44 protein-coding genes, 1 tRNA gene and 3 pseudogenes (2 of these 48 cut by a window edge) are annotated in these 57,671 nt (G+C 67.7%); 17 read left to right on the top strand and 31 right to left on the bottom strand.

Going from position 1 to position 57,671, the window contains the following annotated elements:
- On the top strand, window positions 1–1,232 hold the 3' portion of the coding sequence (locus NC595_RS13520) for a DUF4785 domain-containing protein (RefSeq protein WP_253567268.1). The gene continues 31 nt to the left of window position 1, outside the view; the window shows 1,232 of its 1,263 coding nt (coding positions 32–1,263); its start codon lies off the left edge, out of view; the stop codon is at window positions 1,230–1,232.
- 48 nt (window positions 1,233–1,280) lie between these two features.
- On the opposite strand, the gene NC595_RS13515 is transcribed toward NC595_RS13520, so the two are convergent.
- From NC595_RS13515 to ligA, 7 genes and pseudogenes are all read right to left on the bottom strand, one after another.
- Window positions 1,281–3,278, bottom strand: a complete 1,998-nt coding sequence (locus NC595_RS13515) for an alpha/beta hydrolase family protein (RefSeq protein ID WP_253567266.1) — start codon at window positions 3,276–3,278, stop codon at window positions 1,281–1,283.
- A 117-nt stretch (window positions 3,279–3,395) separates the two neighbouring features.
- Window positions 3,396–4,403 (bottom strand): EF-P lysine aminoacylase EpmA, encoded by a 1,008-nt coding sequence (gene epmA / locus NC595_RS13510; RefSeq protein ID WP_256489375.1) that lies wholly within the window; start codon window positions 4,401–4,403, stop codon window positions 3,396–3,398.
- A 123-nt stretch (window positions 4,404–4,526) separates the two neighbouring features.
- Window positions 4,527–4,820, bottom strand: a pseudogene (locus tag NC595_RS13505) (endonuclease domain-containing protein); the annotation flags it as partial.
- A gap of 177 nt (window positions 4,821–4,997) precedes the next feature.
- Window positions 4,998–5,321: pseudogene (locus tag NC595_RS20490) on the bottom strand (endonuclease domain-containing protein); the annotation flags it as partial.
- Window positions 5,322–5,498: 177 nt separating this feature from the next.
- Window positions 5,499–5,822: pseudogene (locus tag NC595_RS20485) on the bottom strand (endonuclease domain-containing protein); the annotation flags it as partial.
- 89 nt (window positions 5,823–5,911) lie between these two features.
- Window positions 5,912–6,304, bottom strand: a complete 393-nt coding sequence (locus NC595_RS13490; protein WP_253567265.1) for a VOC family protein — start codon at window positions 6,302–6,304, stop codon at window positions 5,912–5,914.
- Entirely contained in the window at window positions 6,301–8,685 is a 2,385-nt protein-coding gene (gene ligA, locus NC595_RS13485; RefSeq protein WP_253567264.1) for an NAD-dependent DNA ligase LigA, read from the bottom strand. The genes NC595_RS13490 and ligA overlap by 4 nt, the downstream gene beginning before the upstream one ends.
- A 137-nt stretch (window positions 8,686–8,822) precedes the next feature.
- Between ligA and NC595_RS13480 the strand changes: the two genes are divergently transcribed.
- Genes NC595_RS13480 through NC595_RS13470 form a run of 3 tightly spaced genes read left to right on the top strand, consistent with a single transcriptional unit; the run spans window position 8,823 to window position 12,969 of the window.
- A complete protein-coding gene (locus NC595_RS13480) occupies window positions 8,823–10,292 on the top strand; it encodes an MFS transporter (protein WP_253567263.1) in 1,470 nt (489 codons plus the stop codon).
- Between the two features lie 48 nt (window positions 10,293–10,340).
- Window positions 10,341–11,732 carry a sodium:proton antiporter NhaD gene (gene nhaD / locus NC595_RS13475; RefSeq protein ID WP_253567258.1) on the top strand — a complete coding sequence of 464 codons (1,392 nt, stop codon included), beginning with the start codon at window positions 10,341–10,343 and terminating at the stop codon, window positions 11,730–11,732.
- A gap of 55 nt (window positions 11,733–11,787) precedes the next feature.
- On the top strand, window positions 11,788–12,969 hold the full coding sequence (locus NC595_RS13470) for a cation:proton antiporter (protein ID WP_253567256.1): 1,182 nt from the start codon (window positions 11,788–11,790) through the stop codon (window positions 12,967–12,969).
- An 86-nt stretch (window positions 12,970–13,055) separates the two neighbouring features.
- Here the strand turns inward: NC595_RS13470 and NC595_RS13465 are convergent, their stop codons facing one another.
- The 12 genes from NC595_RS13465 to serS form a co-directional block, all read right to left on the bottom strand.
- Window positions 13,056–13,316, bottom strand: coding sequence for a hypothetical protein (locus NC595_RS13465; RefSeq protein WP_253567254.1), 261 nt, complete (start codon window positions 13,314–13,316; stop codon window positions 13,056–13,058).
- Between the two features lie 191 nt (window positions 13,317–13,507).
- Window positions 13,508–14,923 (bottom strand): cryptochrome/photolyase family protein, encoded by a 1,416-nt coding sequence (locus tag NC595_RS13460; RefSeq protein WP_253567252.1) that lies wholly within the window; start codon window positions 14,921–14,923, stop codon window positions 13,508–13,510.
- A gap of 101 nt (window positions 14,924–15,024) precedes the next feature.
- Window positions 15,025–15,420: a response regulator gene (locus NC595_RS13455; RefSeq protein ID WP_253567250.1), complete on the bottom strand. Its 396-nt coding sequence runs from the start codon at window positions 15,418–15,420 to the stop codon at window positions 15,025–15,027.
- A gap of 102 nt (window positions 15,421–15,522) precedes the next feature.
- Entirely contained in the window at window positions 15,523–15,681 is a 159-nt protein-coding gene (locus tag NC595_RS13450; protein ID WP_253567248.1) for a hypothetical protein, read from the bottom strand.
- Between the two features lie 163 nt (window positions 15,682–15,844).
- Complete coding sequence (locus tag NC595_RS13445) at window positions 15,845–16,525, bottom strand: XAC0095 family protein (protein WP_253567246.1); 681 nt, start codon at window positions 16,523–16,525, stop codon at window positions 15,845–15,847.
- A gap of 381 nt (window positions 16,526–16,906) precedes the next feature.
- On the bottom strand, window positions 16,907–17,329 hold the full coding sequence (locus tag NC595_RS13440; protein ID WP_253567243.1) for an RES domain-containing protein: 423 nt from the start codon (window positions 17,327–17,329) through the stop codon (window positions 16,907–16,909).
- A gap of 31 nt (window positions 17,330–17,360) precedes the next feature.
- Entirely contained in the window at window positions 17,361–17,999 is a 639-nt protein-coding gene (locus NC595_RS13435; RefSeq protein ID WP_253567241.1) for a hypothetical protein, read from the bottom strand.
- A 28-nt stretch (window positions 18,000–18,027) separates the two neighbouring features.
- The gene (locus NC595_RS13430) at window positions 18,028–18,639 is read right to left on the bottom strand and encodes a hypothetical protein (protein ID WP_253567239.1); all 612 of its coding nucleotides are present in this window, start codon (window positions 18,637–18,639) and stop codon (window positions 18,028–18,030) included.
- Window positions 18,640–18,738: 99 nt separating this feature from the next.
- The gene (locus tag NC595_RS13425; RefSeq protein ID WP_253567230.1) at window positions 18,739–24,372 is read right to left on the bottom strand and encodes a DUF3320 domain-containing protein; all 5,634 of its coding nucleotides are present in this window, start codon (window positions 24,370–24,372) and stop codon (window positions 18,739–18,741) included.
- Between the two features lie 184 nt (window positions 24,373–24,556).
- Window positions 24,557–24,646, bottom strand: a tRNA-Ser gene (locus NC595_RS13420).
- 111 nt (window positions 24,647–24,757) lie between these two features.
- Window positions 24,758–25,135, bottom strand: coding sequence for an LrgA (locus NC595_RS13415; protein ID WP_253567228.1), 378 nt, complete (start codon window positions 25,133–25,135; stop codon window positions 24,758–24,760).
- Complete coding sequence (gene serS / locus NC595_RS13410; protein ID WP_253567226.1) at window positions 25,132–26,412, bottom strand: serine--tRNA ligase; 1,281 nt, start codon at window positions 26,410–26,412, stop codon at window positions 25,132–25,134. The genes NC595_RS13415 and serS overlap by 4 nt, the downstream gene beginning before the upstream one ends.
- Before the next feature lie 157 nt (window positions 26,413–26,569).
- Between serS and NC595_RS13405 the strand changes: the two genes are divergently transcribed.
- Entirely contained in the window at window positions 26,570–27,307 is a 738-nt protein-coding gene (locus tag NC595_RS13405; RefSeq protein WP_253567224.1) for a DUF3047 domain-containing protein, read from the top strand.
- Window position 27,308: 1 nt separating this feature from the next.
- On the opposite strand, the gene NC595_RS13400 is transcribed toward NC595_RS13405, so the two are convergent.
- Complete coding sequence (locus NC595_RS13400; protein ID WP_253567222.1) at window positions 27,309–28,649, bottom strand: replication-associated recombination protein A; 1,341 nt, start codon at window positions 28,647–28,649, stop codon at window positions 27,309–27,311.
- Between the two features lie 211 nt (window positions 28,650–28,860).
- On the opposite strand from NC595_RS13400, the gene NC595_RS13395 reads away from it, so the two are divergent.
- Complete coding sequence (locus tag NC595_RS13395) at window positions 28,861–31,905, top strand: ligand-binding sensor domain-containing diguanylate cyclase (protein WP_253567220.1); 3,045 nt, start codon at window positions 28,861–28,863, stop codon at window positions 31,903–31,905.
- Between the two features lie 472 nt (window positions 31,906–32,377).
- Here the strand turns inward: NC595_RS13395 and NC595_RS13390 are convergent, their stop codons facing one another.
- The 4 genes from NC595_RS13390 to ald form a co-directional block, all read right to left on the bottom strand.
- Entirely contained in the window at window positions 32,378–33,067 is a 690-nt protein-coding gene (locus NC595_RS13390; RefSeq protein WP_253567218.1) for a YoaK family protein, read from the bottom strand.
- Between the two features lie 10 nt (window positions 33,068–33,077).
- Window positions 33,078–33,740 carry an outer membrane lipoprotein periplasmic chaperone LolA gene (gene lolA, locus NC595_RS13385; RefSeq protein WP_253567216.1) on the bottom strand — a complete coding sequence of 221 codons (663 nt, stop codon included), beginning with the start codon at window positions 33,738–33,740 and terminating at the stop codon, window positions 33,078–33,080.
- Between the two features lie 205 nt (window positions 33,741–33,945).
- Window positions 33,946–36,276 carry a DNA translocase FtsK gene (locus NC595_RS13380; RefSeq protein ID WP_343214909.1) on the bottom strand — a complete coding sequence of 777 codons (2,331 nt, stop codon included), beginning with the start codon at window positions 36,274–36,276 and terminating at the stop codon, window positions 33,946–33,948.
- Window positions 36,277–36,465: 189 nt separating this feature from the next.
- Window positions 36,466–37,521, bottom strand: coding sequence for an alanine dehydrogenase (gene ald, locus NC595_RS13370; RefSeq protein ID WP_253567215.1), 1,056 nt, complete (start codon window positions 37,519–37,521; stop codon window positions 36,466–36,468).
- A gap of 216 nt (window positions 37,522–37,737) precedes the next feature.
- Here ald and trxB point away from each other — a divergent pair, with 216 nt between their 5' ends.
- The 4 genes from trxB (at window position 37,738) to aat (ending at window position 41,982) form a co-directional block, all read left to right on the top strand.
- On the top strand, window positions 37,738–38,703 hold the full coding sequence (gene trxB, locus NC595_RS13365; protein WP_253567214.1) for a thioredoxin-disulfide reductase: 966 nt from the start codon (window positions 37,738–37,740) through the stop codon (window positions 38,701–38,703).
- 83 nt (window positions 38,704–38,786) lie between these two features.
- A complete protein-coding gene (locus NC595_RS13360; protein WP_253567213.1) occupies window positions 38,787–40,067 on the top strand; it encodes a DUF2254 domain-containing protein in 1,281 nt (426 codons plus the stop codon).
- Window positions 40,064–41,236 (top strand): GNAT family N-acetyltransferase, encoded by a 1,173-nt coding sequence (locus NC595_RS13355; RefSeq protein ID WP_253567211.1) that lies wholly within the window; start codon window positions 40,064–40,066, stop codon window positions 41,234–41,236. Before NC595_RS13360 ends, NC595_RS13355 begins: the two co-directional genes overlap by 4 nt.
- Window positions 41,233–41,982, top strand: a complete 750-nt coding sequence (gene aat, locus NC595_RS13350) for a leucyl/phenylalanyl-tRNA--protein transferase (protein WP_253567209.1) — start codon at window positions 41,233–41,235, stop codon at window positions 41,980–41,982. The genes NC595_RS13355 and aat overlap by 4 nt, the downstream gene beginning before the upstream one ends.
- On the opposite strand, the gene NC595_RS13345 is transcribed toward aat, so the two are convergent.
- The 3 genes from NC595_RS13345 to NC595_RS13335 all read right to left on the bottom strand — a co-directional run bounded on the left by NC595_RS13345 (window position 41,960) and on the right by NC595_RS13335 (window position 45,928).
- Window positions 41,960–42,631 (bottom strand): class I SAM-dependent methyltransferase, encoded by a 672-nt coding sequence (locus NC595_RS13345; RefSeq protein ID WP_253567208.1) that lies wholly within the window; start codon window positions 42,629–42,631, stop codon window positions 41,960–41,962. The genes aat and NC595_RS13345 overlap by 23 nt on opposite strands.
- 7 nt (window positions 42,632–42,638) lie before the next feature.
- A complete protein-coding gene (gene ispG / locus NC595_RS13340; RefSeq protein ID WP_253567207.1) occupies window positions 42,639–43,898 on the bottom strand; it encodes a flavodoxin-dependent (E)-4-hydroxy-3-methylbut-2-enyl-diphosphate synthase in 1,260 nt (419 codons plus the stop codon).
- Between the two features lie 83 nt (window positions 43,899–43,981).
- A complete protein-coding gene (locus tag NC595_RS13335) occupies window positions 43,982–45,928 on the bottom strand; it encodes an acetyl-CoA hydrolase/transferase C-terminal domain-containing protein (protein WP_253567205.1) in 1,947 nt (648 codons plus the stop codon).
- Window positions 45,929–45,980: 52 nt separating this feature from the next.
- On the opposite strand from NC595_RS13335, the gene NC595_RS13330 reads away from it, so the two are divergent.
- From NC595_RS13330 to NC595_RS13320, 3 genes are all read left to right on the top strand, one after another.
- Window positions 45,981–47,450 (top strand): phospholipase D-like domain-containing protein, encoded by a 1,470-nt coding sequence (locus NC595_RS13330; protein WP_253567203.1) that lies wholly within the window; start codon window positions 45,981–45,983, stop codon window positions 47,448–47,450.
- 115 nt (window positions 47,451–47,565) lie between these two features.
- Window positions 47,566–48,936: an exodeoxyribonuclease VII large subunit gene (gene xseA, locus NC595_RS13325; protein ID WP_253567202.1), complete on the top strand. Its 1,371-nt coding sequence runs from the start codon at window positions 47,566–47,568 to the stop codon at window positions 48,934–48,936.
- Window positions 48,937–49,012: 76 nt separating this feature from the next.
- Complete coding sequence (locus NC595_RS13320) at window positions 49,013–50,443, top strand: aldehyde dehydrogenase family protein (RefSeq protein WP_253567200.1); 1,431 nt, start codon at window positions 49,013–49,015, stop codon at window positions 50,441–50,443.
- 95 nt (window positions 50,444–50,538) lie between these two features.
- Here the strand turns inward: NC595_RS13320 and NC595_RS13315 are convergent, their stop codons facing one another.
- The gene (locus NC595_RS13315; protein ID WP_253567198.1) at window positions 50,539–51,480 is read right to left on the bottom strand and encodes an AraC family transcriptional regulator; all 942 of its coding nucleotides are present in this window, start codon (window positions 51,478–51,480) and stop codon (window positions 50,539–50,541) included.
- 187 nt (window positions 51,481–51,667) lie between these two features.
- Here NC595_RS13315 and NC595_RS13310 point away from each other — a divergent pair, with 187 nt between their 5' ends.
- Window positions 51,668–52,729, top strand: a complete 1,062-nt coding sequence (locus NC595_RS13310; RefSeq protein ID WP_253567196.1) for an NAD(P)-dependent alcohol dehydrogenase — start codon at window positions 51,668–51,670, stop codon at window positions 52,727–52,729.
- 38 nt (window positions 52,730–52,767) lie between these two features.
- On the opposite strand, the gene NC595_RS13305 is transcribed toward NC595_RS13310, so the two are convergent.
- Window positions 52,768–53,592 carry a YdcF family protein gene (locus NC595_RS13305; RefSeq protein WP_253567194.1) on the bottom strand — a complete coding sequence of 275 codons (825 nt, stop codon included), beginning with the start codon at window positions 53,590–53,592 and terminating at the stop codon, window positions 52,768–52,770.
- Between the two features lie 164 nt (window positions 53,593–53,756).
- Between NC595_RS13305 and NC595_RS13300 the strand changes: the two genes are divergently transcribed.
- Window positions 53,757–54,194, top strand: a complete 438-nt coding sequence (locus NC595_RS13300; protein WP_253567193.1) for a VOC family protein — start codon at window positions 53,757–53,759, stop codon at window positions 54,192–54,194.
- 89 nt (window positions 54,195–54,283) lie between these two features.
- Window positions 54,284–55,732, top strand: a complete 1,449-nt coding sequence (locus NC595_RS13295; RefSeq protein WP_253567192.1) for a lipase family protein — start codon at window positions 54,284–54,286, stop codon at window positions 55,730–55,732.
- A 4-nt stretch (window positions 55,733–55,736) separates the two neighbouring features.
- Here NC595_RS13295 and NC595_RS13290 read toward each other — a convergent pair whose 3' ends face one another.
- Both NC595_RS13290 and NC595_RS13285 read right to left on the bottom strand, forming a co-directional pair.
- Complete coding sequence (locus tag NC595_RS13290; protein ID WP_253567191.1) at window positions 55,737–56,318, bottom strand: BLUF domain-containing protein; 582 nt, start codon at window positions 56,316–56,318, stop codon at window positions 55,737–55,739.
- A gap of 52 nt (window positions 56,319–56,370) precedes the next feature.
- Complete coding sequence (locus tag NC595_RS13285) at window positions 56,371–56,844, bottom strand: YehS family protein (RefSeq protein WP_253567189.1); 474 nt, start codon at window positions 56,842–56,844, stop codon at window positions 56,371–56,373.
- Between the two features lie 115 nt (window positions 56,845–56,959).
- Here NC595_RS13285 and NC595_RS13280 point away from each other — a divergent pair, with 115 nt between their 5' ends.
- Window positions 56,960–57,671 carry the start of a vWA domain-containing protein gene (locus tag NC595_RS13280; RefSeq protein WP_253567188.1) on the top strand. It continues 1,040 nt past the right edge of the window, so only the first 712 of its 1,752 coding nucleotides appear in the window; it begins with the start codon at window positions 56,960–56,962; the stop codon falls past the right edge of the window.

Here is a 57,671-nt window from a genome sequence, read left to right as displayed (position 1 = left end):
TCGCCGGCCTTTTCGCCACCTCCGCCTTTGCCGGCACGCATACGCTGCTGCCCGCCACACCGACCGACATGGTGCCGGTCGCCCTGCAGGCCGCTCCCGCGCCGGCCTCCGCCACGGCGGCCGCCCTCGCCGGCGTGGACATCCCGCGCCCGCACGCCGAGCACCAGCCAGTCAGCGTGAGCTGGGCCCTACCCGCCGACGCCCCGGTGAACCCGGTGCCGCAACCGTTCGCCCGCGCCAGTCGCGAGTACTGGACCGATGTCTCGGCCACCGAGATGCAACGCGGCGTCGACCTGCCACTGTCCGCTCCCGGCGCGGTGATCCGGATCAGCCCCAGCGACCCCAGGGGCGGGCGACTCGACGCCACCGGCGTGACCTTCCGCATGAACGGCCAGACCCTCGCCGGTGACCGCGCGGCCAGCACGGTCGGCGACGTGGCCTCGCTGCGTGCCGCCGGCATGGCCGTGCCGGATGCCTCGCTGGTGATGCAGTTGCGTCCCGAACTGGGCGCGGGCCCGGTGACCCTGCAGGCGCCGAACGCCAGCGGCCGCTACGTGGTGCATGTGTTCGAGCCAAAGAGCCCGTTCACGGTGACCGCCAGGGCCGACCGCGACGACCTGCTGCTGGGCCAGCGCCTGCACCTGGACGTGACGATGAAGGACGGCGACCGCCAGCGGCCACTGCAGGCGGTCGGCGGCTTCCTGCGCGCGCCGGACGGCAGCACCACCCTGCTCGACTATCGCGCCAACACGGACGGCAGCTTCAGCACCGACGTGGCGCCGGTGCAGCCGAGCAGTACGCCCGGCCTGTGGGAGCTGCACAGCTTCACCATCGGCGACGATGGCCAGGGCCATGCGGTGCGTCGCGACACCACCAGCGTGTTCGCCGTGGCCACCCCGGATGCGAAGCTGAGCGGCACCGCCGACACCCATCGCGCCGGTCACCACGGCATCGACATCGCGCTCGGCGTCACGGTGGACAGCGCCAGCCGCTTCGCGGTCTCCGGCGTGCTCTATGGACGCGATGCGAAGGGCCGCACGGTGCCGGGCGCGTTCGCCCAGTCGGCCGCCTGGCTGACGCCCGGCGAGCGTCAGCTCGTGCTGCACTTCGAACCGTCGAGCATCGCGGGCATCGGCGCGCCGTACGAACTGCGCGACCTGCGCCTGCAGGACCAGCCGGCGATCAGCCTGGTCGAGCGCCGCGCGCTGGCGCTGCGTTTCGATCGCCCGTAAGCAGGAGACGATGCCGCGGGCCGCAACGGCCCGCGGCATCGGTCACGATCACTGACCGAGGTATTTGGCCAGGAAGGCCTCCATGTGGCGGTACAGGTCCTCGCGGTTGTCCACCGCATAGAACCCGTGACCTTCCTTCGGCTTGCTCAGCCACTCGTAGGGCTTGCCGGCCTTGTCCAGCGCATCGCGCAGCCGGGTGGCGTTCTGGTAAGGCACGCGGGGATCGTCCTCGCCGTGGGCGATCAGCACCGGCACGTTGAACTTGTCCAGCTGGTACAGCGGCGAGATCGCCTTGGCCGCGGCCTCGTCGCCGATCGCCTCGGCAAAATAGGCGCGGCCCACGCTCACGTGCGAGGTGTCGCTGCGCTCGAAGCCGATGCTCCAGTCCGACACGCCGGCGTAGTCGATGGCGCACTTGTACTGGCCCGGTGCGATGATCGGCTGCATCAGCGAGGAATAGCCGCCGAAGCTGCCGCCGTAGACGCAGACACGGTTCTTGTCGGAGTAGCCCTGATCGATCGCCCAGTGCAGGCCTTCAAGCAGATCCTGCTGGATGCGGTCACCGAAATGCTTGTAGCCGGCCATCTCGAAGCCGGGGCCGCGGCCGGCCGAGCCACGGTAATTCACCTGCACCACCGCATAGCCGCGGTTGGCGAGGAACTGGGCATCGGTGTCATAGGTCCAGCCGTCGCGGATGCCGATCGGGCCACCGTGCGGCAGCAATACGGTCGGCAGGTTCTTGCCGGACGAACCGTGCGGCAGCGTCAGGTAGCCCTCCAGCTCCATGCCGTCGCTGGCCTTGAAGCGGAACGGGCGGCGTTCGGCCATCCGCTCGGCGTGGATCCACGGCTCCACCTGGAACAACGGCTGCAGGTTCATCCCGGTGGTATCGAACAGCGCCAGGCTGCCCGGGTCGCGGTCGCTCTGCGCGAACACCAGCATCCGCTTGCCGGCATCGTCCGAACCGCCGAGCATCACCAGGTGATCGGCGAATTTCGCGTTCAGCGCCTTGGACACCTGCGCGTCGACGCTGTCGTCCAGATAGGCCAGATGCGGCCTGCCCGTCTCGAACAGCACGGCGTAGGGTTTGCCGCTGGTCACGTCCCACTGCACGTCGGCCACGGAAGCGAAATCATCGTGCGCCAGCACCTTGCGGTCGGTACCGTCGAGCTTGCTCGACACCAGCATCATCGGGCCGCCATGGTCGCTGTACAGGGACCAGAGGGTGCTGCCGTCGCGGCTTATGCGCAGCGGTGTCATCTGCTTGCCGGTGACGGCATCGGAAATCTTCGTCCAGGGCGCCTTCGCATCGGCGCGCATGTAGACGTCCGTGGTGTGTGCGTCACGCGATCCGTAGGCAAGCCTCGCTACGCCGCCGTGCACCACGAAAGACATGCTGCCGTGGTCGATGTCGCCCATCAGGGTCGGCTTGCCGCTCACCGAGTCGACGTCGTAGACCTGGCTGCGGTGACTGTCCCAGTCACCCGCCGCGTTGTGCTCGGGAATCAGGCCGAGTGAAAGGTAGACGTGGCCGTTCCGCGGATAGGGCACGCCGACGACCGCCGGAAATCCACGAGGCATGTCCAGCGAGTGCGGCCCGGAGCCCAGCTTGCCGCGATTACGCAGGCTGTAGAGGGTCTGCTTGTGGCTGCCGTCGAAGTCCACCGCGATGATGTCGCCGGTGCCCTGGGGAGCCTCCAGCGCACTGGTGGTGTAGGCCAGCGGCACGACCATGCGGGTGTCGTTGACCCAGATGATCTGGGCCGGCTGGTAGTTGCGCACCATGTCGAGCCGGCTGACGTATTTCAGGTCCGGCAGGTGAAGGACCACCAGCTGATAGTCCGGCTCGCCCCATTTGGCCTTTTCATTGTGCAGCGATAGCGCCAGGTATTGCCCGTCCGGCGACATGGCTGGGTGGCCGAGAGTGCCCATGCGGGCAAAATCGGACACCGGAAGCGGCGCGTCAGCCGCGGTCACTACGCCGCCGGATGCGGCGACGAAAAGCAGCGTACCGGCCAGGCACGCCGCGCGAAAACGTTGAAGCATCTTGGCAATCCCCCTGATCATCTGGTCGAGGCGGCTCGCTTCCGCTACCGCCCGCTCGTGAATCGCCCCCGCGTCACGGACAGACTTCGGCCTGGCTCAGTATAGCGATACCCGGCGTCAGGCTTCGGCGAACGGAAACGCCAGCACGTCGGCAATCCCGTCGGTGCCGGCCAGGCACATCAGCAGGCGTTCGACGCCCAGGGCCACGCCGGCGCAGTCGGGCATGGCGTCGAGCACGGCGAGCAGGCGCGCGTCGACGGGCACCTCGGGCAGGCTGCGTTCGCGGCGCCTGGCGTTGTCACGGGTGAATCGCGCCGCCTGTTCGGACGCGTCGTTCAATTCGTGATAGCCGTTGGCCAGCTCGTAGCGCCCCAGGTAAAGCTCGAAGCGCTCGGCCAGCGGCGGCTCGCCGGGGCGGATGCGCGCCAGCGCGCACTGACTGGCCGGGTAGTCGTGGATCACCGTGATGCGATCGCGCGGAAACGCCGGCTGCAACTTGTGCGTGATCAGCAGGTCGAGCCAGTCGTCGCGCTCCAGCCCGGCCGGGTCGATGCCGTACTGGCGCAGCGGCGCCTGCAGGGTTTCCAGTGGATCGTGCAGCGGGTCGATACCAAGCTCGTCGAGGAAGAGCTGGCGATAGCCGCTGATCACCACTTCGGCGCGCCGACCCACGAGGGCGAGCGCGTCCTGCACCAGCTCGATGGTTTCGGCCATCAGTTGATGGTGATCCCAGCCCACGCGGTACCACTCCAGCATGGTGAACTCGGGGTTGTGCCGCCCGCCGGCCTCGCCGTTGCGGAACACGCGGCCCAGTTCGTAGCAGTCGCCCACGCCCGCGGCGAGCAGGCGCTTGAGCGGAAACTCCGGCGAGGTGCGCATCCAGCGCTGCGGCGCGCCGGCGTCGACGTGGCCGGTGAAGCGGGTAACGAAGCTCTCGATGTTGGGGTCGGTGTTGCCGGCGGCGGAGAGGATCGGCGTCTCCACCTCAAGCACGTCGCGAGTGTCGAAGAACTGGCGGATGAGGCGGTAGACGGCGGCGCGCAGGTGGAGGGTGGCGTGTGGGTTTGTGGCTGAAAGAGCGAAAGGCGCCCCCTCACCCCAGCCCTCCGATCGAGTCGAGGGCAGGCTCTCTCCCCCGGCTGCGCCAGGGGAGGAGTTCGAGCTGGCGAGCCTCTGGCTCCCTCTCCCCCGGCGACGCCGGGGGAGAGCGCTGGGGTGAGGGGGCCGCTCCTGCTTGAGTACCCGCACGATCTCCTCAAGCACATCGTCCGTGCGCAGCAACACATCGTCATTCCAGAACCGCAGCACGCGAAAGCCCGCCTGCTCGAGATCGGCAGTGCGCTTGGCGTCGGAGGGCTCATCATGCTGACCGCCGTCCAGCTCCACGATCAGCGCATGTTCGACGCAGCAGAAGTCCGCGTAGTAACCGGCAACCGGATGCTGGCGACGAAACTTCACGCCAAGCTGGGCGGCGCGCAGGCGGGTCCAGAGCTTGCGCTCGGCGTCGGTCGGGTTATGGCGGAGTGTCTTGGCGCGTTCCATGGATTAAAGAGCCCCCCTCACCCCAACCCTCTCCCCCGGCTGCGCCAGGGGAGAGGGGGCCAAAAGCTCGCAGGCCACCACTCGCTCTCCCCCGGCTGCGCCAGGGGAGAGGGGGCAAAAAGCTCGCAGGCCACCACTCCCTCTCCCCCGGCGACGCCGGGGGAGAGGGTTGGGGTGAGGGGGCCGCTCTTGCTTGAGTACCCGCACGATCTCCTCAAGCACATCGTCCGTGCGCAGCAACACATCGTCATTCCAGAACCGCAGCACGCGAAAGCCCGCCTGCTCGAGATCGGCAGTGCGCTTGGCGTCAGAGACCTCATCATGCTGGCCGCCGTCCAGTTCCACGATCAGTGCATGTTCGACGCAGCAGAAGTCCGCGTAGTAACCGGCAACCGGATGCTGGCGACGAAACTTCACGCCGAGCTGGGCGGCGCGCAGGCGGTTCCAGAGCTTGCGCTCGGCGTCGGTCGGGTTATGGCGGAGTGTCTTGGCGCGTTCCATGGATTAAAGAGCCCCCCTCACCCCAACCCTCTCCCCCGGCTGCGCCAGGGGAGAGGGGGCAAAAAGCTCGCAGGCCACCACTCCCTCTCCCCCGGCTGAGCCAGGGGAGAGGGGGCAAAAAGCTCGCCCGCTCAAACTCCCTCTCCCCCGGCGACGCCGGGGGAGAGGGTTGGGGTGAGGGGGCCGCTCTTGCTTGAGTACCCGCACGATCTCCTCAAGCACATCGTCCGTGTGCAGCAACACGTCGTCATTCCAGAACCGCAGCACGCGAAAGCCCGCCTGCTCGAGATCGGCAGTGCGCTTGGCGTCAGAGACCTCACCATGCTGGCCGCCATCCAGCTCCACGATCAGTGCATGTTCGACGCAGCAGAAGTCCGCGTAGTAACCGGCAACCGGATGCTGGCGACGGAACTTCACGCCAAGCTGGGCGGCGCGCAGGCGGGTCCAGAGCTTGCGCTCGGCGTCGGTCGGGTTATGGCGGAGTGTCTTGGCGCGTTCCATGGATTAAAGAGCCCCCCTCACCCCAACCCTCTCCCCCGGCTGCGCCAGGGGAGAGGGAGCGAAAAGCTCGTCAAACTTCAGGAGCGAACTCATGCCGGCCACGCCGCCTGCTGCAAGATGACACGTCCCCCTTCGCAGTCGACGTAGCTGCGGCCGGCTCGATCCCAGTAGGGATTGGCCGAGGGCACGTGGACGAAGCCGGCCCGTTCCATTGCCGCCACGCGGTCAAGCCAAACCTGGCGCTCCGGCAGGTACAGCACCAGTGCCTGCTCCGGATGGGGCGGCGGCGGGGGCGCTTCGTGCCGCACGTGGACGAACTCCAGATGCCAGGGCCCTTGCGGTTCGCCCAGAATGACGCCGTCGAAGCCTTCGTGGTCGACGAAGCGGCCGAGCTCGAGCAGGCCCAGGCCTTCGCGGTATTGCGTGGCGATGTGCTCCAGCTCGGCGCAGGCGCGCGCCGCACGCAGGGTCGGCGGACTCACGGCGCGGCCCCGTGCTCGGCCAGCAGCGCCAGCAGTTGGGATTCGTCCCACACCGGCACGCCGAGTTCGTTGGCCTTGTCCAGTTTGGACCCGGCCGCCTCGCCCGCTACCACCACGCTGGTCTTCTTCGAGACCGAGCCGGAGACCTTGGCGCCGAGCGCTTCGAGTCGGTCCTTCGCTTCATCGCGGCTCAGCGACTGCAGGGTGCCGGTGAGCACGAAGGTCTGGCCGTCCAGTGGCGCGGCTTCGGCCGACGCGGCGGCCGGCAGCGCGGCGAGCAGTTGGTGCATCGCCTGCTCGGCGTGAAGCAGTTCGCGATGCTGGTCTTCGTCGGCGAGCATCGCCTCCAGGTTGGTAGCCGCGGCCTGCGGTACGCCGGCGACGATCCAGTGCGCGGCGCCGGCGCGCGTCAGGGCGGCGAGCGTCGGGAAATGCTGGGCCAGCAGCTGGGTGCTCTTCGGGCCGAGCTTGGAGACGTTGGCCATGTCCAGCAGCACGGCGAGGTCCAGCCGCTCGCGCAGCTTCGGCGAGGGATCGCCTTCGTCGGTGAAATGCACGCCGGCGGCCAGCAGCGCATCGACCACCGCCTGGTTGCCCGGCTGCGCGAAGAACGCCGCGATGGAACCGGCCACCTCGGCGCCGATGTCCGGCAGCACGCGCAGGACCGGCGCCGGCATGCTGCGCACGAATTCCAGCCGCCCCAGCCAGGCGGCCAGCGTCTTGGCCGTGCTTTCGCCGATATGCATGATGCCCAGCGCAAACAGGAAGCGCGCCAGCGTGGTGGTGCGGCTGGCGTCGATCGCCTCGACCAGGTTCTCGGCCCACTTGGTGGCAATCTTGCCCTGCTTGACGGTCTCGGGAACCGTGCCGTCGCGCTCGTCGGCGCGCTGCTTCATGGCGACGAAATCGTCCACGGTCAGCGCGTAGAGGTCGGCCGGCGTCTTCACCATGTCGAACTCGACCAGCGCGTCCACGTAGCGCTCGCCCAGGCCGTCGATGTCCATCGCGCGCCGCGCGGCGAAATGGATCAGTGCCTCCTTGCGCTGCGCGGCGCAGAACAGCCCGCCGGAGCAGCGGTACGCCGCGGCACCCTCCTCGCGCACCAGCGCCGAACCGCACACCGGGCAATGCGCCGGCATGTGCCAGGGATGGGTGTGTGCCGGCCGATGCTCCTCGACCACGCGCACCACCTCGGGAATCACGTCGCCGGCGCGACGCACGATCACCATGTCGCCAACGCGCACGTCCAGCCGGGCGACTTGGTCGGCGTTGTGCAGCGTGGCGTTGGTCACCGTCACGCCGGCCACCTGCACCGGCGCCAGCCGTGCCACCGGGGTGGCCGCGCCGGTGCGGCCGATCTGGATCTCGATCGCCTCGACCCGGGTCATCTGCTCCTGCGCCGGGAACTTGTGCGCGATCGCCCAGCGCGGGGCGCGCGAGACGAAGCCCATGACGCGCTGGCCGTCGTAGTCGTCCAGCTTGTAGACCACGCCGTCGATGTCGTACGGCAGCGCGTCGCGCTTGGCGCCGATCGCGCGGTAGTAGGCGATCAGGCCGTCGAACCCCTTCGCTGTGGATACCTCCGGTGACACCGGAAAGCCCCATTCGCGCAGCTTCTTCAGTGTCTGCGAATGCGTGGGCGGCAGCTCGCCACCCTCCACCACGCCCACCGCGTAGGCGAAGAAGCTCAGCTTGCGCTTCTGGGTGATCGCCGGATCCAGCTGGCGCAACGAGCCGGCCGCGCCGTTGCGCGGATTGGCCAGGGTCTTCTCGCCGTGGCTGCGGGCGTGTTCGTTGAAGGCTTCGAAGTCCCTGCGCAGCATGATCACCTCGCCGCGCACCTCCAGCACCTCCGGCCAGTCCGTGCCGCGCAGCCGCAGCGGAATCGCCCGCACGGTGCGCAGGTTGGCGGTGACGTCCTCGCCGGTCTCGCCGTCGCCGCGGGTCGCGCCCTGCACGAACACGCCGTGCTCGTAGCGCAGGCTGATCGCCAGGCCGTCCAGCTTGGGCTCGACCGAGAACACCGGGGCGCGGCGGTCCAGCGTCTGCTCGATGCGTCGTTCGAACTCGGCCACTTCATGGAAGCGCTCGCGGTCGGTGTCGCCCTCTTCGCCGAAGGCGTTGCCCAGCGACAGCATCGGGATGGCATGGCGCACCTCGGCAAAGCCGCCGGTGGCGCGGGCGCCGACCTTGCGGGTCGGCGAGTCCGACGTGGCCAGCGCCGGGTACTGCGTCTCCAGCGCCTCCAGTTCGCGCATCAGGCGGTCGTACTCGGCGTCCGGGATCGTCGGGTCGTCCAGCACGTGGTACTGGTAGTTCGCCTGCTCGATCTGTTCGCGCAGGGCGGCGGCGCGGGCGGCAATGTCGTGGGGAACGGTCATGCGGGAACTTGGCGTGTCGAGGCAGGCGCGCAGTGTAGCGAACCCGCCGCCGGCGGCTGACCGCGACATGAAGTGGATGCGGTCCGGCGCCCGCTCGCCCGCGCCGGATACCTGCCATAGCAACTATAATTGCAACGATGTCCCCGCCTCCCGCCACGTCCGCGGCCACCCTGACCGACACACCTGCCGCGACCGACGCGGAATCGTCGCGTGTCCGCTATCGCGGGCTGCTGTGGCTGGTTGCTGCCGCCTTCTTCATGCAGGCGCTGGACTCCACCATCGTCAACACCGCGGTGCCGGCCATGGCCGGGGCGCTGGGCGTGACGCCGCTTGGCATGCGCACGGCGCTGACCAGCTACGTGCTGACCCTGGCCGTGCTGATCCCCGCCAGCCCGTGGCTGTGCGACCGCTTCGGCACGCGCCGCGTGTTCGCCGCCGCGATCGCCGTGTTCGGCATCGGCTCCCTGCTTTGCGGTATCTCGCAGACCCTGCCCGAGCTGGTGGTCGCCCGCGTGATCCAGGGCATCGGCGGCGCCTCGTTGATGCCGGTGGGCCGCTACGTGCTGGTGCGCACCATCGACAAGCGCGAGTACGTACCGGCGATGAGCACGGTGGCCACCTTCGGCCTGCTCGGCTCGGTGCTCGGGCCGCTGCTCGGCGGCCTGCTGGTGGAGTTCACCAGCTGGCGGCTGATCTTCCTGATCAACGTCCCGGTGGGCCTGGCCGGACTGTGGATGAACCAACGCGACATGCCCGAATACCGGCTGGAGCAGGCACGTCCGTTCGACACGGCCGGTTTCCTGCTGTTCGCTGCCGCGTCGGCCCTGCTGTTGACCGCTTCCGAGCAGGCCGGTGCGCAGATCCACCACTGGATGCTGGTGGCCGCATGCATCGCGCTCGCCGCACTGCTGGGTGCCACCTACGTCTGGCACAGCCGGCGCACCGAGCACCCGGTGGCGGACCTCACCCTGCTGCGGGTGCGCAGCCTGTCGGTGGCCTTGGTCGGCAACCTGTTCACCCGGCTCGGCATCGGCGGCATGTTCCTGCTGCTGGTGCTGTTCCTGCAGGTCGGCTGCGGCTGGTCGCCCACCCTTGCCGGCCTGATGATGGTGCCGCAGGCGCTGGGTTCGATCAGTTCCAAGTGGGTGGTCAACCGGCTGCTGCTGCGGCTGGGCTACCGCCGGCTGCTGCTGGCCAATACCACGGCCGTGGCGGTGATGCTGGCCCTGTTCTCGCGGGTCGATGGCAGCACGTCGACCTGGCTGATCGCGATGCTGGTGTACGTCTACGGCTGCTTCACCGGCCTGCAGTACACCACCATGAACACGCTGGCCTACACCGACGTGGACATCCGCCACGCCTCGATGGCCTCGTCGATGGCCTCGACCACCCAGTACCTGTCGATCAGCTTCGGCATCGCGTTCGCCACCCTGCTGATGGAGGTGTTCGTGGGGCGGCAGGCCCATGCCGCGCATGCCTACGTGACCGCCTTCCACATCACCGTGCTGGTGCTGGCCGCCGTCACCGCGCTGGCCGCGACGATCTTCCTGCGGCTACGTCCCGATCATCCGGGTGTGGCACCCCGCGACGGCGCTGCCGGGCCATAGCGGGCTGGTAATCTTCCTGGCCTGATCCATTCGCCAAGGAACGCATGCATGCGCTGGACCCTCGCCCTCGCCGCCCTGCTCGCCAGCGCTCCCGCCGCGGCAGCCGAGGCCCAGGACGTGAATTTCCACCTCACCGACCACCCGGTCGGCGTGGTCGCGCTGATGCTGTTCGTGCTGGCCTACCTCGCGGTGATCTTCGAAGAGCACCTGTCCATCGCCAAGTCCAAGCCGGTGATGCTGGCCGCGGCGCTGATCTGGGGCATGATCGCCTGGGTTACCGGTGATCCGGCCAAGGGCATCACTCCGGCCGCCACCGCCTTCGAGGGCATGTTCCTCGAGTACGCGGAGATCTTCTTCTTCCTGGTGGTGGCGATGACCTACGTCACCGCGATGGGCGAGCGCAACGTGTTCGAGGCGCTGCGCGACACGCTGATCCGGCGCGGCTTCGGCTACCGCTCGCTGTTCTGGATCACCGGGCTGATCGCGTTCTTCCTCTCGCCGGTGCTGGACAACCTCACCACCGCGCTGGTGATGTCGGCGGTGATCCTCGCCGTGGCCGGCGGCAATCGGCGCTTCATCACCCTGGCGATGATCAACCTGGTCGTCGCCGCCAATGCCGGCGGCGCCTGGAGCGCGTTCGGCGACATCACCACGCTGATGGTGTGGCAGGCCGGCAAGAGCGGGTTCTTCGACTTCTTCCGGCTGTTCGGGCCGTCGCTGGTGAACTGGCTGGTGCCGGCGATCCTGATGGCCTTCGCCCTGCCCAAGGGGCAGCCGGATTCGGCCGGCAGCGGCAACTCGCTGAAGCCCGGCGGCATCGGCATCTGCCTCACCTTCGCACTGACCATCGCCATCACCGTGATCGGTCGCCAGTGGCTGGGCATGCCGGCGGCCTACGGCATGCTCACCGGCCTGGCGTTTCTCAACCTGGTGGCCACGCGCATCGACCGTCACCAGCGCCGCTACGCGCTGGCGCAGGGCGAGGAGCCGCAGACCTATTCCATCTTCCGCATCATCGCCAACGCCGAGTGGGACACTTTGCTGTTCTTCTACGGCGTGTTCGCCTGCGTCGGCGGCCTGGCCGCGCTCGGCTACCTGGAGCTGGCCTCGCACCAGCTCTACGGCAACCTCGGCTTTACGCTGGCGAACGCGATCATGGGCGTGACCTCGGCGGTGGTGGACAACATCCCGATCATGTTCGCGGTGCTCAAGATGAACCCGCCGATGGACGAGGCGCAGTGGCTGCTGATCACCCTCACCGCCGGCGTCGGCGGCAGCCTGCTGTCGGTGGGCTCGGCCGCCGGCGTGGCGCTGATGGGCGCCTCGCGCGGGCAGTACACCTTCATGAGCCATCTGCGCTGGACCTGGGCGATCGCGCTCGGCTACGTCGCCAGCATCGTGCTGCACCTGTGGCTGGCCGGGCACGTGTTCCACGGCTGAAGATCGTCGTCTTTGCCCTGTAGGATGGGCGGCGTTTCCAGGGAGAGACCGACGCATGCACCACGCCGCCGACATCCTGCTGACCCTGTTCGTGATCTTCATCGCCGCGCAGATCGGCGCGGAAATCGCGCAGCGGCTGAAACTGCCTGGCGTGGTCGGCGAGATCGCCGCCGGTTGCGTGGTCGGCCCTTCCGCGCTGGGCTGGCTCACCCCCGAGCAGATCCTTCCCGGCACGCCGCTGGACGTGCTGGCCGAGGTCGGCGTGGTGCTGCTGCTGTTCTCCGTCGGCCTGGAGACGCGGCTCGACGACCTGAAGAAAGTCGGCAAGAGCGCGTTCCTGGTCGGCGTGCTCGGGGTGATCGTGCCGTTCGGGCTTGGCGCGCTGTGGGCGCACGGCGAGGGCTTCGACTGGATCAAGTCGCTGTTCGTGGCCGCGGCGTTCGTCGCCACCTCGGCCGGCATCACCGCGCGCGTGCTGCAGGAGCTGGGCGTGCTGTCGCGGGTGGAAAGCAGGGTGATCCTGGGCGCGGCGGTGATCGACGACATCCTCGCCATGCTGCTGCTCGGCGTGGTGTCCTCGCTGCAGGGCGGCGGCGAACTCAACCTGCAGTCGCTGCTGCTCACCCTGGCCGGCGCGATCGGCTTTGTTGCGATCATCGGCTGGGGCGGCACCAAGGTGATGCGCCGCGGCTCCGGCTGGCTGGAAAAGCCGATCAGCCCGCACTCTCCGCTGACCCTGGTGCTGGCGCTGTGCCTGGGCCTGGCCTGGCTGTCCACGCGCTTCGGCCTGGCCGCGATCATCGGTGCCTTCCTCGCCGGCATGATCGCCTCGGAGACGCGCCAGCGCGAGGACTTGGAACACAAGACGCTGCCGCTGCTTTCGTTCCTCACCCCGTTCTTCTTCGTCATCACCGGCGCCAAGGTGAACCTGTCCGAGCTGGCCAGCGTGGACGCGCTGGTGATGCTGGCCATCGTCACCGTGATCGCGATCGTCTCCAAGCTCGCCGGCGGCTTCCTCGGCGCGCTGTCGCTGGGCAAGCGCAGCGCCGCCATCGTCGGTTTCGGCATGGTGCCGCGCGGCGAAGTCGGTGTGGTGATCGCCAGCCTGGGCCTCGCCGCCGGCGTGTTCAACGAGCGCGTCTACGCGATCATCGTGGCGATGTCGCTGCTCACCGCGATGGTCACGCCGCCGGTGCTGGCGATGCTGCTCAAGCGTGGATCGACCGCGGAAACCTGAGCGCCCTCATTCTCCCCTGCTGCGCGGCGGAGATTTTCGCCGAAGCCCATGCGGCACCGACGACGCGCCCGTGTGAGGGGCAGACGTTACTTCCCGGCGACGTGGCGAAAGAGACGCCAGCCCCGTGGGGCGTCGCGTTTGGACTGCTGCAGGGTCTCCATCAGCCGGATACGCTCGGCCCGCTTTTTCGACTCCTGTAGCGCGAGCAACATGTGTCGACGACTCATCGGCGCATCGGAAGGCTTGGAGACCGGGACTTCGGGCCGCCCGAACAGACGGCGAAAGCCACCGAACCAGCGATGCGACGGCTCGCTCGGATGGACAAACGGGGTGGTGTGGGTCGTCATGGGGAATCCTCGAGCGCGAACCGGATCGTCGGGTGACAGTAAGTGCCTGCCAGCACCGTCCAATCTGGACCGTCACCTGTTAGCCGCATGTTCCCGTTTCCTTGAACATCGCGCAGGTGGGACGAAATCCACCGACGGCCCCCATCCCCGGAGCCGATGAAGCACTACTGGCAGGTCCCCGTCCCGTAACCTCAACGCCCCTGCAGCGCCCCGTAAGCCGCCAATGCTGCCGCCCGCGATTCACCCAGATCCACCATCGGCGCCGGATAACCGGACTTGCGCAGCAGCGACGGATCCTTCCACGGCTCGTGCCGCAGCGCCGGTACCGCGCCGGCCAGCTCGGGCAGCCAGCGCGCCAGGTACTCGCCCTTGGCGTCGAACTTCTGCGACTGGCTGACCGGGTTGAACACGCGGAAATACGGCGCGGCGTCGGCGCCGCAGCCGGCCACCCACTGCCAGCCCAGCGAGTTGTTCGGCAGGTCGGCGTCCACCAGCGTGTCCCAGAACCAGCGCGCGCCGTGGTGCCAGTGCTGGCGCAGGTTCTTGGTGAGGAAGCTGGCCACCACCATGCGCACGCGATTGTGCATCCAGCCGGTGTGCCACAGCTCGCGCATGCCCGCGTCCACCAGCGGGATGCCGGTGCGACCGCGCTGCCAGCGCTCGATCAGCGTGTCGTCGGCCTTGGCCCAGGGAAAGCCGTCGAACTTCGGGTTGAAGTTGGCGGTGTGCGTTTCCGGGAAGTGGAACATCAGGTGATGGGCGAACTCGCGCCAGCCCAGCTCGCGCAAAAACGGCTCCACGTCCGGCCGCTTGCCGGTGCGCCTCGCCAGCAGCGCATGCAGGCCGGCCTGTGCCTGGCGCGGCGAGATCTCGCCGAAGTGCAGGTGCGGCGAAAGCCGCGAGGTGCCGTGGCGCGAGGGGATGTCGCGGCCTTCGGCGTAGTCGTTCACCGCGTCGTCGGCAAACAGCTCCAGCAGTTCCTGCGCGCCGCGCTCGCCGGGCGTCCACGCCTTGGCCATGCCGGCATCCCAGCGGATGCGCGGCAGCAGCTCCAGCGACTCCAGCGATACGCCGCCCTCAGCCGTTGCTCCGCGCAACGGCTGTGGCACCGGCAGCGGTTCGGCGTCGTCGATCAACGTGCGCAGGTTGCGCCAGAACGGCGTGAACACCCGGTACGGGTCGCCCGTCTTGGTTTCCACCTGCCACGGCTCGCGCCACAGCGCCGCGTTGAAGCTCTGCGCGGCCACGCCCTGCTCGCGCAGCGCCTGCTTGATGCGAGTGTCGCGCGCGATCGCGGCCGGTTCGTACAGGCGGTTCCAGTACACCGCCTCGGCGCCGGTCGCCTTGATCAGTGCGGTGAGCGCGCCGAGGCTGTCGCCGGAACGCAGATGCAGCTCGGCGTGGTGGGTGTGCAGCGAGCTGCGAAGGGCCTCAAGCGAGTGATGCAGCCACCAGCGGCTGGCCGCGCCCGGCGCCCAGTCGCCGTCTTCCTGCGGCGCGTGGATGTACACCGGCAGCACGCGCTCGTGAGCGGCGCAGGCGGCATGCAAGGCGGGGTTGTCGGCCAGGCGCAGGTCGCGGCGCAGCCAGACGATGGCAAGAGACATGGGGCATCCGGTGCAGGCAATAGCCAGAGCGTACGCGGAACCCGGTTAGCCAGATGCATGGCGGCGCACCGCCGAAGCGGTGCCGCCGCGTCAACGCGGGATCAGCCCGGCTGGGCCTGGCGTTCCCGGGCGAGATGGGCGGCCTGGTCGATCGCCGCCATCAACTCGTAGCCGCCGAACGGCTTGCGGATGAACACGCTGCTTTCCGGCAACAGCGTCGCTTCCGCACGGGGGTCGGCCGAGATCACCACCAGTGCCACCTCGGGGTGGCGCGTCATCGCCTCATGGCAGATGTCCACGCCCGTGGCCTCGCCCGCCAGGATCACGTCGGCAATCAGCACGTCCAACCGATCAAGACGCGACATCAGATGCCTGGCCCCGTGCGAGCCCAGCGCACAAGACACCTCGAACCCACCCTTGCCCTCCAGCAGGATGCGCATGGTCTCAAGCACGGCAGGATCGTCGTCGACGATCAGGACCACCCGGGTGGCGCTCATCTCTTCCCCCAGCCCGCACCTACAGCAGATGCGGCATAAGCCCCACAGTCTACCTGCGCGCCGCTCGAGCGGAAGAATCCATTTCCAACCTAGGAAAAAATCCTAGCCGGCGCGGATCAAGACAAAAGAAGCAAGACCGACCGACGCCGGAGTGCAGGCCAGATAGCCGCCGGTCGAGCAGGAGAGCCCAAGCAGCAGCACGGCCACCAGCACCAGCGTCGCCGCCAGCCCCACCGCATCGATCACCGCTTCGGTGCGCATGTCGGAAAGTCCGCAAAAAGATGCGGCCCGCTTGGGCAACTCGTCTTTCGTGGTGATGACAAATGGCCAGACTCGGCCCCGTGTTCCCTGCCCCGCGGCGCGCCCCGCCGCCCACGGGGGCGGAGGAAGTCAGCCTGAGGCCGCTCCCTCCGCCCGCATCCCGCTACTGGTACGTGGGGTGCTCCCGCACGAAGCAGGCACTGCTGACCAACGGCACGTGCGTCGGGTGCGCGAGGTAGGCGGCGTGCTCCTCCTCCACGCCGGGCCGCGGGGCTGGCCGCGGGTTCAACCGCTGCGTGTCGTCGACGGCATCGAGCATGCCCTGCAGCTTTTCCACATCGCGATGGATGGCATCGCCCATGATCGACAGCGTCGCCTTGTTGTACTCGGCGTGGTCGGCACAGGTGACCACGTTGGCAAGCGCGCGCAGGCTGCTGAGCAGCAGTTGCATGTCGTCGAGCTGCTCCAGGGTGAGGCCGTAGCTGTAGCGCTTGGCCGCCGCGGGTTCGGCGGTGTCCGCGGCCTCGGTGGGCGTCTCCGTCTCGTCGAAGTCCGCAGCCGTCTCGGCTTTGGGCGCTTCCTCCGACGCTCCCTCGCCACGTTCCGCCGGATAGGAGAGTTCGTCCAGCACCCACCCTATCTGCTCCTCGATCAGTTCAAAGCAGATCGCCACCTCGCCCGGGCGAATCTCGTTGTAGCACTCGCTGTCTTCGTCCGGCCGCCGAGGTCGGGCCAGGTTGGTGAGGAAACCCACGTACTCGCGCAGCTGCTTCAGCCGTAGCTGGGTATCTTTCGGCAGAAAATAGCCGGTGACATTCCGATCTTCCGAATCGATGGTCGACATGCTTGCCTCCTCGTTCCATGAAGTACCCGTGCGCCAGGGTGGCGACGGGAAGTCGGGAGGTTCGAAACCGCTTAGAGCCGGCGGGCGTATTTCCCTTGCGGGTGTTGTATTAGCCGCCCTCCCGACGCAGGTGTTACGTCGGATGCACCCACAGATGCAGGCACAAAAAACCCACCGGTTTGACGGAGGTGGGTACCGCTCTAAGGGGAGTTTCGACGCTCCTTGGGATCGAGTCTGCTACCGGGGTGGATCAGAGTCAAGGCGAGTATGCATCGCGATCAGCCTGCAAAAGGTAACGCGTGGTAAGGCGGCCTAAGTTGTGTTCAACCAGCCTACGAACGAATTTAATTAGCCACGTCCCAATTATTGCAATGTCCATCGTCATCGGGGCCGTGATACACGGACCTTCTCATCGTCGGTCCGATACTCCGCACTCTTGACCGCACTGACTTGCAGTTCGCCTAGGTGCATCTGCAACGCCACCTCCCGAGTATCAGCTTCCATCTGCATGGCTCCCTCAGGCTCGATGTCCTCCGGCTTCTTCAAGGTGATGCTGGGAAACCAGTAGTCCCCGTCCTCATCGAACTCGAATAGGGAGACGCGCTCAACGCCCCCATCAGCCCCTCGTCCAGAACCCTCAACACGAGAGGCTTTGTTAAAGAGCACCACGTTGCGTCCCGCATCCGCCTGCCCTCCATCGTGTTGGACTGACTTGAACAGGATGCCGTCGAGACTCAGACGAGGATGTGTGGCCAGAAAGTCAGCGACGGCCTGGGCACATTCAAGCCTTTCTTGATCCAGCATCGGCGGCATATCCGGATGCTGCAAAAACTCGTTAACCCATCTGCGGCAAATGCTGAGCGATAGCGTCCAAGAACGACCGAGTATCAAATCGGACTTTCTCACCGACGGTTATGAAATGCGCATCTTGCGACAAGCCATCCTCGAAACGCGGCGGGATCTGTCCGTAGAACACTGCAAACAGCACATTGAATGCAAAGCCGAGCTTGCCAATTTCTTCCTCCATACGCTCAATTGTAAAACCTTCGTTAGAAAATTCGATCATCACCACGTCTCGACTCGCATCGTTGTGCCCAATCAATTTATGTCGATACTTTTCCCACGTATCGCGCACTTCGTCGATGCAATGTTTTGCCTGGATGCAATGTGTCGAGTGAATTTTCACGCATAGTCGATATAGCGAGCAGAGCGAGGCTACGTCCTTTCTCTTGTCCACCAATGCGCCTATATCGATGATCGCTTTTGAAATAGCGCAGTGGCGAACCTCGCGCCAAAAGTCACCATATCGAGTGTTAGGGTCCATCATGAACGGCGACACTTCGCGAGTGCGTTCGATCTCTTTGAGCAGCATGAAAGCGGAATAACACTCCCCTAGCCTGCCGTGAGTAAGGTTCACGTGGTTGCCGATCTCAGCTAACTCTTCCTCGGTTAAGCGTCTTCCGCCTTCCATCATCACCCCTCCCCTCAGGATGGCCTAAACTCTAAGATTCGGCGCCCTGTAAGGAATCAAAGTAGCCGTCGCATCCGTTGAAATAACCTTCAAGGGCTTTCATCACGTCGGCCAACGCCGTCAAATCAAGCTCCTCATAAGCAAGCGGGATGGGATTTCCCTTGGTATCCACAGGGTATCGATAGGAGAACGATGCGGGATCAACCTTGGAAAATTCCGCAATGATCTCAGCAACGACAGGATCTGTCTCTTCTACATCCTTGCAACCGTAACCATCCAGTAACTTAGTAAAAGCCTTCCAGAGTACATCGAGGTCATGCTTATTCCAAATTGCTTCAACGCCGACAGTGGAGCCATACGTTGCAATGAGATACTTGAGGGATAGCTCAATAAATTGGCGATAGTTGAAAATAATGGGGTAGACCAGTTCATCGCGGTCGAATCGATCAGCTTCTCCACGCTCGACCATCAAGTCTGCCGCTTTCTTATATCCAGCCATCATCATCACCAAACGACTGTGCGCGTATGGCTCGATAAGGGCGTTTTGTGGTCGGCTTGTAGACTGGATGAACGCCCTGTCCCCTTTGCGAGGCCAGCGAAACTCGCGGTCAAGAAGACTTTCGAACTTCGCCCCATCACTCATGTTTGTAGCCCGTGTCTACCTGAGCCCCTCCGTCATGATAAAACGCTAAAGGGGACGGAGGGAATTAATTCGCCATAACTGCGCCGTTCCGTTTTACGGTTACTCGACCACGGTCAACAGTCCGGCCACCTCTTTCAGTTGCCGACGGACGATCATCTTCTCGATCACGTCTTCCAGTGCGCCCCGCACCTGGCTGCTGGTATTGCGAATACCGAACCCGCGTGAGACGGCTTGGATCACCTGATCGCGCGTAGCCCCAAAGCTCCGTTGAACCAGCTGGGATACGGCCACCTCGACCTCGGTAGGCGGCAGCATTTCCGCTTTCCGAAGCGCAGTCGCCGTGACCTCCGAGCGATCCCTCGGCACTGGCTCACGGCCAGGAAGGGACAGGAAGTCGCCATGTCGCGCGATGCGTTGCGTCTTGGTTGCAATCTCGATGGAGCGTTCCACAGCATCCTCGATTCGCCCACCGGCACGCTTTAATCCCCAGGCTTCTCGTATCCGCGTAATGACCTGATCCCGGTGGACCGGTCCTTCGACGCGGACAGCTTCTTCGACCAGTTGGGTCAGGATGCCCTGAGGCGCTTCATGAAGGTCCACCACCACATGCCGGGGTCGCGTCAGGGTGACTTCCTGATAGGGGGCGAACCCCACCTCGCCCCCGTCGTCTTCAACGGACTCGCGCTCCACATAGGGCGCTTCCGTGTCCAACTGCACGGTCAGGGCCACCTCTTCCTGGTGCTCGTCATACTCCGCCTTGATGGTTTCGATACGGCGGACCAGCTGATCCAACTGCTCACCCGGTCGCTGAAACCAGTCGGTGCTCCAGATCCGATGGATGGTCCAGCCATGCTCCTCCAACACGGCTTGCCGCAGACGATCGCGGTCCCGCGCTGAGCGCGAGCTGTGGTAGGCGGCACCGTCGCACTCGATTCCCAGGAGGAACCGGCCCGGACGCTCCTCGTCCAACACAGCCAGGTCGATGAAAAAGCCGGCAAGGCCGATCTGGGCCTGAATGTCGTAGCCACGCGCCCGCAATGCGTTGGCCACTTGCTCCTCAAACACGCTGTCGTGGTCCCGCCCCGTGACTTCGGCCATAGGAAGCCGCCCCGTCCTCGCGTATTGAAGGAACAGGCGGAAGGCATAGACGCCCTTCTTGCTCGCCGCGTAGGTGGGGTCAATATCCTCATCGGTCATCGAGGCGAACACATCGCATCGCTGCTTTGCGCGACTGATCAACACATTCAAGCGCCGTTCGCCGCCGTCAGTGCCCAGCGGACCGAACCTCATCGGCACTCGTCCATGGGGAACGGAGCGGCCGTAACCCACCGAAATAAAGATGACGTCGCGTTCGTCACCCTGGACGTTTTCCAGGTTCTTGACGAAAAACGGCTCAGATCGGTGTGCCCTGAAGAAGTCTTCAACCTCCGCGGGCAAGCCCCGACGCAACACTTCGAGCTCATCAATGATGGCCCGTCGCTGCGCCGCAGAGAAAGCCGCAACGCCAAGCGACAACTTCGGGTAGGTCTGGGCATGAGCGATGATCGCCTCAGCGACCGCCTTGGCCTCGATCAGGTTGTTGCGCTTGTTACCGGTATCGAACAAACCGTCGTGGATGTGGTGGAACCGCAAGCCTCGCCCGCCCTGAGCGGTGTAGGGGCTGGGCACGATAAAGAGCTTGTTCTCGTAGAACTGGCGGTTGCTGACGGCAATCAGTGACTGATGCCGGCTGCGGTAATGCCAACGGAGCATCCGGGTGGGCAAGCCCCGGGCCATGAAGAGGCCGAGGATGCTCTCGATATCGGCGACGGCAGCCCCCTCTTCGTCCTCGTCATCCTCGCTGCTTGAGGTCATCTTGGCGAAGAACGCGGTCGGCGGCAGCTGCTTGGGGTCGCCCACCACTACCACCTGCTTGGCCCGGGCAATTGCCCCGAGCGCATCCACGGGCTGGATTTGACTGGCCTCATCCATGACCAAGAGATCGAACTCCATGGCACCCGGCACCAGGAACTGCGCCACGGACAAAGGGCTCATCATAAAGACCGGCTTGAGCGCCCGCAGTGCAGGGGCAGCCTTCTCGACGAGCTTACGCACTGCCATATGGCCCCTGCGTTTCTGGATCTCGCCGCGCAGCACACCCAGAGGCCCGAGTGCACTGCCATCCCGCGGCGGAACGCTTTCGTAGTGTGCCTTGACCACCTGTACGCTCGCTGCGGCAATGCGCTGGCGATCGAGATCCGCGAACTCCTGGACCAGGCGCCCGTGGGTGGAACCATCGAAACGAGCCAAGGCGGGTTGCGCTCGCGCCATCCGGGCGTAGGTTGCCTCGAAATACGCCATTTCAAATGCGGACGTCACCGTGTCCGGGCTCAGCCGGCCGTCCCCCAAGCGAGTGACCAGTTCACCGCACCCCATGGAAGTGGCCTTGGCTGAGCGGTCGCGATAGTTCACCCAGCGGAAGAGCTGCTCATGCTCTTGGCTCCAACGCTGAAGTCGCCAGGCCATGGTTTCCAACAGTGCGTCGGAGAGGGTGCCGCCTATCGAGACTTCAACATCCAGTTGGAGGTCATCGGCCAAGGCTTTGAAGCTGGCCTGGATGTGGGCTTGGGAGGCAGCAAGGACCTTGGCGCGCGGCAATAGCGCTTCTCGCTCACGGACCCGCCCCGCCAAGGCGCGGATATCCTGGTTCTGCTCCAGCCAGGATGAAGCCGTCTTGAGGTGGTCCCAATCGGATTGCTCCGCTTTCCACGCGTCATCGAATGCCGCCTGTCCTAGAGCAACCTGATCGCGGAGGGTCTGCCGATCCCGTTGGCCTGCCTGCAACTCTTCTAATACTGCGTGGATGGCTCCAGCTTCTTGTGCCCCGCTGGTCACCCAGTTAGCCGCTGCCGTGTGAGCTGCGGTGTAGCGCGAAGCAACCTGCACCAGGACGTCCAGATCCGCACGCTCGACCGAAGCGACCTCACCGAAAGACGATCCCCGGGCACGCCCCAGATCGTCCCAAGCCGCCCGCAAATCCCGCTCGATCTGGAAGCATGCGCCCGACAGCTGTTTGGCGCGGGCAGCCACTTCCGTTTTTTCCGGGCTCCGTGAGGCGATAAGGCGAGGCTCGGCGCCCAAGCCTTTCAGGGACCGCATCCACTCCACCAGCGCCAGGAGAGGCGCCGAATGCGACCGCGCACCACGCCAGTCGTCTCCAAAGGCGCTACGTCCGAAGGTGTCCTCTCCCTCAATCACCTTCTTGGCGTTCTGCCCCTTCGCTAAGGTGTCGAGAAGGCCCAAGGTCATCGGCAAAGGTTGGTTCGGAGTTGCCAGGACTGAACCGACCAACCGATTAGCCGCCCGCCACTCTCCGCTGAAGAAGCGGAACATGCTGGTTCCACGTGCAGCCAAGACGGACCGGGCCGAGGCAAGATCCAGGGACCAGGCCATATCGATGAGCTGGGATCCGATGCTGGCCTTGGCGCCCTCGTAATCGGCCACGGCCTGCGCCAATTCACCGGCTCGCTCGACGCCGCCGTCCCACAGATCCGAGGCAAAGGTTTCGGGGCTGGCCGGCGGAGCCGCCGCAACCCGCTCACCGATGCGAGCCAAGGTCTGAAAATCCCCGAGGGAGCCACCCGGCTCTCTTCCCAATAGGCGAGCCAGCGCCGCCGCCTCTCCCATCAAGCGCGGAAGTTCGTCCGGAAGGCGTGCCAGGCGCTTGAATTGCTCTGCGCTGAAAGCCTCAGGCAGCTCGCTCAACGCGAGCAACGTCTCTTCCAGGCTGGCGTCCCAAGCCGTCTCAGTCACTCTCCCCAGAAGGGTCACGTGCTCCGCGGTGTAACGCTCGCCAAGGTTCAACAATTCGGTGATGGGCCATGGGTTCTGCCAGACCTCGCTGCCCATGGCGGCTTCGGAAAGTGTCGGCGCAGGGGCGAGGCGCTGAAGCAACTCCACCATCGGCGGCACATCCGAGAGCCGCAAGGGTACATCCAGTTCCAGCAAGGTGGCGGCCGTATTGAACTGCTGCCGGGCTGTGGCCAACTGTTCAGAGAGCTTTTGCACGCGCCCGACCAAGCGGTCCGCATCCATCGGAGAAATCGCGTCAAGGCCCACTCCGACCCACGCATGATCTGCGGGCTTGCCGATCTCCGCGACACGGCTCGCCAAGTCACTCAGCAAGTCCAAGCGAGCGACAAAGCCGTCCCGCCCCCACTGTTCGGGCGCCATCAGTTGGATGTCGTTGGGGCGCTCGCCCTGCTCCCTGAGCCGGACGAGCTGGCCCATCACCTGAAACGGGGTCAGTCCTGAAGCCGGATCCGGCTCATGAAGCCGCTGCACGTGGGCATTGAGCTTGTCCCGGGCTTCGGTAAGTCGGTCGAACAAGCTGCCATGGCTGGGTGCCTTAGGCGCGCCCAGCTCCCAGGTACGCCGCAATTCTTCGAGCACCGCCCGCTTGCTGGTTTTGTTGCTATGGAGTTCCAAACAGGCATCGCCCACCCCGCGATCGTCGAGGCGACGCTTGACCACGTCCAGGGCGGCCATCTTTTCGGCCACGAACAACACGCTTTTGCCGTCTTTGACGGCGGCCGCGATGATGTTGGCGATGGTCTGGCTCTTGCCTGTGCCCGGTGGGCCTTGAATGACCAAGTTCTTCCCACGCCGCACCTCGTGGATGGCCAGCGCTTGGGAGCTGTCGCAGTCCAGGATGTGGAGCATTTCGGCAGGTGGGATCAGCGGATCAATATTGGCGTCTTCGTCCACCAAGTCATCGCTGCCAGCGAACCCATCGGCGAGCAATGAGCGGATCAAGTGGTGTTCGCTGATAGTGGCGCCCTTGGGCCACACTGCCGGGTCCAGATCCCGATACATCAGAAATTTGGCGAACGAGAAGAAGCCCACTGTCATGTGGTCGGGCAGCACTTCCCAATCCGTCTTGACCTCGACACTCTTACGGACCTGTTCGATGTAATCGAGTGGTTCAAACGTATCTGTGGCCTCGAATGCGGGCATGCGCAACGCGTGAACCCGATCCAAGTAGGCTTCCAGTGAGAGGTTGGAAGCAAAGTCGTCCTGCCGAGCTTTCAGGTTGAACCGTTCGCCAGCGTTGCCTCGGTCGAGTTGGACCGGAATGAGAAGCAGCGGGGCATAACGGACGTTCTCGGCATTGTTGGGATCGACCCATTTGAGCGCGCCCAGCGCCAGAAAGAGCACGTTGACACCCTGCTCTTCCTCCAGGGTATTCGCATCGAGATAGAGCTCCAGGAGGCGCTTCTGAAGGCCCTTGCTGGTCAGTCGCGTCTGAAGCTTGGTATCGGCATGCCGGCGCAATACGCCGCGCTCGTCCGTGCTGTCGTCGTCGGGCTGAGCGAGATCTTCGATTTCATCAGGCTCAACCGCTGGCGATGCATTTTCTGCCTTGTCACTGATCGCGTAGTCGGCAGCCCCTTCCTCGACCGCACTCGAGGGAGGCGCCAGCTCTTTGGCTTCGGCGGCACGCCCGGCCACGAAGGTGAAAGTTTTCCCCTCGCGAACCAGTAAGCGGAAGATCTCTTCGGTCTTTTCGTCAACGATCTCGATCGAACGACCGCCACGGGCACCCCGAGGCATGTTGAGCAGCCGGTTACGGGCTGAAAGATCCAGGAGCTCGACGCGGGCGCGCTCCAATTTCTCGGCGAGCGGCAGATTGCTCTGAAAGATCGCCCGGTCGTCCCCAAAAGCGGTGGTGGCCGCTCCCTGTTCCGCTTCCATAAGTCCCCCTCCCTTCCACCCCGGAAGCTCCGAGGCGTGATCCAGCGCTCAGAATATAACCATCTGATCTGTAGGCGGCAGCATCCGGCGTCGCGTCATGCATGGCCATACGTGCGCAAGCACCATACGCACGAGCCAAGCGAACATGACATCGCAAAGTTCAAAACAAATGGATAACAGAAGTTGGCGGAGAGAGTGGGATTCGAACCCACGGAAGGTTTGACCCTTCGCCGGTTTTCAAGACCGGTGCCTTAAACCGCTCGGCCATCTCTCCGTTTGGATTGTCCGGATGGCATTGCACCATCCGCTTCAAGCTTTTGTCGGCATCAGCGCTGAGGCCGACCCCAGGTTGCGGCCACAAGTGCAGCAACCGCCGCGCATGGTATCAGGATCGTGGCGCGACTCGGGACTCGGGGTGCTTGCGCGAGAGCAAGGCCAGCGATACGGCCAGGATGATCACCGGGATGATGGCGCCGAGCAGCGGCAGGATCAGCACCGGCTGGCGCACCACCATCGGCACCAGCTGGGTGGCGGCGCCGAAGGCGACCGTACCGATGCGCAGCCAGCGGCGCGTGCGCCCCAGCCACAACGCCAGCGCGGTGAACGCCAGCGCCATCCAGGTCAGCACCAGGTCCACCGGCGGCAGCTTCCACACGTCGGCGAAGCTGAGCCGGGTCACCAGCACGGTGGCCAGCACGATCAGCAGGCTGAAGGTGGTGAACAGCTCCACCTTGTCCCAGGAGCGGCGTGCCGGGGTGTTCACGCCAGCGTGTCCAGGCCGCGCAGGTACGGGCGCAGCGCGTCGGGCACGGTGATCGAGCCGTCGGCGTTCTGGTAGTTCTCCATCACCGCCACCAGGGTGCGGCCCACCGCCAGGCCGGAGCCGTTGAGGGTGTGCAGGAGCTCGGGCTTGCCGGTGGCCGGGTTGCGCCAGCGTGCCTGCATGCGGCGGGACTGGAAGTCGCCGCAGTTGGAGCAGCTGGAAATCTCGCGGTAGGTGGCCTGGCTGGGCAGCCACACTTCCAGGTCGTAGGTTTTCACCGCGGAGAAGCCCATGTCGCCGGTGCACAGCAGCACCTTGCGGTACGGCAGGCCCAGCTTCTGCAGCACGGCCTCGGCGTGGCCGACCATTTCCTCGAGCTGGTCGAACGCCTGCTCCGGCGTGGCCAGCTGCACCATCTCCACCTTCTCGAACTGGTGCTGGCGGATCATGCCGCGGGTGTCGCGACCGTAGCTGCCGGCTTCGGCGCGGAAGCACATGGAGTGCGCGGTGAGGCGCATCGGCAGTTCCGCCGCCTCGACGATGGAATCGCGCACCAGGTTGGTCAGCGCGACCTCGGCGGTGGGGATCAGGTAGCGTTTGGTCTCGGCGACGTTCGTGGCGAACAGGTCCTCCTCGAACTTCGGCAGCTGGCCGGTGCCCTGCATGGTGTCGGCGTTTACGATCAGCGGCACGTTGCACTCGAGGTAGCCGTGCTCGCCGGTCTGCAGGTCGAGCATGAACTGGGCGAGCGCACGGTGCAGGTGCGCCAACTGGCCGCGCAGCACGGTGAAGCGCGCGCCGGAGAGCTTGGCGCCGGCGTCGGCATCCAGCCAGCCGTGGCGGGCGCCGAGGTCGACGTGGTCCTTGATGGCGAAATCGAAGCTGCGCGGCGTGCCCCAGCGCAGGATTTCCTGGTTGTCGTGCTCGTCCTTGCCCAGCGGCACGGAGGCATCGGGGATGTTCGGAATGCCCAGCGCGATGTCGGCGAGCTTCGCCTGCACCTCGGCCAGGGCCGCTTCGTTGGCCTTGAGCTTGTCGCCGATGCCGGCGACCTCGGCCATCAGCGGCGCCACGTCCTCGCCCTTGGCCTTGGCCTGGCCGATCGCCTTGGAGCGCGTGTTGCGCAGGTTCTGCAGCTCCTGCGTCTCGGTGGCCAGGCGCTTGCGCTCGTTCTCGAGCGCCTCGACGGCGGACACGTCCAGCGCGTAACCGCGGGTCTCCTGGAGACGGGCAGCGGTTTCGGCCAGGCGCGTGCGCAGCAGGGCGGGGTCCAGCATGGTGGTTCCTTCGGGCGGACAAGGCGTGGAATTATCGCGGTCGCCCGCATGGGCGCGCAAACGTCATGCGATGTAACACGCGCTGCACATCCGGTTCGCCAGACTGCCGCGGCCGTTTGGCCCCCGGCAGGCACCCGCCACCACCCTGGACTCCCCGATGCACCGACGCTCCCGGCCCGTTCTCGCGGCCCTGCTGATCGCCCTTGCCCTGCCCGCGCTGGCCGATACCACCTCGCTGGATTTCTCCCGTGCACCGACCGGCACCGCCCTGCCCGCCGGCTGGCAGCGCTACACCATGTCCCGGCACAAGCCGCCGGCCGCGGTGACGGTGGAAACCCTCGATGGCCGCAGCGTGGTGCACATCAATGCCGACCGCAGCGCCGGCGCCATCGTCGACCGCTTCCGCGCCGCGCCCGACGCCACCCTGGCCTGGCGCTGGAAGATCGACCACACCGTGGCCAAGGGGAATCTCGCCAAGCGTTCGGGCGACGACTTCGCCGCGCGGGTCTACGTGTTCTTCGACGTGCCGACCAGCCAGCTCAGCTTCGGCCAGCGGATGACGCTGTCGATCGCCCGCCACCTCACCGGCGAAAACCTGCCCGCGGTGGCGATCTGCTACGTGTGGGACAACCACCACGCCATCGGCACCGTCGCCCCCAACCCGTTCTACGCGCCGGTGCACACCTTCGTGATCGAGAGCGGCAACGCCAAGGCTGGCCAGTGGGTCGCCGAGACCCGCGACCTGGCCGCCGACTACCGCAAGGCCTTCGGCCGCGACCCGCCGCCGATCACCGGCATCGCCATCGCCTCGGATACCGACAACACCCGCTCGCAGGCCAACGCCTGGTTCGGGGATATCCGGTTCACGCCGGCCGCAGGCACCGCGTCGCGTTGACCTAGCCCTCGCCGCGCGCCTTGCGCCGCGCCTGGCGCAGCGCGGCGAGCTTCTCGCGCAGTTTGATCTCCAGCCCGCGGTCCACCGGCTGGTAGAACTCAGTGCCGACCAGGGCGTCGGGCAGCAGTTGCTGGTCGAGCGCGATGCCTCCTTCGGCGTCGTGGTCGTACTGGTAGCCCTTGCCGTAGCCCAGGCCCTTCATCAGCTTGGTCGGTGCGTTGCGCAGGTGCATCGGCACCTCCAGCGTGCCGGTCTGCGCGACCACGGCGCGGGCCTGGTTGTAGGCGGTGTAGGCGGCGTTGCTCTTCGGGGCGATGGCCAGCCAGATCGCCAGCTGCGCCAGGCCCAGCTCGCCCTCCGGGCTGCCCAGCCGCTCGTAGGTGTCCCAGGCGTCCAGCGCCATGCGCCAGGCGCGCGGCTCGGCCAGGCCGATGTCCTCCACCGCCATGCGGGTGAGGCGCCGGGCCAGGTACAGCGGATCGCAGCCGCCGTCGAGCATGCGGCACAGCCAGTAGACCGCGGCGTCCGGATCGGACGAGCGCACGGACTTGTGCAGCGCCGAGATCTGGTCGTAGAACTGCTCGCCGCCCTTGTCGAACCGGCGGGTGCGGTCGGCCAGCACCTGTTCCAGCGTGGTCTGGTCGATGCGGCCCTCGTCGGCCAGCTCGGCGGCGATCTCCAGCAGGGTGAGCGCGCGGCGCACGTCGCCGTCGGCGGCTTCGGCGATCAGCCGCAGCGCCTCGTTAGGCACACTGAGCCCCTGCCCGCCCAGCCCGCGTTCGGTGTCCTCCAGCGCGCGCTGCAGGGCCTGCACAATGTCTTCCGGCGACAACGCCTCCAGCACGTGCACGCGGCAGCGCGAAAGCAGCGCCGAGTTCAGCTCGAACGAGGGGTTTTCGGTGGTGGCGCCGATGAACACGATCACCCCACGCTCGATATGCGGCAGGAAGGCGTCCTGCTGGGCCTTGTTGAAGCGGTGCACCTCGTCGACGAACAGCACGGTGCGGCGGCCCTGGGCGAAGTTGGCCTCCGCCTCGGCCAGGGCCTTGCGCACCTCGGGCAGGCCGGACATCACCGCCGAGATGGCGCGGAAATCGGCCTCGGCGTAGCGCGCCACCAGCAGGGCCAGGGTGGTCTTGCCGCAGCCCGGCGGCCCCCACAGCACCATCGAATGCACCCGCCCGGCCTCCAGCGCCCGCCGCAGCGGCTTGCCCGGCCCGACCAGCCGCTGCTGGCCCACCACTTCGTCCAACGTACGCGGGCGCATGCGCTCGGCCAGCGGCTTGAGCGCTTCGGGCTCGACAAACAGGCTGCCGTCGGGGGTGAGGGAGGAGCGTGACATTCCCCGATCATAAGGCAAGGCCCCGCCCCACCCGGGCGCCGACGCATGAAACCTCAGACACCCGGCACGGGGCCGGGCCACCCGGTATCATTCGTCCCCGAGCTCCCTTCACCCGGACCGGATCCCATGCCCGGATCGTCACGCCCCTCCTCGCCCGTCCGGTTCGTACCCTGGTCGCCGCGTCCTTCGGGACGGGAGGCATGACGGCAGCATGAGTACGCGATGGGGGCATGCCCGGTACGGGTGGTCATGGCTGTTGCTGGTGTTGCTGTGGGCCGGAGCGACTTCGCCGCTGCGCGCCCAGGCACCCGATCCGTGGGCGCCCTTCCTCACCCCCTGGTTCGAGCGCGTCGGCACCAGCGACGGCCTGCCCCACTCGGTCACCACCGCACTGGCCCAGGACACCCGCGGCCTGGTGTGGATCGGCACGATGGGCGGCCTCGTCCGCTACGACGGCTTCCGCATGCAGGTGTTCGATGGTGGCCGCGCGCCGGGTACCCTGCGCGACGCCTATGTGCGCACCCTGCTGGCCCTCCCCGGCGGCGACATGCTGGTGGGTACCAACGCCGGTGGATTGGCACGGTTCCAGGCTGCGACCGGCCATTTCCAGAACTACCCGACCGGCCCCGGCGGCGTCTCCGACCCGAAGATCTACGACCTGGCCAGCGATGGGCGCGGTGGCGTGTGGATTGCCACCGATCGCGGCATCGACCATCTCGACGTGGCATCGGGCAGGATCACCGTGGTGCCGATCGGCACCGTACCGGCACCGCGCAACTTCAGCGTGCTGCAGGACGACCAGGGCGACCTGTGGCTGGGCAACGACCGTGGCCTGTTCGTGCGACGCGCCGGCGCGTCGTCCTTTGTGCGGGTGGATGCCGCCGATCCCGCCATCTCCGCCGTGCTGCACAACCAGGTATGGGCACTGCACCAGGACCGGGACGGTCGCCTCTGGGTAGGCAGCGGCCAGGCTGGCGCGGTGTACCGGAACAGTGACGGCAGCTGGCACGCGGTGCCGGGCTTCAGCCCGTCGCCGAATCGGCGCAACTTCCCCACGGTGCGCCACTTCGCGCAATCGGCAGCGGACGAGGAGTGGATCGGCACCGACGGCGAAGGTGTGCTGATCTACCGGGCCGGACAGCCGGCGGCACGCCGGGTGTCCCACGACCCGGCGGTGGCCTCCTCGCTGCAGGGAGACTCGATCCGCGACCTGCTCTTCGACAGGGCGGGCAACATGTGGGTCGCCACCGATCTCGGCGCAGCCCACACCAACACCCAGGCGCAGATGGTGTGTTCGCTGCTGCCCTCGCCGCTGGCCCGGTTCGGTCTGTCCGAGAGCAACGTGCAGGGCATCCTGGTCGACAGCCGCGGGCGGATCTGGCTGGGACTGGGCAACGGCCACATCGACCTGATCGATCTGAAGCAGGGCAGCCTGCAGCACCTGGTCATGGGCGGCGCGCAGAGCCACCGCGACGTGCTGGCATTCACCGAGACCCCGGACGGCACCATCTGGGTCGGCACGCTGGGCCTGGCCAGGATCGACCCGGACACCCTGCGCGTCACCAACGATGTGCTGCCACCGTTGACCACGCATCCGGTGCTGAGCATGACCAACGTGGACGGGGTCCTGCTGATGGGGACCTACGACGGCGTCTACCGGTTCAACCCGGCTACGGGGCAGCTCGACCACTTCCGCCACAACCCGGCCGACCCGACCTCGCTGGCCAGCGACACGGTGCGCTACATCGCCCAGGTGGACGGCAAGATCTGGTACGCCACCACGGCAGGCATCAGCGTGGCGGACCGCGCTGGCGACGACCGTGGCTTCCGCAACATCCGCCAGCAGCCCGGCCAGCCGGACGGCCTGCCGCACGACTACGTCGGTTCGATCGCCAAGGACGCCAGCGGCAACCTGTGGCTGGCCACCTTCGGCGGCGTGGCCGAGCTGCCGGGAGGCCGGCTCGATCCGCAACCCCGGTTCCGCATCTTCGATACCGCCTCGGGACTGTCCAGCGACAAGGTCAACGCCGTGCTGCCGGACGACCGCGGCCATCTCTGGACCAGCCTTTCCAACGGCATCGCCATGATCGATGTCGCGACCGGTGAGGTCCGCAACCTCGGCGCTCGCGACGGGCTGCACATTCCCAGCTACATCTACCTCGCCACGGCGCGGGCTCCCGACGGATCGTTGCTGTTCGGTGGCCAGGGAGGCCTCACCCTGGTGCGCAGGCACGCCAATGAGGAAAAGCCGGCAGAGATTCCCCCTCCGTCGGTCACCTCCGCTCGGGTCGGTGGGCGGGAGCTGCCGCCCGGAGCCCTGCCCCGATCCGGCGACACCCTGACCATCGACAATGGCCATCGCGGACTGCAGCTGAGCTTCGCCGTGCTCGATTACCGTGCTGCGCTGGAAACGCACTACAGCTATCGCATGGAAGGTTTCGACGACGGATGGACCGACATACCGGTCGGCTCGTCCCCCAACGCCGTCTACACCAACCTGCCGCACGGCGAGTACTCGCTGCGGCTGCGCGCGACGACGCGAGGCATGTTTCCGACCACGGTCGAGTCCGACCTGCGGGTCGCGGTGCAGCCGCGCTGGTACGAAACGGTCTGGCTGCGCACCCTGGTCATCCTGGCCGGCATCGCCGCGGTATTCGCCCTGGTCCACCTGCGCACGATCTATCTGCGGCGGCAGGCCAAACGGCTGCAGCGACAGATCGACGAGCGCACCCGCGACCTGCAGGATGCCAACGCGCGACTGGACAAGCTGGCAGGCACCGACGAGCTCACCGGGGTCTACAACCGCCGCCGCTTCCTCGCGCTCGCCGAGGGCGTGCGCGCCCTCTCCGCCGAAGGGCAGGCCTGCCTCGCGGTGCTGGACCTGGACCGCTTCAAGGAGATCAACGACGGCTACGGCCACCTCGCCGGCGATGCGGTGATCCGCGCGATGACCGACATCATCGTCAACCAGTGCCGCCCGGGCGACCTGGTCGGACGCTACGGTGGCGAGGAACTGGTGATCTGCCTGCCCGACTGCACGGCGACCGAGGCGATGCGGGTGACCGGCCGTATCCGCGAAGCGCTGGCCCGCGCGGAGGTCCATCACGAGGGGCGCAGCATCCGGGTCACCACCAGCATCGGCGTGGCGGCCATCCATCGGCACGAGAGCATGGAGCAATGGCTTTCACGCGCCGATGCAGCGCTCTACGAAGCGAAACGTCGGGGTCGCAACTGCGTGGTGCTGGCCGGGGACTGACCGTTAGGGAGCACCAGGTGGGAATGGGCGGTCGTTTGCTTTTAACACTTCTGGTCGGCTGCCTCGCGGGCTGCTCCTCGCACGATCAGGTCGCGCGCTCAACATCACCGGACGGTGCCGTTGACGCCGTTGTGGTCGAATCAAATGGTGGCGCCACAACGTCCTTCACGTACGACGTATGCCTCGCTCCTCACGGTGCGAGTTGCACAGTCGCGAGCTCCTTGGTCCAACTCTATGGAGCCACTCGAAGCGATCAAGCGTATGGCGTAAACGTTCACTGGGCGAATACGTCGCTGGTCAAGGTCGAGTACTTGGAGGCCCGGCGCGTAAAGGTGCTGCGCCCAACGAAAGCAATCCTTGGCCGCACCGTCACCATAGCGCTGGTACCTGGTGTCAATGACCCCTCTGCTCCGCCTGGCGGCATGCTGTACAACCTTCCAGGTAGGCCGCAAGATGCTCTCTGACTCCAGTGTCAGTCGGTCGAGCCGTTGGCGTTGCTGCGCGCCATGGCGTAGTGGCGATAGACCGCGTAGCTGAGGCCGACCACGCCGGTGAGCGTCGCCGGTATCAGCAATACACGCTCGCCCATCCGCGCAAAACCGAGGGTCCCGAGGATCGCGCCGATGATGAAATGGCTGGCCACCAGCACGCACACGTGGATGCGCAGCATGTCCACTTCGAGCCCGCGCAGACGCTGGCCGAGATAGATCCCCAGGTCGGTGAAGATGCCCGAGACATGCGTGGTGCGGAACGTGGCGCCGCTGTAGGTACTGACCATGGCGTTCTGCAGTCCGCAGGCGGTGGATGCCAGGTAGATGCCGAGGTCGTGGTGGCCAGCGATCAGCGGCATCGCCGCGAACAGCAGCACCGACTCCATCATCAGCACCACGCCATAGCGCCGGCCCAACTGCAGCGTGCGCTGCTGCACGATGAAACCGCTGGCCATGGCACCGCCCAGGAACGACAGGATCGCCAGCCCCCAGTGCGCGATCTCGGCCAGGTCCAGCCGGGCCACCGCGAGGCCGAGTTCGGTGCTGGTGCCGGTGAGGTGGGTGATCGGCTGATGGCGGAAGCACAGGTAGCCGACCGAATTGATGCAGCCGGCCGCCAGCGCCAGCAGTCCGCCGCCGATCCAGGCCCAACGCGGCAGCTGTCGCAACATGGGGGTCGCTTCAATCCTTGATCGGCTGGGTGGTCAGCACCGGTGCATCACCGATCACATCGGCGCCCGGCGGCGGGGTGAAGTTGAACGTGCTGTCCGGGATGGGCGCATTGCGCTTCCAGTCGGAAAACCGGATCAGCGTGGTGGCGCCGAGCTGGTCGCGGAACACCATCTCGTCCAGGCCATCTTCGCCGAAGCCCAGCTCCGCATGGTCGAACTGAGGGTCCTTCGCCTTCGAGGTGAGGCGCAGCCACAGCAGTCCGTCATGCGCGCCTTCCTCGGTGACGGTGAACTCCTTGTCCATCCGCTTGACGTCGGTGAGCACGGTCAACGGGCTGTGCGATTCGGCGCTGCTCTGGGTGCGCACGGTCACCTGCTCCAGCTCGGGGTCGTACATCCACACGCGGCTGCCGTCGGCGACGATGGTCTGCTTGTAGGGCGCCAGCGTGTCCCAGCGGAACTGCCGCGGCGCCTCCAGCGCCAGCGTGCCGGAGCTGGTCTTGCCATCGTGGCCATTGGGATCGGTCAGGGTCTGGCTGAAGCGGCCGGTGAGCGAGTGCAGGTCGTGCGCGAAGGCGTCGAGCCGGGCGCGCGCCGTGTCGGTCGCCGCGTGGGCGAAGCCGGCCAGCGACAGGGCCAGGATGGCGAAGGAGTGGGAGACGAAACGCTTCATGGGAACCTGGGCGTGGGGGCGGTACGTGAAAGTGTGCGGAGCGGGAGCTTAATCGCGATTGTAGGAGCCCGCTCGCGGGCGATGCTCCTGCTCCTGATCTGCCAATGAAACAAAAGGCCAGAGCATCGCCCGCAAGCGGGCTCCTACAACCTGAGCGAAGGGCAAAAGCATCGCCCGCGAGCGGGCTCCTACCAGGGGGGGCGCGCTACTTCGGTGGCGGCGGCGCCAGCACCTCGCGGTTGCCGTTGTGCTGGGGCGCGCTGACCACGCCATCGGCTTCCATCTGCTCGATCAGCCGAGCGGCGCGGTTATAGCCGATGCGCAGATGGCGCTGCACGCCGGAGATGGACGCGCGCCGGGTCTGCGTGACGATGGCCACCGCCTTGTCGTACAGCTGGGTGTCGGCGTCGCCGCCCTCCTCCCCGTCCTGCGGCAGGCCGGACTCGTTGATGAACTTGCCGTCGGCGGTCGCCTGCACCTCTTCCAGCACGCCCTCGATGTATTGCGGCTCGCCCTGCGACTTCAGCCACGCCACCACCTGGTGCACCTCGTGGTCGTCGACGAAGGCGCCGTGCACGCGTTCCGGCGCCGCCGTGCCGGGCGGCAGGTAGAGCATGTCGCCGTGGCCGAGCAGCGCTTCCGCCCCAGACTGATCGAGAATCGTGCGCGAGTCGATCTTGCTCGACACCTGGAACGCGATGCGGGTCGGGATGTTGGCCTTGATCAGGCCGGTGATCACGTCCACCGACGGACGCTGCGTGGCCAGCACCAGGTGCACGCCGGCGGCGCGGGCCTTCTGCGCCAGACGGGCGATCAGCTCCTCCACCTTCTTGCCGACGATCATCATCATGTCGGCGAACTCGTCGATGATCACGACGATGTACGGCAGCGGCTCCAGCGGTTCGGCCGCCAGGTTGGGCATCTCCGGGTTCGGGCGGAACAACGGGTCCAGCAGCGGCTGACCGGCCTTGTCGGCCTCGGTCACCTTCTTGTTGAAGCCGGCCAGGTTGCGCACGCCGACCGCGGCCATCAGCTTGTAGCGGCGCTCCATCTCGGCCACGCACCAGCGCAGCGCGTTGGCGGCCTCCTTCATGTCGGTGACCACCGGCGCCAGCAGGTGCGGGATGCCCTCGTAGACGCTGAGCTCCAGCATCTTCGGGTCGATCATGATCATCCGTACGTCTTTCGGGCTGGCCTTGTACAGCAGGCTCAGCACCATCGCGTTGACCGCCACCGACTTGCCCGAGCCGGTGGTACCGGCCACCAGCAGGTGCGGCATCTTGGCGAGATCCGCCACGGTCGGGCGACCGCCGATGTCCTTGCCCAGCGCCAGCGTGAGCGGCGACTTCATCGCGTCGTACTTGTCTGAACGCAGGATCTCGGACAGGTAGACGGTCTGCTTCTTGGCGTTGGGGATCTCCAGGCCGATCACGTTCTTGCCGGGGATCACGTCGACCACGCGCACGCTGACCACCGACAGGCCGCGCGCGATGTCCTTGTCCAGGCTGGATACCTGCGAGCCGCGCACGCCGGCGGCCGGCTCCAGCTCGAAGCGGGTGATCACCGGGCCGGGGTACACGCCGACCACCTTGGCCTCGATGCGGAAATCCTTGAGCTTGAGCTCGACCTGGCGCGAGAGCACCTCGAGCGTCTCTTCCGAATAGCCCGGCCCCTGCGGCGGCGCCTCGTCGAGCAGCGACAGCGGCGGCAACTCGCCCGGCTGGGCGGCACCGACGAACAGCGGGATCTGGGTTTCCTGGCGGGCGCGGTCGCTCTTGGCCACCGGGGTCGGCGGTGCCTCGATGCGCACCGGTTCGCGTTTGGCCTGCTTGACCGCCTCGGTCTTCTTCACTGCCTCGCGCTCGACCCGGGCCTGGCGCGCGGCCATCACCTCCGGCGCCTTGCGCATCTTGCCGCCCAGCCATCCGGCCACGCGCAAGGTGGCCTGGCCGGTCCAGTCCATCAGGCGAAACCAGGACAGTCCCGTCGCCAAGGTCACCGCGACCAGGAACAGCGCCAGCAGCAGCAGCGGCGCACCGGTGGAACCGAGCGCCCCGAGCAGCGCGTTGCCCAGCCACTGACCGGTAATCCCGCCCACGCCCTGCGGCGTCACCGTATCCGGCCGGCTGGTGTTGATCGCGAACAGCGCCGGCAGGGTGATGAAGAAGAACACGAAGCCGATCAGCCGCAGCGACGGCTCCCACGGATGCACGTTGCGCTCGCCGCGGTGGCGCAGCACCTGCACGCCGAGAATCAGCAGCAGCAACGGAAACGCGTACGAGACCAGGCCGAAGATGTAGCGCAGCAGATTGGCGATGTTGGCGCCAATGGCGCCGCCGAAATTGCGCGCGTGATCGAGCGTGCCGACATGCCCCCAGCTCGGGTCCTGCTCGTTGTAACTGAACAGGCAGACCAGCAGGTACAGCGCCAACGGCAGCAGCAACAGGGCGCCGGCCTCACGCAGGCGACGCTTGAGCTCGTCGCTGAGGGCCGGCGGGGGATTCTTGGCTTTCTTGACGTTCGCGCTACGCGCCACCGGGTCGTGCTTCCTTGGGAATGACTCCGCCCAAGTCTACACAGCCAGCCGCGTCTGGAGGAGCGTGCGAGGGCGCGACTGCGCCGCAGAACACACGAACCAAACGTAGGAGCCCGCTCTCGGGCGGGCTCCTACAGGGGGGGCATCAAGCTGGGAGGCAGCGCCCGCGTGCGGGCGCTGTCGGCAGGCTTACTGCAGGGCTGGGTGCACCAGCTTGCCGCCGTCGACGTTGATGCCGGCCTTCAGCGGAGCGAAGTCGCGCCACTCGTTGCCGCCGGCCAGGCGCTGCACGTACGGCAGGATCGCCGCGGAAATCGCCAGCGACGAGGTCTGCGGCACGGCGCCGGGCATGTTGGTGACGCAGAAGTGCGTCACGCCGTGCACGTCGTAGGTCGGCTCCTTCCAGGTGGTCGGGCGCGAGGTCTCGAAGCAGCCGCCCTGGTCGATCGAGATGTCGACCAGCACCGAGCCCTTCTCCATGGTCTTGACCATGTCCTCGGTGACCACACGCGGCGCCTTGGCGCTGGGGATCAGCACCGCGCCGACCACCAGGTCGGCATCGCGCACTTCCTCGGCCACCGACGACTCGTAGGCGTACAGCGCGGTGACGTTGGCGCCCAGGTCCATCATCTCGGCCAGGCGATCCTGGCGCTTGTCGAACACCACCACGCGGGCGCCGGCGGCTGCGGCCAGCGAGGCGGCGGCCTTGCCCGCGGCACCGCCGCCGAGCACCACCACCTTGCCGCGCGAGGTCGTAGCCATGCCGCCCAGCAGCTTGCCCTTGCCGCCCTGCGGACGATGCAGCAGCGTGGTGCCGATCTGGGTAGCGATGCGACCGGCGATCACCGACATCGGCAGCAGCAGCGGCAGGCCGCCGTTCTCTTCCACCGACTCGAACGCCACGCCGGTCAGGCCGATGTCCAGCAGGCTCTTGGTGAGTTCCGGCTCGGCGGCCAGGTGCAGGTAGCAGAACAGCAGATGATGCTTCTTCAGCAGGGCCAGGTCGCCGGCGATCGGCTCTTTCACCTTGACGATCAACTCGCCCTTCTCATAGACCGCGGCCGCATCGGGCACCACGGTGACGCCCTCGCGGGTGTAGGCCTCATCGGCGAAGCCGCTCTTCTCGCCGGCGCCCGCCTGGATGAATACCTCGTGGCCGCGGCGCACCAGATCGGCGGCAGCGGCGGGAACCAGGGCAACGCGACCTTCGAGGGTCTTGGTTTCGGAAGGAATACCGATACGCATGGGGGAGCAGTCCTGTGGAGTTCGTGGCGTCGGCGCCAAGCGGTGCCGGCGTGGGTTGGGAAAGCGGACATGCGGAACGCTTGAATCGGGCCGAGGGGTTCCCCATCCTTGCGGACTTCGGAGCGCCTTCCCCGCCCTGACCATCGGTGCTCAACGCACCGCTGGCGAGCGAGCCGAAAGCGATCAAAGCTGTTCAGCAAACCCAAGGATTATCACATGTCCGCAACGCCCAAGCACAGCCGCCTGCTGATCCTCGGCTCCGGCCCCGCCGGCTACACCGCCGCCGTGTACGCCGCCCGCGCCAACCTCAAGCCGACCCTGATCACCGGCCTGCAGCAGGGCGGCCAGCTGATGACCACCACCGAGGTGGACAACTGGCCCGGCGACGTGGAAGGCCTGCAGGGCCCCATGCTGATGCAGCGCATGGCCGAGCACGCCGAGCGCTTCCACACCGAGATGGTGTTCGACCACATTCACCAGGTGGATCTGTCCAAGCGCCCGTTCACCCTCAAGGGCGACTCGGGCGAGTACACCGCCGACGCGCTGGTCATCGCTACCGGCGCCACCGCCAAGTACCTGGGCATCGCCTCGGAAGAGAAGTTCAAGGGCAAGGGCGTGTCCGCCTGCGCCACCTGCGACGGCTTCTTCTTCCGCGAGCAGGACGTGGTGGTGGTCGGCGGAGGCAACACGGCCGTGGAAGAGGCGCTGTATCTCTCCAACATCGCCCGCAAGGTCTACCTGGTGCACCGTCGCGACACGCTGCGCGCCGAGAAGATCATGCAGGACAAGCTGTTCGCCAAGGCCGAGGCCGGCAAGATCGAGCTGGTGTGGAACCACACCATCGACGAAGTGCTGGGCGACGACTCCGGCGTCACCGGCGTGCGGGTGAAGGCGGTCGACGGCGAGGCCACGCGCGACATCGAAGCCACCGGCTTCTTCGTGGCGATCGGCCACACGCCGAACACCGGCATCTTCCAGGGCCAGCTGGACATGCACGACGGCTACATCAAGACCCACAGCGGCCAGAACGGCATGGCCACGATGACCTCGGTGCCGGGCGTGTTCGCCGCCGGCGACGTGGCCGACCACGTCTACCGCCAGGCGATCACCTCGGCGGGCTTCGGCTGCATGGCCGCGCTGGACGCCGAACGCTGGCTCGAACAGCAGGCGGTTGCCGGTTGATGCATCGATGGCGGCGATGACGACCGGTCGACGCCAGGCCGGTATCGTGGTCGCCGCCTGATCCGCCTTTTCGAGGAATGCCCATGCCGGCCCTGAGCGCCCGCCTGCGACTGGTGCTGCTGCGGATGACCCGCCGGCTCTGGTTCCGTGCCGCGCTCTACGCGCTGGTCGGCGTCACTACCGCCCTGCTCGGCACCGTCCTGCGCCCGTGGTTGCCGGAGGGCATGGCGGCACGCATCGGCGCCTCCGCGGTGGGCAACATCCTCGGCATCCTCGCCTCGAGCATGCTGGCGGTGACCACCTTCTCGCTGTCCACCATGGTGGCTGCCTACAGCACCGCCGGCAGCAGCGCCACGCCGCGCGCCGCGATCCTGCTGGTGGAGGACTCCATCGCCCAGCGTGCGCTGGCCACCTTCATCGGCGTATTCCTGTTCAGCGTGGTCGGCCTGATCGCGCTCAGCACCGGCATCTACGGCGACAGCGGCCGGGTGGTGCTGTTCGGCGTGACGATCGTGATGATCGTGGTCATCGTGGTGACCCTGCTGCGCTGGATCGAGCAGCTCTCGAAGCTGGGACGGGTAGCCGAGACCATCGACCGCGTCGAGCGTGCCGCGCGGCACGCGCTGCTCAAGCGCGCCGCAGCACCCCACTTGTCCGCCGCCGACTGGGAACCGCCTCCCGCGGACGCCTTCGTGCTGCATGGCGGACAGGTGGGTTACGTCGCCCACGTCGACCTGGCGACGCTGCAATCGCTGGCCGAGGAGCATGGATTGACGGTGTGGGTGGAGGCCGTGGCCGGCCACTTCGCCACGCCCGAAGCGCCGCTCGCGCGCCTGTCTCCGCGACCGGAACCCGGCGTGCATGAGCAGTTTCTCGATGCCTTCGTGATCACCGACCAGCGCGACTTCGAACAGGATCCGCGCTTTGGCCTGGTGGTGCTGACCGAGGTCGCGCAGCGGGCGCTCTCGCCGGCGGTGAACGATCCGGGCACCGCGATCGACGTACTCGGCACCGTGACCCGCCTGCTGTGCGACTGGGCGGCAGCGGCGCGCCACGCCGCCGGGGACGGCCATCGGCCGCGGCCCACCCCACGCCATCCGCGGGTGAGGCTGCGCGCGCTCGATCCACGCGAGCTTCTCGAAGACGTCTTCACGCCGCTGGCGCGCGACAGCGCCGGCATGCTGGAAGTCGCCATCCGTCTGCACAAGTCGCTGGCAACGCTGGCCGCACTGGGCAACCCGTCCCTGCGCGATGCCGCGCGTGCCCAGGCCGCGCGCGCGCTGCAGCTCGCCGACGCGAGACTCGTGCTGGCAGAAGACCGGGACCGGCTGCACGAAATCGCCGCCTGGCGAAACCTGACATGAGCGAACCGGCCACTGCACTGCAACCGCGATTCCACGCACGGATCGACGAGATTCCGGCCGCGGACTGGGACGCACTGCGACCGGACGGCAGTCCCTTCCTCTCGCATGCCTTCCTGCACGCCCTGGAGCGCACCGGCTGCATCCGCGAGGACTGGGGCTGGGCGCCGCATCATCTGGGGCTCTACGACGGCGATCGGCTGGTCGCCGTGGCGCCGCTGTATCTGAAAGGCAACTCGCACGGGGAGTTCGTTTTCGACTGGAGCTGGGCCAGCGCGTGGGAACGTGCCGGCGGCGAGTACTACCCGAAGCTGCTCAACGCCGTGCCCTACTCGCCGGTCTCCGGTGCGCGCCTGCTGGCCAGACGCGATGCACGGTCGCCGGCGCTGCGCCGGGCGCTGGTCACCGCGATGCGCGGCGAGGTCGACCGGCTGGGGCTGTCATCGCTGCACGCGAACTTCCTTGCGGAAGAGGACCTGCCCGCCTTCGACGACGCATGGCTGGCGCGCACCGACGTGCAGTTCCACTGGCACAACCACGGCTACGTCGACTTCGATGCCTTCCTCGCCTCGCTCAACCACAAGAAGCGCAAGAACATCCGCCAGGAGCGTGCCCAGGTGGCGCGCAGCGGCCTGCGCATCGAGCGCCGCGGCGGCGCCGGCCTATCGCCGGACGACTGGCGGCGCGTCCACGCGCTTTACGAGGCCACGTTCGACGCCAAGGGCAACCATGCCGCGCTCACCCGCGCCTTCTTCCTTGCGCTGGGCCAGACTCTCGGCGACGCGGTGCAACTCGCACTGGCATATGACGGGGAGCGGATCGTCGCCATGGCCTTGCTGATCCAGAGCCAGAGCACGCTCTACGGTCGCTACTGGGGCAGCGCGGTGGACGTGCCGGGCCTGCATTTCGAGCTCTGCTACTACCAGGGCATCGAACACGCGATCGCGCGGGGCCTGACCTGCTTCGAACCCGGTGCCCAGGGTGAGCACAAGCTGGCGCGCGGCTTCCTGCCGACCTTCACCCACTCCCGCCACTACCTGGCGCATCCGCAGTTCCGTCGCGCGGTGCACGACGCGCTGGTGCACGAGGCTGCCTCGGTGCGGGCCTACGCGGAGGAACTGCGCGCACACAGCCCCTACGCCCGCGATCGCGCCCCGGAGCCCGGCGCATGATCCGCCTGCCGCTGCTCGACCATTGGCCACCGCAACGCTTCCCCGACCCGTCGCAGGCGCTGGCCGATCCGCCGGGCCTGCTCGCGTTTGGTGGCGACCTCTCGCCGGAGCGCCTGCGGGCGGCCTATGCACAGGGTGTCTTTCCCTGGTTCAACGAGGGCGAACCGATCCTGTGGTGGTCGCCCGACCCGCGCTGCGTGTTCCGCACCGAGCGCCTGCGCCAGCCGAACCGGTCGTTGCGCCGCCTGCTGCTGCGCTGCGGCTGGCATGTCACCGTCGACCGGGATTTCGCCGGCGTGATGCAGTGCTGCGCCGCCCCACGCAACGGACAACCCGGCACCTGGATCAGCGATGAGATGATCCAAGCCTACGCGACCCTGCACGCGCGCGGCGACGCGCACAGCGTGGAGGTGTGGGACGGCGACCGTCTGGTCGGCGGCATCTACGGCGTGGCCTCGGGACGCCTGTTCAGCGGCGAATCGATGTTCAGCCGCCAGAGCGGCGGCTCGAAGGTCGCGCTGCTGGCGCTGGCGCGACTGCTGCACGCATGGGGTTGTCCCCTGCTCGATGCCCAGGTCAGCAACCCGCACCTGCTCGGCCTGGGGGCGGAGGAAATGCCGCGGGTGGAGTTCATCGCAGCGCTGCACCAGCTCGTGCTGCAGCGGATGGATCCTGCGGCGTGGCGCGAAGTCAGTCCGTTGACGGCGACCGAGCTGGCGCGGCTCAGCCCGGCACTTGCAGGGTGAACAGGATCGAGGCCGGTCGTCCGGTTTCCGGATCCGGCGGTTCGGCCACGTCGCAGAGCGCCAGGCCCGCCCGGCGAAAGCTTCGCTGCCAGCCGGCCAGGGTGCGGAAGTACCACGGCGCCGCCTCGCCGAAGCCCTCGCCGCAGCCGGCCCACGAGCCCTCGCGCCAGCCGTCGCGGTACGGCGCCTCGCCGCTGGCGCTCCACGGGTGCAGGGTCTGGATCACCAGCGCACCGCCTGGCTCCAGCAGGGCCGGCATGCCGCCCAGCAGCGCGTCTACCGAAGCGTCGCCCAGCAGCGAGAAATTGCAGACCACCAGGTCGGCCCGCTCACCCAGTCCGCCGGCCGCGACGGCGGCATAGTCCATCACGCGGTAGCGCCCGGCTCCGGCCGCGCTTGCGGCGTCGACCAGCGCCGGCACGGCATCGACGCCGAGCACGTCGATCCCCTGCCCGGCCAGCGCGCGACTCAGCCAGCCTTCGCCACAGCCCAGGTCGATCACGCTGCGGGGCGCGCGGGCATGCACCGCGGCCATCACGGCCGCATCGGTGACCCTACGCCGGCTGGCGATGCGACCTTCTCGGACCGCCCGCGACCACGGCGCGGCGCTGTCGTGCCAGACGCGCAGGATGGCCTCCTCCGCGTCCATCGTCCGCTCAGGCCTCGCGGCTGGCGTAGTGGGTTTCGACGTAGTCGTCGAGGATGCCGATGAACTCGCGGGCGATGTTGTCGCCGCGCAGGGTCGTCGCCTTTTCGCCGTCGATGAACACCGGCGCGGCCGGTGCCTCGCCGTTGCCGGGCAGCGAGATACCGAGGTTGGCGTGCTTGGATTCGCCCGGCCCGTTCACCACGCAGCCCATCACCGCCAGGGTGAGGTTCTCCACGCCGTCGTATTTCACGCGCCACAGCGGCATCTGCTCGCGCACATGCGCCTGCACGGTCTTGGCCAGCTCCTGGAAGAACTCGCTGGTGGTGCGGCCGCAGCCCGGGCAGGCGGTGACCAGCGGCGTGAACGCACGCAGCCCCATGGTCTGCAGCAGTTCCTGCGCCACGATCACCTCGCCGGTGCGCGCGCCGCCGGGCTCCGGCGTGAGCGAGATGCGGATGGTGTCACCGATGCCTTCCTGCAGCAGCACGGCGAGCGCCGCGGCCGAGGCGGTGATGCCCTTCGAACCCATGCCCGCTTCGGTCAGCCCCAGGTGCAGCGCGTAGTTGCCGCGCGCAGCGAGGTCGCGGTACACGGCGATCAGTTCCTGCACGCCGGAGACCTTGGCCGACAGGATGATGCGCTCGCGCGGCAGGCCGATCTTCTCGGCCAGCGCGGCCGAGTCCAGCGCCGAGCGGATCAGCGCCTCGCGCGCCACGTGGGCGGCGTCCCACGGCTGCGCGCGCTGCGCGTTCTCGTCCATCAGCATGGCCACCATGGCCTGGTCCAGCGAGCCCCAGTTGGCGCCGATGCGCACCGGCTTGCCGTACTCGATGGCCTTCTCGATGATCGCGCCGAACTGCGCGTCCTTCTTCTTGCCGAAGCCGACGTTGCCCGGGTTGATGCGGTACTTCGCCAGCGCCTCGGCGCAGGCCGGTTCGGCCTCCAGCAGCTGGTGGCCGTTGTAGTGGAAGTCGCCGATGATCGGCACCTCCACGCCCATCATCTGCAGCCGCTCGACGATGCGCGGCACCGCCGCGGCGGCGGCCGGCGTGTTGACCGTGATGCGCACCAGTTCGGAGCCGGCGCGGGCCAGCTCGGCGATCTGCTTGGCGGTGCTGGCGGCATCCTCGGTGTCGGTGTTGGTCATCGACTGCACGACGATCGGCGCGCCGCCACCGACGGTGACCTTGCCGATCTGCACGCCGACGCTGGGACGGCGCGGTTCGGCTTCGGCGGGACGCGGGGCGGGCTGGAAAGATTCGCTCATGGGGACGGCTTGGGCACGTGGCCGCGAGGGCGCGGCGGAAGCGACCAAGGATACCCGATGCGCCCGCGCGGACCCCAGCAGGATCAGCGCGTGGCTTGCCGCAACGCGGCCTGCAGCAGGCGACGCTGAACGCGATCGGCCAGCGTCGCCGCCTGCCCGAAGCCCATCCGCGCCAGCGCCTCGGCCTCGCCATCGACAGCCGCTCCCGGCCGCAGCCAGGCGCGCGCGATGGCCAGCCGCCCGCGCCAGGTCCGGCTGCCCCGTTGCAGCCAACCCAGCGCCGGCAACAGGCGCTGTTCCACCTCGGTGAAGTCGCTGCCGAACGGAAAGGTCGGCGCCAGGCCCCTGGCCTTGAGCGGGGCCAGGGCCTCGGCCAGCGCCTCGGGGCGATGGCGCCGCCAGGCGTCTGGAATCGCGAACTCCGCGCGCAGCTTGCCGTGGGCCTTGGCCTCGGCGGCCAGCGCGTCGACGAAACGGGCATCGCACACCGAAAGCATGGCCTCGATGCACTCTTCGTCGGTCTTGCCGCGCAGGTCGGCAACACCGTATTCGGTGACGAACAGGTCGCGAAGATGCCGCGGAATCGTGGTGTTGCCGTAGTTGAAGCGGATATTGGTCTCGACTCCGTGCGGCCCGTCGCGGGTGGCCCGCAGCAGCAGGATCGAGCGCCCGTCCGCCAGCTCGTGCGCCATCGCCACGAAGTTGTACTGGCCGCCCACGCCGCTGACCACGTGGCCGTCCTCCAGCCCGTCGGACACGGCCGCCCCGGTGAGCGTGGCCATCATGCAGGTGTTGAAGAAGCGCGCGCCGCGTCGCTGCAGCGCAGCCAGTACCTGATGGTCGCCGTAGAGCTGGTTGACGTTGGACACGCGGCACATGTCGATCGCATCGGGATCGGCCGCCTCGGTCTCGTCCAGCCAGCGATACAGCTCGCGCGAGCCGAGGAAGAACGCGCCGCGCAGGTAATGCCCGCCCGGAGCATCGCCCGGCAAGCGACCTGCCACCGCGGCACGCTCCAGTGCCAGGTTGTCCCACGAACGACGCTTCAGGACGCCGCCGCGCTGCAGGTGCATGAAGCCATCCATCACCATCTCGCTGGCGCCGTAGAGGCCCTGCCGGAACGGCTCCATGCCACCGAGCTGCAGCGCCAGCGTATGGCTGACGTAGCCGGTATCAAGCGCCTCGAGCGCGGCGCGCCATGCCAGATTGTGGCGCTGGCGCAGCAGCAGCGCATGCACCAGCGCGTCGGACAGCGCGCCGATGCCGATCTGCAGGCAGCCACCGTCCTTGACCAGCGCGCTGGCATGCAGCCCCAACGCGTACTCGGCCACCGACACCGGCTGTCGCGGCAGCGCGAACAGCGGCGGTGCATGCCGTGGCGCCAGTTCGATGTCGAAGTAGTCCTGCGGCACCTCGGCATGGCCGGACAGGTACGGCAGGTCCGGATGGACCACCGCCACGCACAGCGGCCGCGGCTTGCCGGAAGCCACCGCACGCTCGAGGAAATCCAGCGTGAGGTCGGGGTTGCACGACAGGCTGTAGCGCACGCCGTCGGGTGTCTCGCGACGCGCTACCAGTTGCACCAGCAGGTTGATGTCCTGCACGGCCAGGTCGCGCGCCACGTGGGTGTAGTTCTGGCTGATGTAGCTGCGCTGGGCGCTACCCGATTGCAGCATGACGCCCGACTGCACATAGAACTCGTGCACCGCCACGTTCGCAGGCAGCGCGTCGCGCGTCTGGTCCAGCGCGTACTCCGGGTCGACGCAGTCCTCGCCGAAATGGCGGGCCAGGAACGGCACGAGAAAGCGCGCCTCCAGACCGGGCCTGGGCCGCGGGCGAGTCAACGACAGCGCCGTATAGAGAGTGAGTGAGCGCGCCGGCTGCGCCTTGATCAGCGCGTAGATCGCATTGAGCAGGCCGTGCGGCTTGCCCAGACCCAGCGGCGCCGCCACGCGCAGGTCGGGACCGAGCCGGTCGGCAATCACCTGGGCACAGGCGGCAGTGTCCGTGAAGCGTTGCTGGAGGGGCATGGCCGGATCATGCCAGAAGCCCCAATTGCGGAGCATGCCCTAGACTGCCTGCATGGCTTCCTCCCCGTTCGAAACTACCCGCCCCGACCGTCTGCTGGCCGCGCAGGCATTGAGCCGAGCCGCCGGTGCGCCGCTGGTGGCAGGCAATGCCGTGGAGCTGCTGATCGACGCGGCGGTGCATTACCAGCGCTGGCTGGCCGCGATCCGCCAGGCACGCTCGCGGGTGCTGCTGGAGAACTACATCATCCGCGACGACGCGATCGGCCGTGCGTTCCGCGATGCGCTGGTCGAGCGGGCGCTCTCGGGCGTGTTCGTCGCGGTGTTGTACGACTGGGTCGGCTGCCTCAACCAGTCCGGCCCGGCGTTCTGGAAACCGCTGCGCGAGGCCGGCGGCCAGGTGCGCACCTACAACCCGCCCCAGTTGGGCAAGCCGTTCGGCTGGATCAGCCGCGACCACCGCAAGGTGCTGGTGGTCGACGGCGAACTGGGCTTCCTGTCTGGCGTATGCATCAGCGAGAAATGGCTGGGCGACGCCGCCCGCGGCGTGGCGCCCTGGCGCGACACCGGCGTCTCGCTGCGCGGACCGGCGGTGGCCGAGGTGGAAGCCGCCTTCACCCGCAGCTGGTCCAGCACGGGCGGCACCTTGCCGGTGTGGGCACCCGCAGCCACCGAGGCTGCAGGTGGGGTAGCGCTGCGTGTAATCGCCACCGAGCCGTCCACCGCCGGGCTGTACCGGCTGGACCAGCAGATCGCCGCGATGGCCCGCCGCACGCTGTGGCTGACCGACGCCTACTTCGTCGGCGTGGCGCCCTACGTGCAGGCGCTCGCCGCCGCCGCACGCGATGGCGTGGACGTGCGCCTGCTGGTGCCGGGCAGCAGCGACATCCCGATGGTCGCTGGCTTGTCGCGCTCGGGCTATCGGCCGCTGCTGAAGGCCGGCGTGCGGGTGTTCGAGTGGAACGGCTCGATGATCCATGCCAAGACGGCGGTCGCCGACGGTCAATGGGCGCGGGTCGGCTCATCCAACCTCAACATCGCCAGTTGGCTGGGCAACCGCGAGATCGATGTCGCGGTGGAGGACGAGGGCTTCGCCGCCCAGCTCGCCGTGCAGTACGAGAAGGATCTGACCAATGCCACCGAGATCGTGCTCGCTCCGCGGCCGCGCCGGCGCGGTGAACGGGTGCAGCCGAGCGACGGGGCCCCGCCGCGCGCACGGCCGTCCCGTCCGCCGCGTGGCGGACGCGGCAGCTCCGGACGGGCCGCCGCCAGCGCCCTGCGCCTGGCCAACACGGTCGGTGCCGTGCTGACCGACCGTCGCGTGCTGGGCGATACCGATACCGGGCCGCTGCTCACCGGCACGGCGGTGCTGGCCGTCCTGGCGCTCGTCGGCGCCCTGTGGCCGGCCGTGCTGGCGTGGCCCCTGGCACTGCTGGCCGCGTGGTTCGCGCTGAACCTCGGTGTGCGGGCCTGGCGCAGTCGGCAAGCGCATCTGGCCCGGAACGCGTCGGAAATCGACGACTAGAAATTCCGCTTTTTCAATCTTATTCATTAAGTTATATCGCATGCCTGAGGACTGGCATGCATGACTGGCTGCAAGCACATGTCCTGCGTGACCTTCGTGCTAACCTGCGCCGCTCATGTCCACGTTCGATCCCTTCCCCGGAGGCCCGGCACCCGACGCCGACGCCCCGCGCCGCATCCTCACCCCCAGCACGTTGAACCGGCTGGTGCGCGGCCTGCTGGAGGACGCGCTGCCGATGGTGTGGATCGAGGGCGAGCTGTCGAACGTGGCGCGCCCCGCCTCCGGCCACCTGTATTTCACGTTGAAGGACGCCGGCGCCCAGGTGCGCTGCGCCATGTTCAAGATGAAAAGCAGCCGGCTCACCTTCAAGCCGGTGGACGGCATGCAGGTGCTGGTGCGCGCCAGGGTGGGCCTGTACGAACCCCGCGGCGAGTTCCAGCTGGTCGCCGAATCGATGGAGCCGGCCGGCGAAGGCGCCCTGCGCCGCGCGTTCGATGCGCTCAAGGCGAAGCTGGACGCCGAAGGCCTGTTCGATCCGGCCCGCAAGCGTCCGCTGCCCCGCTACATCCGCCGGCTCGGCGTGATCACCTCGGCCACCGGTGCGGCGATCCGCGATGTGCTCAGTGTGCTCGGCCGGCGCTGGCCGCTGGTCGAGGTCGACGTGCTGCCAGTGCCGGTGCAGGGCAAGGAAGCACCGCCGGCGATCGAGGCGATGCTGCGCAAGGCGTCCGCCAGCGGCCGCTATGACGCCCTGCTGCTGACCCGCGGCGGCGGCTCGCTGGAAGACCTCTGGGCGTTCAACGACGAGGCCGTCGCCCGCGCCGTGCATGCCAGCGCGGTGCCGGTGGTCAGCGCGGTGGGCCACGAGGTCGACTTCAGCATCGCGGACTTCGTCGCCGACCTGCGCGCCCCCACGCCGTCGGCCGCGGCCGAACTGCTGGTACCCGATACGGCGCAGATGGCGCGGCAGCTGCGCCTGCTCGAACAGCGCCTGGTCGCCGTCGAACGGCGCAAGCTGCAGACCCTCGACCAGCGCGTGGACCAGCTGTTCGCGCGCCTGCAGGCGCAGCGGCCGCAGGCGCGACTGGCCCGCGACCGCGAGCGGTTGACCAACCTGCACCGCCGCCTGCACGCGGCGCTGAGCGCTGGCAGCACGCGGCGCGAGCGCCGGCTGGAACAAGCGCTGGCGCGTCTGCTGGCCCAGCATCCGCGTCATCGCCTCGCCCTGCTCCGCCGCCGCCTCGACGAACTCGATCCGCGCCTGCGTCGCGCCCTCGCGCGCATGCTGGAGCGCAAGCGGCTCACCCTCGCCCAAGTTGCCCGCGCGCTGCATGCGGTCAGTCCGCTGGCCACGCTGGAGCGCGGCTACGCCATCGCCTTCGACGCCCGCGGCAAGGTGCTGCGCTCACCCGCCCAGGTCGAGCCCGGCGATGCGCTGCGCATCCGGCTGGCCGAGGGCGAACTCACCGCCCGCGCCGGCGACTGACCGGCGCATCCACGTCCGCACCACGCCGGACGCACGACACTGCAGGCTTCCCCACCGGTCCGCACCGGAGACCTCGATGCTCGCCAAGTCCTATCCCTACTACCTCGCCAACCGTCCGCAGACCTCGAAGCAGATGCTCGAGGTGCGCGACAAGTTCAGCGGCCGGCTCGCCACCCGCGTGGCGGTGCCCGACGCCCGCGCCACCGAGAAGGCGATCGCCGCCGCGGTGCAGGCCGCGCCGACGATGCGCGCGTTCAAACCGTGGCAGCGCCAGGCGGTGCTGCAGCACTGCGCCAAACGCTTCGAGGCGCGCCGGGACGAGCTCGCCCGCGCGCTGTGCATCGAGGCCGGCAAGCCGATCCACGATGCGGCTGGCGAGGTCACCCGGCTGATCGAGACGTTCCGCATCGCCGCCGAAGAAGCCGTGCGCATCGATGGCGAGACGCTCAACCTGGAGATCGCCGGCCGGCTCGACGGCTACCACGGCTACACGCGTCGCGTGCCGCTGGGGCCGGTGAGCTTCATCACCCCGTTCAACTTCCCGCTCAACCTGGTCGCGCACAAGGTCGCCCCGGCGATCGCAGCCGGCTGTCCGTTCGTGCTCAAGCCGTCGGAGAAGACCCCGATCGGCGCGCTGATCATCGGCGAGGTGCTGGCCGAGACCGACCTGCCGAAGGGAGCGTTCTCGATCCTGCCGCTGGACGGCACCCATGCCACGCCGCTGGTCGAGGACGAGCGCCTCAAGCTGCTTTCGTTCACCGGCGGCCAGATCGGCTGGGAACTGAAGGCCCGCGTCGGCCGCAAGAAGGTCACGCTGGAACTGGGCGGCAATGCCGCCTGCATCGTCGACGCCGACCAGGGCGACCGGCTTGATCACGTGGTCGAGCGACTGGTGTTCGGCGCGTTCTACCAGTCCGGCCAGAGCTGCATCAGCGTGCAGCGCATCTATGCCCACGTGGACGTGTGCGACGCGCTCAAGCGCAAGCTGGTCGCCGCGGTGAAGAAGCTCAAGGCCGGCGATCCGAAGAAGAAAGACGTGTTCCTCGGCCCGATGATCGACGAGGCCGCCGCCGAGCGCCTGCACGGCTGGATCGCCGAGGCCCGCCAGGCTGGGGCGAAGCTGCTGTGCGGCGGCAAGCGCGAAGGTGCGATGCTTCAGGCCACGCTGATGGAGGACGTGCCGCCCGAGGCGAAGGTCAACCGGCTGGAAGCCTTCGGCCCATTCGCCCTGCTCGCCCCGTTCCGCACGCTGGACGAGGCGGTGGCGCAGGTCAACGACTCGGACTTCGGCCTGCAGGCCGGTATCTTCACCAACCGCCTCGACCACGCCATGCGCGCCTGGGATGAGCTGGAGCAAGGCGGCGTGGTGGTCAACGACGTCCCCAGCTTCCGCGTCGACAACATGCCGTACGGCGGCGTGAAGCTCTCGGGCCTGGGCCGCGAAGGCGTGCGTTATGCCATCGAGGACATGACCGAGGTACGCCTGATGGTGATGCGCGAGGGCTGACGACGCCCCGTAGGAGCGCACCCTTTGCGCGACGGCGCGCGGCGCAAATCAGAGCGAGAGGCCGTCGCGCACAGGGTGCACTCCTGCGGGGTCGGTCAGGCCGATGCGGTCTGCTGCCCCAGGCTGCGGCGCAGTTGCTCGACGTCCCGCGATGGCGGCGCGCCGAACTGGCGGCTGTATTCGCGGCTGAACTGCGAGGGGCTTTCGTAACCCACGCGATGCGCCACCGAAGCCACGTCGCCGGCTTCGGACATCAGCAGGCGACGCGCCTCCTGCAGGCGTAGCTGCTTTTGGTACTGCAGCGGACTCATCGCGGTGACGGTGCGGAAATGGTGATGCAGCGACGAAGCGCTCATCGCCACCTCGGCGGCCAGGTCGCTGATGCGTAGTGGCTGGCGGTAATGCCGCCGCAACCAGTCGATCGCCCTGGCCACCTGCTGGCTGCGACTGCCGGCCACGGCGCGCTGGCGCAGGCGACTGCCCTGCGGGCCGATCAGCAGGCGATAGAGAATCTCGCGCTCGACCAGCGGGCCGAGTACGGCCATGTCGTCCGGTGTCTCGATCAGCCGCACCAGCCGCAGCACTGCATCGAGCATGCCGGGGTCCAGCGGACTGACTGCCAGGCCCAGCCCGGTCGCGCCGGGCAAGGCCGCCGGTGCCGAGGCCAGCAGCTCGCGCAGCAGATCCATGTCCAGGCACAGCTTGACGCACAGATATGGCCGCTCCGGACTGGCCTCGACCACCTGACAATGCGCCGGCAGGTCGAACGCGCTGAGCAGGTAGTTCGACTCGTCGTAGCGGTAGACCTCCCCGCCCAGGATCACCTGCTTGGCCCCCTGCGCCACCAGCACCAGCGCGGGGTCGTAAACCATTGACAGACGAGGCTCCGGCGCCTCGGCCCGGTAGAACGCCAGACGGGGATGCCAGCGTCCGCAGCCACCCTCCGGGCTGGCGTATCGTTCAACACGACTTGCCAATTCGCGGCGATCATGGGTAGCGCGCCCTGACGCCGCCAGGAGTGGATTGCTATTTTTCATGGAGCCCTGATCACCGACCGGAGTCGCCAGCTTGCCTATTCCTCCGCACCGATGCGAGTACCCGCAACACTCAGCCGGAGAAACAGGCAAGGATCGAGCAGGATCCGGCTACGCCTCGCCGCAACCGGGCGCCCATACTTTCCGTATCGCTTCCCTACCATCCCGCAGCCTCCCTAAGGAGATCCGCATGGCATTGAACATCCGTGGCTTTGCCGCCCAGTCCGCCACCACCCCGCTGGCCCCGCACAGCTTCGAGCGCCGCGAGCCGCGCGCCGACGACGTGGTGATCGACATCCTGTACTGCGGCGTCTGCCACTCCGACATCCACCAGGCCCGCGACGAATGGGGCGGCAGCCTGTACCCGATGGTGCCGGGCCACGAGATCATCGGCCGGGTCGCCTCGGTCGGCGCCGAGGTCAAGGGCTTCAAGGCCGGCGACCTGGTCGGCGTGGGCTGCATGGTCGACTCGTGCCAGCACTGCGACGCCTGCCACCAGGGCCTGGAGCAGTACTGCGTCGAGGGCATGGTCGCCACCTACAACAGCGTCGACAGGAAGGACGGCCTGCCGACCTTCGGTGGCTACTCCGAGCGCATCGTGGTCAACGACAGGTTCGTCCTGCGCATCGATCCGCGGCTGGACGCCAAGGCCGCCGCGCCCCTGCTGTGCGCCGGCATCACCACCTGGTCGCCGCTCAAGCACTGGAACATCGGCCCGGGCAGCAAGGTGGCGGTGGTCGGCCTGGGTGGCCTGGGCCACATGGGCCTGAAGTTCGCCAAGGCGCTGGGCGCCGAAGTCACGCTGTTCACCCGCTCGCCGAGCAAGGAGGAGGAAGCGCGCCGGCTGGGCGCCGACCACGTGGTGCTGTCCACCGACGAGGCGCAGATGAAGGCCGTGGCGCGCCGCTTCGACTTCATCCTCGACACCGTGCCGACCAGGCACGACCTCAATCCGTACCTGGCCACGCTGGCCCTCAACGGCACGCACTGCCTGGTGGGTCTGGTCGAGCCGATGGATCCGCCGGTGCACGCGGCCAACGTGATCTTCGGCCGCCGTTCGATCGCCGGCTCGCTGATCGGCGGCATCGCCGAGACCCAGGAGATGCTCGATTTCTGTGCCGAGCACGGCATCGTCTCGGACGTGGAGATGATCCGCATCCAGGACATCAACGCCGCCTACGAGCGCATGCTCAAGAGCGACGTGCGCTACCGCTTCGTGATCGACCTGGCCTCGCTGCGCGAAGCGGCCTGAGTACCAGCGGGCCACGGCGCAAGGCCGTGGCCCGCGCGTCACTCCTGCAGGGGCGCCGATGACGACCGGGCCGGCGCCACCGAGCCGGCTGCGGCCGGCTCGGGCGCCAACGACAGCGGAGGGAGCGGCGGCGGGTTCTTGCCGGTGAGGTTGTAGTAGCGGAACTGCAGCTGCCCCAGGTACTCGTGCAGCGCGAGGTCGAACACCATGGCGTTCCACGAACTCGGCAACCAGCCCTTGCGGGCCCGCAGCAGGTCGGCACGCACCGGTTCGGGATGCATGCCGAAATGGCCGAAATACAGCAATGCCCGCGGCATGTGCATGCCGGACGTCACCAGCACGAGCTTCTGCGGATGGTAGGCCGCCAGCAGCGGACGGCTGAACTGGGCGTTCTGCCAGGTCGACAGGCTGCGCGACTCGAGCACCAGGTCGCTGCGTGGCACGCCCATCCCGGCGAGCAGGTCCGAGTAGACCAGCGCCTCGGCGCGACCGCTATGCACGGCGTCGCCGCCGCTGACCAGCAGTTTGCAGTCGTTTCCGGAGGCGTGGCACTGCTGGTAGACCACGGCGGCCCTTGCGATCCGGCCGAACGCATAGAACGAGGGCTCCACCGTGCCATCCGGCACGCGCGTGGTGCCGGCACCGAGCAGGATGATGGCATTGCGCGGCGCCCAAGTTCCGCTCACCTGTGTGGAAAACCCCTCCTGCAGGCCATCGAGCATGCGCTGCGGCAGCGGGCGATACCCCACTCCCCACAGCGTCCCCAGCGCCAGCAGCAGGACGGCCACGCCCGTCCGCCTCGATCCCCGCCATGCCAGCACCAGCCCCAGCACGACCAGCACCCCCAACACACCCAGGCTCATCGCTTTCCTCCATCGAAACGACAAGCCTAGCGCAGCGTTCGTGTCGGGAAACGCAGCGACCACCGAATCGCCACTGGAAAGTCACCCTGGCAGTCCAATCTTCCGGGCATCGCCGATCCGAGGTGCGTGTCGTGGTCCAACGAGGATGGTTTTTTGCAGGGCTGATGCTGGTGCTGCTGTTCGCCGGCGCTTCCGCTCCCGTCCGGGCGGAGTCCGGCAGCGACTACGCCCGCCTGACCGCACCGGACGTCCCCGCGGCCACGGCGTTCCTGCGCGACACCATGAATTGCGACGTGCTCGATGCCGGGGCGTCGCGGGCGCTGCTGGAGTGCGGCCCGGGCAGCGTGGTGGAGATCACCCGTGGCCGGCCGGTCAACGGAAACCAGCCGGCCTTGCGCCTGCGCACGGAAAACGCCGATGCCACGCTTGGCTGGCTGCGGCGGCGCCATGTCCCGCTGGTCGACGACCGCACCGCCGGCACGCTCGGCCCGGATGGACTGCTGCATATCGACGTGCGCACACCCTGGGGACAGACCCTGGAGCTGGTGGGCTACGGCCGCGCCGCACCGATCGCCGCGACCCGGCCGCTGGCGGTCGACTGAGACCGCTCCCCGGGCGCCGCTGCGGCGGCGTACGATGCCCCCGAAACCCGGCGGTCCCTCCCCGCCGGGCATGGAGAGGGAGACGGCGCATGGGCACCCTGGTCTTCGTCCACGGCTGGAGCGTCACCAACACATCCACCTACGGCCAGATGCCGCAGCGCCTGCAGCAGCAGGCTGCAGCGCAGGGACTACCGCTGACCATCCGCGACATCTGGCTCAGCGAATACGTGAGCTTCGACGACGCAGTCACCATGACCGACCTGGTGCGCGCGTTCGACCATGCCCTGCGTGACCTGCACCTGCTCGAGCCGTCCTTTGCCTGCATCACCCATTCCACCGGCGGCCCGGTGGTGCGTGAATGGTTGCGGGCACAACGCGACACCCCTGCCCGCTACAGCACCATCCGCCTCAGCCACCTGGTGATGCTCGCCCCGGCCAACTTCGGTTCGGCCCTGGCCCAGCTCGGCAAGGGCGTGCTCGGCCGGCTGAAGGCCTGGTTCGACGGGGTGGAGCCCGGGCAGCGCATCCTCGACTGGCTCGAGCTGGGCAGTGCCGAATCGCTGCGGCTGAATCTGGACATGATCCATGGCAGCGATCCGATCGACGGCGGACTGTTCCGCTTCGTGCTCACCGGCGACCGCCCCGACCGCTCGCTCTACGATCATCTCAACAGCTACACCGGCGAGGACGGCTCCGACGGCGTGGTGCGCATCGCCGCAGCCAACCTCAACGCCTCGCATGCGGTACTGAGTCTCGCCGGTGGCGGCAGCGGCGCGGCCACCGGCACCGATCCGCTTTCGCTCTACCTCACGCGCGGACCGCGTTGCGCGTTCAAGATGATCGCGGGCGCCGCGCATTCGGGCACCGACCGCGGCATCCTCGCCAGCGCACAGCCGGACACCATCGCAGCGATCCTGCGCTGCCTCGGCGTGCGCGACGCGGCCGGCTACGCCGCGCTGTGCGGCGCCTTCGACCAAGAGAACGCCGCGCGCGACGCGGACAAGGTGGAACTGGAACCGGCCGGTCCGTTTCCGCCGCGCGTGCATATCCACGATCCGCGCAGCCTGCTGATCCTGCGCCTGACCGACGAGGCCGGCGAACCGCTGACCGGTGCCGGCCTGCTGCTCACCGCGGGCACGCCGCCCAGCCCGAACCTGATGCCGCCGGACTTCCTGGTCGACCGCCAGGCCAATTCGCACCAGCGCACCACCGTGTCGCTGTTCCTCAACCACACGCTACTGACCGGCGACGCCCGCGTGCCCGACCCGCGCAACACGCGCCGCACGCTGCGCCCGCCCGTACAGGGACACCGTCCCTACGGCGCGCTGGTGAAGCCGGTCGACCTGAGCGGCCTGGTGCATCACGCGCTGGCTCAGAGCGGTGCAGGCGACGACCTGCTCACCGCACTCGGTCCGCACGAGACCACCGTGCTCGACGTGGTTCTGCCGCGCAAGATCCACGAAGGCGTGTTCCGGCTGATCCAGAACCTCGCCCCGCAGGATTTCAGTCAGCCGGTACCCGGCCCCCTGATCGGCTGACTGCTCAGCGCAACCACCACAGCGCCGCGGCCACCGCGGCCACCGCGGCGATCGCCAGCAGCGCGGGCAGCAGCCACCGGCGCCCCCCCGGAGCCGCCGCCGGTGCTGCAGCAGGAGCGGCCCGCGCAGGCACCGATACCGGGTTGAGGCTGTCGGCATCGCTCCGGTGGTGCAGCAGGCCGACCATCGCCTCCAGCAGCGCGTCGTCGAACGCATACGGGTCGAAGCGGTCCCTGCCGTGCATCGCCAGCAGGGTCTGCACGTCTCCCGCGGCGGGCACGTACTTCATCGACCAGTCGGCGAACGACGGCGCATCGACGGGCTGGCGCCGCAGCACCATCACGTCGCGGTGGCGGGAGTCTTCCTGCAAGCGCCCGAACAGCTCGTCGAGCGTGGCCCGCGGCCCCTCCAGGCACTGGAAGAAGCACCCGTCGCCGTAGTACAGCGCGCCGACCAGCTGGCGCCGCGGGTTGTTGCGACGTGACTGCATGAGGATGCGGGCAACCTCCGGCTCGACGCCGCCGCCGTTGTCGGCAGGCTGGAAGGTGGCACGGCTGGCGTACACCAGCTGGTGGATGTCGGACATGGTCGGGCCTCGCGAGGGTCGGGCCGCCGGAGCGGCAAACCTTGCGTATACGTCAAACCCCGCCGCGTAGACGCATCGTCAGGCCTTTCATGAAATTGCGCAGCATCTGGTCGCCGCAGGCGCGGAAGTTCTTGTGCTCGGGCTGGCGGAACAGCGCGCTGAGCTCGGGCTTGGACACCGGCAGGCCGACCGCCTCGAAGATGGCGTGCATGTCCACGTCCTTCAGCTCGAACGCCACGCGCAGCTTCTTCAGCACCACGTTGTTGGTGATGCGCTTCTCCGGCGGTCGCGGCGGCTGGCTGTCGTCGCGGCCGCGGCGGTAGATCACCAGGCCATCGAGGAAGCGCGCCAGCAGCGGCGTGCTGCAGGTCTGGTAGTCCGGATCCTCCGGACGCAGCAGCATCGCCTGCACGTCTTCCTTTTCCAAGAGGTAGGCCGGGTCGGCCAGCTTGACCAGCTCCACCACCTTGCCGTCGCTGAGATCGAGCATGTAGCGGATGGCGCGCAGGATGTCGTTGTGGAGCATGGTCGGGACGGCACCGCGTGGAAAAGGGGCGACCATGCTACCGCGAGCGCCGGCATTCGACCCCGTTTCGCGGGCGGGTGCGTTTCATCCAACACACCCAACCGGAGGCCGTCCGATGCCCGCCAAGCTCCCGCTGCGCACCCTGCCCCTCGCACTCGCCACCGCACTGGCGCTCGCCGCCTGCGCTCCCGCCCGCCAGTCACTGCAGGCAGTGGACACGCACGCAGCGACGCCGGCACCGAAGGCCGAGGCCAACCGTCCGTACCCCATGACGGACCGCCTGTCCGCGCCCCCTGCACCGCCGGCGCCGCCAAGCGCACCCGCGTTCGCCCGCGAGGCGCACAGCCTGGGCGCGCTGAAGGCGATGCAGGTCGCTGGTGCACCCATGCGCATCGCTTCGTTCGCCCCGGTGCTGCCGTTGGCGGTGAACACCGAGCACTACACCCCCCGCGACAGCAATCCGGTGCGGTTGGCCAGCGAGCAGCCGGTATCGACCTTCGGGCTGGACGTCGACACCGGCTCGTACACCAACGTGCGGCGCATGCTCGAGGCCGGCCAGCTACCGCCCGCCGATGCGGTGCGTGCCGAAGAGTTCATCAACTACTTCGACTACGGCTACGCCCCCCCGGACGACCGCAGCCAGCCCTTCAGCGTCACCACCGAAATGGCACCGGCACCGTGGAACCGGCAGCGCCAGTTGCTGCTGATCGGCGTGCAGGGCTACCGCGTGCCGGCCAGCGCGATCCCCGCGGCGAACCTGGTGTTCCTGGTCGATACCTCCGGCTCGATGGACGAGCCGGACAAACTTCCGTTGCTCAAGGCTTCGC

This window comes from Dyella lutea (assembly GCF_024158035.1).
Lineage (GTDB): Bacteria > Pseudomonadota > Gammaproteobacteria > Xanthomonadales > Rhodanobacteraceae > Dyella_A > Dyella_A lutea.
This window is presented reverse-complemented; position numbering and strand designations above follow the sequence as displayed.

Bases quoted from the DNA above. Each gene is read 5' to 3' on its own strand.
- NC595_RS13515 (WP_253567266.1), bottom strand. From the start codon at position 3,278: ATGCTTCAACGTTTTCGCGCGGCGTGCCTGGCCGGTACGCTGCTTTTC.
- ligA (WP_253567264.1), bottom strand. From the start codon at position 8,685: ATGACCGTTCCCCACGACATTGCCGCCCGCGCCGCCGCCCTGCGCGAA.
- NC595_RS13480 (WP_253567263.1), top strand. From the start codon at position 8,823: ATGTCCCCGCCTCCCGCCACGTCCGCGGCCACCCTGACCGACACACCT.
- nhaD (WP_253567258.1), top strand. From the start codon at position 10,341: ATGCGCTGGACCCTCGCCCTCGCCGCCCTGCTCGCCAGCGCTCCCGCC.
- NC595_RS13470 (WP_253567256.1), top strand. From the start codon at position 11,788: ATGCACCACGCCGCCGACATCCTGCTGACCCTGTTCGTGATCTTCATC.
- NC595_RS13465 (WP_253567254.1), bottom strand. From the start codon at position 13,316: ATGACGACCCACACCACCCCGTTTGTCCATCCGAGCGAGCCGTCGCAT.
- NC595_RS13460 (WP_253567252.1), bottom strand. From the start codon at position 14,923: ATGTCTCTTGCCATCGTCTGGCTGCGCCGCGACCTGCGCCTGGCCGAC.
- NC595_RS13455 (WP_253567250.1), bottom strand. From the start codon at position 15,420: ATGAGCGCCACCCGGGTGGTCCTGATCGTCGACGACGATCCTGCCGTG.
- NC595_RS13450 (WP_253567248.1), bottom strand. From the start codon at position 15,681: ATGCGCACCGAAGCGGTGATCGATGCGGTGGGGCTGGCGGCGACGCTG.
- NC595_RS13445 (WP_253567246.1), bottom strand. From the start codon at position 16,525: ATGTCGACCATCGATTCGGAAGATCGGAATGTCACCGGCTATTTTCTG.
- NC595_RS13440 (WP_253567243.1), bottom strand. From the start codon at position 17,329: ATGCTGGATCAAGAAAGGCTTGAATGTGCCCAGGCCGTCGCTGACTTT.
- NC595_RS13435 (WP_253567241.1), bottom strand. From the start codon at position 17,999: ATGATGGAAGGCGGAAGACGCTTAACCGAGGAAGAGTTAGCTGAGATC.
- NC595_RS13430 (WP_253567239.1), bottom strand. From the start codon at position 18,639: ATGAGTGATGGGGCGAAGTTCGAAAGTCTTCTTGACCGCGAGTTTCGC.
- NC595_RS13425 (WP_253567230.1), bottom strand. From the start codon at position 24,372: ATGGAAGCGGAACAGGGAGCGGCCACCACCGCTTTTGGGGACGACCGG.
- serS (WP_253567226.1), bottom strand. From the start codon at position 26,412: ATGCTGGACCCCGCCCTGCTGCGCACGCGCCTGGCCGAAACCGCTGCC.
- NC595_RS13405 (WP_253567224.1), top strand. From the start codon at position 26,570: ATGCACCGACGCTCCCGGCCCGTTCTCGCGGCCCTGCTGATCGCCCTT.
- NC595_RS13400 (WP_253567222.1), bottom strand. From the start codon at position 28,649: ATGTCACGCTCCTCCCTCACCCCCGACGGCAGCCTGTTTGTCGAGCCC.
- NC595_RS13395 (WP_253567220.1), top strand. From the start codon at position 28,861: ATGAGTACGCGATGGGGGCATGCCCGGTACGGGTGGTCATGGCTGTTG.
- NC595_RS13390 (WP_253567218.1), bottom strand. From the start codon at position 33,067: ATGTTGCGACAGCTGCCGCGTTGGGCCTGGATCGGCGGCGGACTGCTG.
- lolA (WP_253567216.1), bottom strand. From the start codon at position 33,740: ATGAAGCGTTTCGTCTCCCACTCCTTCGCCATCCTGGCCCTGTCGCTG.
- ald (WP_253567215.1), bottom strand. From the start codon at position 37,521: ATGCGTATCGGTATTCCTTCCGAAACCAAGACCCTCGAAGGTCGCGTT.
- trxB (WP_253567214.1), top strand. From the start codon at position 37,738: ATGTCCGCAACGCCCAAGCACAGCCGCCTGCTGATCCTCGGCTCCGGC.
- NC595_RS13360 (WP_253567213.1), top strand. From the start codon at position 38,787: ATGCCGGCCCTGAGCGCCCGCCTGCGACTGGTGCTGCTGCGGATGACC.
- NC595_RS13355 (WP_253567211.1), top strand. From the start codon at position 40,064: ATGAGCGAACCGGCCACTGCACTGCAACCGCGATTCCACGCACGGATC.
- aat (WP_253567209.1), top strand. From the start codon at position 41,233: ATGATCCGCCTGCCGCTGCTCGACCATTGGCCACCGCAACGCTTCCCC.
- NC595_RS13345 (WP_253567208.1), bottom strand. From the start codon at position 42,631: ATGGACGCGGAGGAGGCCATCCTGCGCGTCTGGCACGACAGCGCCGCG.
- ispG (WP_253567207.1), bottom strand. From the start codon at position 43,898: ATGAGCGAATCTTTCCAGCCCGCCCCGCGTCCCGCCGAAGCCGAACCG.
- NC595_RS13335 (WP_253567205.1), bottom strand. From the start codon at position 45,928: ATGCCCCTCCAGCAACGCTTCACGGACACTGCCGCCTGTGCCCAGGTG.
- NC595_RS13330 (WP_253567203.1), top strand. From the start codon at position 45,981: ATGGCTTCCTCCCCGTTCGAAACTACCCGCCCCGACCGTCTGCTGGCC.
- xseA (WP_253567202.1), top strand. From the start codon at position 47,566: ATGTCCACGTTCGATCCCTTCCCCGGAGGCCCGGCACCCGACGCCGAC.
- NC595_RS13320 (WP_253567200.1), top strand. From the start codon at position 49,013: ATGCTCGCCAAGTCCTATCCCTACTACCTCGCCAACCGTCCGCAGACC.
- NC595_RS13315 (WP_253567198.1), bottom strand. From the start codon at position 51,480: ATGAAAAATAGCAATCCACTCCTGGCGGCGTCAGGGCGCGCTACCCAT.
- NC595_RS13310 (WP_253567196.1), top strand. From the start codon at position 51,668: ATGGCATTGAACATCCGTGGCTTTGCCGCCCAGTCCGCCACCACCCCG.
- NC595_RS13305 (WP_253567194.1), bottom strand. From the start codon at position 53,592: ATGAGCCTGGGTGTGTTGGGGGTGCTGGTCGTGCTGGGGCTGGTGCTG.
- NC595_RS13300 (WP_253567193.1), top strand. From the start codon at position 53,757: ATGCTGGTGCTGCTGTTCGCCGGCGCTTCCGCTCCCGTCCGGGCGGAG.
- NC595_RS13295 (WP_253567192.1), top strand. From the start codon at position 54,284: ATGGGCACCCTGGTCTTCGTCCACGGCTGGAGCGTCACCAACACATCC.
- NC595_RS13290 (WP_253567191.1), bottom strand. From the start codon at position 56,318: ATGTCCGACATCCACCAGCTGGTGTACGCCAGCCGTGCCACCTTCCAG.
- NC595_RS13285 (WP_253567189.1), bottom strand. From the start codon at position 56,844: ATGCTCCACAACGACATCCTGCGCGCCATCCGCTACATGCTCGATCTC.